Raw genomic sequence first — 55146 nt, forward strand, 5'->3', positions numbered from 1 at the left:
CCGCCGGATTTGCCCTGCTGCGCCGCTGATCCGGACGAGGCCACGGGCCCTCTCGGCCCCGGCGTTCTGACAGCAGAATTCAGAGGTATTGAAGGGCTTCTTCAATACCTCTGAATCGAGCGGAGCGAGCACCTGAGAAGGGCGGCGGTTGAACGTGGAGGTGAGGGACGTGGGTGGGAGGAGCGTGCTGGTGACCCCACGACGACACGCTCTGTCAGTCGCTGCTGCCGGCGCTCGCGGCGTCCTGCTGGTCCTCCAGCACCTTGAAAGCGCAGGTGGCTGCCAGCGCCGCCACGAGGGGCGGCACCCCATGCAGGCTGAGGGTGACGTCCTTGCCCTCCACGACCCCGCCGATCCGGCCGTGCAGGCGCCCGTCCTCTGCGGTCAGGTTCACGTCCTTCCCGTTGATGCGGCCCGAGAAGCGACCCTCGATCCGCGGGCCACTGCGCGTCAGGTGAAGGTCGTCCCCTTCGATCCGGCCCCCGAGTCGCACGTCCACGTGATCCTCACTGAGGTGCCCGGCCGCGTCGAATCCGTCGAACGTCCCGCCGATCCGCCCGGCGACCTGTCCCTCCTGCACGGTCAGGCGGATGTCCTTGCCCTCGAAGCGGCCACCGATCCGGCCGTCCAGGTGCGTGCCGTTCCACGCAGCCCTCACGTCGTAGACCACCGAGATCCCGCCGATCCGTCCATTCAGTTCCATACCCACCCGGTACGGGGCCAGGGTCGCCCGGGTTGCCGGACCGCGGCCCGGGTAGCGGTCCGGTGCACGACCTCCCCCGGGTCTCCGGCGTCACTCCAGAAGCAGGGTGGGCTGCGCCGGCTCGGAGACGCTGCCGCGCACGGCCCGCCAGGCGTCCAGTTCGTCGGCCGGCATGGCCGGCGCAAACAGGAACCCCTGCATGTACTCGAAGCCCAGGTCACGCAGCAGCGCGTGCTGCTCGGGCGTCTCGACGCCTTCGGCCAGCACGTCCAGATTCAGTTCGCGGCCCAGCGTGTGCACGGCCCGCAGCACCTGAGGTCCGGCGGCATGTACCCCGCCCAGCCCGTCGTGCCCGCTGAGGAAACTGCGGTCCAGTTTCAGCACGTCGGCCGGCAGGGCCATCAGGGCGCTCAGGGACGCGTGCTGCACACCGAAGTCATCCACGCTGATCCGCACGCCCAGCGCCCGCAGCGCGCGGAGTTTCGTGGCGGTTCCGGTCAGGTCCTGCACCAGCACGCCTTCGGTGACCTCCAGTTCTAGAAGGTGCGCGGGCAGGTCCAGCCGCTCAAGCAGGTGATGCACGTGCGGCACGAAGTCCGGCTGCGCGAATTCCAGCGGGGAGACGTTCACCGCGACGCGCAGGGGTCGGCCCTGGTGGTGCCACGCGGCGGCCTGCTCGCAGGCGCGTTCGCGCACCCAGCGGCCCAGCGGGAGGATCAGGCCGCACTGTTCCGCCACCGGAATGAACCGGCCGGGCGTCACCGGTCCCAGCGTCGGCGAAGTCCAGCGCAGCAGGGCCTCCACGCTTTCCAGGCGCGCGCCGCGCAGCTGCGGCTGGTAGTGCAGCGTGAACTCGTGTCCGGTCAGGGCGCGGCGCAGCGCCGCCTCCACTGCGAAGCGGTCCCGCCGCTGGTCGTCCAGGGCCGGCGTGAACACCTGCACCTGACGCCGCCCGCTGCGTTTGGCGTGGTACATGGCCGTGTCGGCGCGGCGCTGCAGGGTCGTGATGTCCGCCCCGTCCCGCGGCGCGAGACTCACGCCGATGGACGCCGACACCGGCAGGGTCAGGCCCGCCACGTCCAGCGGGTCGGACAGGCTACCCAGCAGCCGCCGCGCGGCGTGTACCGCCTGCGCCTCGTCTGCGCCAGGCAGGACCAGCGTGAACTCATCCCCGCCCACGCGGGCCAGGGTGGCGCGGGCCGGCAGGTGCGTCTGCAGGCGCGCCGTCACGAGCCGCAGCAGCTCGTCACCCACCGGATGCCCGAACGTGTCGTTCACGTCCTTGAAGCCGTCCAGGTCAATGAACATCACCGCGACCGGGCCGGTCAGGGCGCGGCGCAGCTGTTCCTCGAACTCGGCGCGGTTGGGCAGGCCGGTCAGGGCGTCATGCCGCGTCTGGAAGCGCAACTGCGAACCGCGCCGCTCCAGTTCGGCGGCCGAGTGCCGCAACTTACGGGCCAGCAGGTGATTTTCCTGCAGCACCGTGCCCTGACGCAGCAGCACCAGCAGGAACGTCAGGGCCGCGCCCCACAGCGTGACCGGGGTGGGGCTCGACACCAGCAGCGCCGCGCACGTCAGCGCGCCCGCCAAGTACGGGAAGGCCGCCAGCCACACCCGCACGGGCCGCGGCGGGCGCCACTGCACGCCCCGCACGGACTGCTCGCGCCGCTGCCACAGGCCCAGGGCCTGCAGGGCGGTGCCCCACAGGTACAGGAAGTCCGCGCGGTTCCCGGACGCGTACCCGCCGACCAGGGCGTAGTGCAGGTCACCGCCCACGATCAGCGCCAGGCCCGCGCAGATCAGGGCGACCGGCACGCTCAGACGCTGCTGGCGCAGGGCGAGCAGGCCCACGGCGATCAGCGCGAGATCCAGGGTCACGTACGCCGCGCCGGCCGGGTGCAGCGGCACGGGCCGTGACAGCAGGAACGTCCACGCGACGGTGCCCAGGATGGTCATGACGATCAGACTGTCGAGCGTCATGGCCAGCGTCCGCAGGGACCGCAGGCGCAGGCGGGTCAGGCGCAGCAGCGCGCCGAACAGCAGGAGGTAGTACCCGGCGTACAGGGCGTCCGCGACCGAGAGGGCCGGGATGGCCTGACCGCGCAGTTCGAAACTCAGGGTGATCAGGTCGCCCAGCCACAGCGCCCCCAGCGCCAGTGTGAACCGGCTCAGCAGGCGGCGCTGAGCGGGGTGCGCGCCGCGCCACGCGGCGGCCGCGACGATCAGGCACACCAGCTGCCCCGTCAGGTACGCCCCGCCGGTCAGCCAGGCGTGCCCGGGCAGCGGCTGGGCCACGCTGACCAGCAGGGCGTGTAGCGCCACGGCCAGCAGCAGCGCGGGTTCGGCGCGGCGTTCAAATATGCGCACGGTTACGGCCTGGATCGTCATTCCGTCACGTCAACCTTCCTGTTGGATCTCGGTGCAGGCTAGCGCACGGTCCCCACAGAAACCTGACGCGTACCAGACGCCCGCCGGTCAGCTGCGCGGCTCTCACGCCTGACCGTCAGGTGGCGCCCCGTCGGGGGGGCGCGGCGGCCAGTGCGACGCCCGAGACGCACAGCGCCAGCCCCACCAGCGACACGGGGCTGAGGCGTTCGCCGTACAGCAGCCAGCTTTCCAGCACGGTCAGGGGCGGCACCAGGTAGAACAGGCTGTTCACGCGCGCCGCCGGGAGGTCGCGCAGCAGCCGCATGAGCAGCAGGATCGCGCCGACCGACAGGACCAGCACCAGCCACGTCAGGGACAGCATGAATTCCGCGTTCCAGTGGATCTCCCCGCCCCCACGCGCCAGGGTGATCAGGCCCAGCGCGGCGGCGCTCGCCACGTACTGCGCGGTCGTGCCGCCCAGCAGCGGCATGTCCGCCCCGGCGCGCCGCTGGTAGAGGGTGCCCGCCGTGGTGCACAGCAGCGCGAACGCGGCGGCGCCCAGCGCGGCGGGACTGCCTGCCGACCCGTGCAGGTTCCCGCCGAGTCGGCCTTCCATGACCAGCAGCACGCCCGCGAACCCCAGCGCGAGGCCCGCCCACTGCCGCGCCGTGACCCGCTCGCCCAGGACCGGCCACGACAGCAATCCCGTCAGGAGGGGCTGCACACCCACCAGCACGCTCGTCACGCCCGCCGGGAGGCCCAGCCAGATGGCGGTCGTCACGCCACCCAGGTAGCCAGCGTGCAGCAGCAGGCCCGTCACAGCCGCGCGGCCCGCCTGCGCCCTCGTGGGCCACGGGGCGCGCAGCGCGGCTGTCAGCAGTGCCATCAGCACGGCGGCCAGCACGAAACGCACCGTCAGGTACGCGAAGGGGTCCGCGTTGCGCGCCGCGCCCTTGGTGCCCAGGAATCCGGTGCTCCAGAGCAGCACGAACAGCAGCGGCGCCGCCGACAGGAAGGCGGCGGGCGCGAATCGCAGGCGGGCCATGCGGCAGGCTAGAGCACCCACGCGTCCGGCGCGGTTCAGGTGTCCAGCATCGCCGCGATGGCCTGCACGGTCCGCGCGTTCCGGACCGTGACCTTCACCCCCAGGTGGCGTTCGATCACGGCGGCGGACAGCCGCAGATTCCGCACGCCGTCCGGGACCGTCTGGTACAGCGTTCCCCCCGCGACCTCCCAGCGTTCCGGGGTCACGTCCCGCCCGCGCAGGGCCTCCACCCGCGCCGGGTCGGGCGGATCGCGCAGGAACGCCAGGACCACCGGTTCATCCCGCAGGTGGGCCGGGCAGCCCTGGGCTGCCGCGTGCCACTCGGTTGCCGTGCGCAGCGTCACCGGCACCGGAAACCCGAAGCGGGCCTCCAGCGCGTCCTCCAGCCGCCCTCGCAGCGCCGGGCCGGGTTCCGCCTCGAACACGGCGTTCCCGCTCTGGATGTACGTCCGGACCCCCTCCAGCCCCAGCCCGGTCAGCAGGGCGCGCAGGTCCGCCATGGGCACCTTGCGTGTCGCGCCCAGGTTCACGGCGTGCAGCAGCGCCACGAAGATCATTCGACTCCCGGGATCATGGGCCGGAGTCTGTCACGGGTCGTTGCTCCAGCCTCGCTGACACAGCACCAGCCGGTAGCCGTCCGGATCGCGGATGGTCACGCCCCAGCGGTCCCAGTACAGGTTCAGCGCTGGGACGCGCGTGCCTCCGTGGGCCTCCAGCCGCGCGATCAGCTCCGGCGGGACCGGGTCGTCCAGATAGATCACGAGCAGGTCCTCCCCGGTCGGCGTGGGCGGCACGTGCACGTGATGCGCGTGGGTGAGTTCCAGGTGCCACGCCGCGCCGGGCAGGCCCAGCATGAGCAGCGGGGCGAACTCGTCGTGCGAACTGCGGTGCAGCACGCGCAGGCCCAGGCCATCCGCATAGAAGCGCTGCGCGGCGTCCAGGTCCAGGCTGGGCCGCGCCAACCGCACTTGGTGGGTGGGGGAGAGGCCGGGAGTCATGCCGGGACCGCCGCATGCAGGAACGGCAGGGTGGCCGGGGTGAGGGTGCGCCGCGCCCCGCCCTGCCGGATCGTCAGCGTGAAGGGCACGGGTTCGGCGGGCTGGCCGATCGGGAACCAGCCGCGTCCGCGCGGCACGACGATCAGGGTGCCGTCTGGGGTGCCGACCGGGGTGAAGGTGGGACTGGCGTCCCCCCAGGGGCGCAGGTCCAGATGATCCGTCAGCCACTGCGTGGCATTCCGGACGTCCGGGACGACCAGCCCGAACTCGCTGACGTGCAGCACCTGCGCGGGCCCGAACGGTCCGGCGTGATCGAAGGGCAGGTCGTGCCGGGCGATGAATTCCACGATGTGGCCCGCCGGATCGCGGAAGTACAGGTTCGAGCTGTGAAAGGCCCCGTCCGGCCCGAAGCGCACCTGACCCGACGGGTCGGGCAGCAGCGACAGGCGGGCCGACAGCCACGCCTGCGCGCCGTCGACCTGCGTGCGGGGAATGTCCAGCGCGAAGTGCGCGGCGGGCGTGTCGCCCTGGCGGAAGGTCAGGCGTGAGCGGCCCACCTCTACTGTGAATTCGTCCGGGTGCTCCTGCCGGGTGGGCAGGCCGAGGGTCAGGGCGTAGAAGTCCCGCTGGGCGGTCAGGTCGGGCGCGTTGAGGGTCAGGTGGGTCAGCTGCATGGGGTCTCCGGAGGTGAGCGGGTCGGGGTCACGGGCGGCTGTGGACGCAGGGGGAGGGTGGGCGTCGCATACTGGAAGCCTAGAACCTCAAGTCGACTTGAGGTCAAGTCCCGGAGGTTCCCGCATGCCCACGCCTCTCACGCCCGCTCAGCTCGCCGCGCGCAGCGGCCTGAGCGTCCCCACCCTCCACCACTACGAACGCGAGGGCCTGATCACCGCCGCGCGCACCGGCGGTAACCAGCGCCGCTACCCGCCCGACACGCTGCGCCGCCTCGCGTTCATCCGCGCCGCCGCCCGCGTCGGCGTGCCCCTCGCCGAGATCCGCGAGGCGCTGAGCACCCTGCCCGGCGCACGACCCCCCAGCGCGCAGGACTGGGCGGCCCTGTCCGGCGCGTGGCGCGAGGCCCTGAACGCCCGCATCGCCACCCTGACCCGCCTGCGCGACGACCTCGACAGTTGCGTCGCCTGCGGGTGCCTCAGCCTGGACCGCTGCGCGCTGCACAACCCCGGCGACGCGCTGGGCCGCACCCTGCCCGGCGGCAGTCAGCTGTAGGCCGCGCGGGCCGTTCGCGGGGGCCGGGCCCCGATGACGACGCTGACGGTGATCAGGCCCAGCCCGGCCCACTGAGCTGCGCCCAGGGGCCGCCCGCTCAGCAGGTCCAGCGCCAGGGCGGTCGCGGGGCTCAGGCGGGTCAGCAGGGACACCTGCACGGGCGACGTGTCGCGGATCCCCTGGAACCACAGCGCGTACGCGAGCGCCGTGCCGATGACGATCAGGTACGCCAGCCACGGCAGCTGATCGGGTCTCAGGGCAGGCAGGGGCCCGTCGAGCCACCACGCGACCGGCACGAGCAGCGCGCCGCCCCAGCACAGCTGCCACGCGGTCAGGGCCAGCAGTGACGCGCCGGGTGGAGTACCCCACGCGCCCGCCAGCAGGTACCCGCCGGACGCCGCCACGACGCTGAACACGCCGGTGATCAGCCCCACGGTGTCGGCGTGCGCGCCGGGTCCCAGGACCAGCAGTGCCACGCCCAGCAGGCCCAGCAGTCCGGCGTTCAGTGCAGCCGGTGCCGGGGGCTGCCGCCGCGCCGCGAGGTTGAAGGCCAGGATCAGCAGCGGGCCCAGCGCGCCGAGGGTGGCGGCCAGACCGCCGCCCAGGTGCGCGGCGCTGATGAACAGGGTGCTGAAGAACAGCCCGAAGTTCAGGGTGCCCAGCAGCGCGCTCTTCCACCACCACTCGCCGCGCGGCCACTGCCGCACGAGGGCCAGCAGCAGCAGTCCCGCCCCGAGGGCCCGCAGGGCGGCGGCGCTGGTGGGACCGACCGGCTGGAGGTGCTCCAGCACGACGTAGCTGGTGCCCCAGCTGATCGGGGCGAGGGCGGCCAGGAGCAGCGGTGAAGGCTTCATGGATTTATTTTATGCATAAATATTTTACCTATAAAACAGATAGGCCATTTCCTATACTCCTCCCGTGACCCTCCTCGACCTGCTGGACCGCATCCGGCACGACTGGCAGACCCGCGAACCCACCCTGGACACCGCCCCCATGCTCACGTTCATCACCCTCACCCGCGCCCAGGCCCTGCTCGACGAGCACGTCCGCGCCACCGCACCAGACGCCGACCTGACCCCCGCCACCCGCGACCTGCTGTTCACCCTCCACCGCTCTGGCCCACCCGAGGGCCTGACCCCCGGCGAACTCGCCGCGCTGCTGGCCGTGTCCCCCGCCAGCGTCACCGGCAGCCTCGACCGCCTGGAGACGCGCGGCCTGCTGCGCCGCGCCCCCGACCCGCAGGACCGCCGCGCCCAGCGCATCCACCTCACCGACCCGGGCCGCGACCTCGTCCGCACGCACCTGCCCGTCCACCTGCGGCGCGAGGAGGACCTGCTCAGCCCCCTGAATACCGCCGAACGCCAGCAACTCGAACACCTGCTGCGCCGCCTCATCGCCCACGCCGAGACCCGCCAGCCATGACCCCACCCCCTCACCCGCGCCGGGTCACGCCAGATGACGGCCATACCATCGCCGCGCACCGCTACCCGGACGCCCGCGACCTCCCCGAGCGGCCCGCGTACGCCGCGTGGGTCGCGGAGGCCATCCGGGACGGGGGGTACCTGGGCTTCCTGCTGGAGGAGGGGGATGAGGTGATCGCCGGGGCGGGCGTGACCCTGCTGCACTGGGGCCCCACGCGCGGCGACCCGCAGCCGTGGCGGGCGCGCATCGTGAACGTCTGGACTCACCCCGACTGCCGCCGCGCCGGGCACGCCCGCACCCTGGTCACCGCGTGCCTGGACGCGCTGCGCGCGCGGGGCGTCACGCGCGTCGGCCTGGGCAGCAGCGACATGGCCCGGTCCCTGTACGCCGGGCTGGGCTTCACGGCCAGCACGCACGAGATGACCCGCGTGCTCGACTGAGAGAATGCCCCCATGACCGCCTTCAAACGCGCCTTCACGCAGGCCACCGCCCGCTATGGGCGCTTCAACCACGCCGCGCACCTGTTCGTCGCGTGGCACCTCCTGCGGGACCGGCCCGCGCTGGCCGCCCTGGCGGAATTCCGCGCCGGACTGCGCGACCTGGCCGCCAGCATGGGCCTGCAGGACAAGTACAGCGAGACGCAGACCGTCGCGTGGTTCTTCGCGGTGCTCGACCACCTGGACCGCACCGGACACAGCGCCGAGGACTGGGATGCGTTCGAGGCCCGCACGCCGGACCTGTTCGACCCGGCATACCTGCACGCCTTCTACCCGCCCGAGGCGCTGCGTGACCCGGCGGCGCGGGCGCACTTCCTGCCGCCGGACCGGGTGGACACGCCCTAGCCCGCTGGGGCGCGGCCTTCCCCTTCCCGGCGGTATCCTGCGCGTCATGGCGTATCAGGCGGTCATTGGTCTGGAAGTTCACCTGCAGCTGAAGACGAAATCGAAGATCTTCAGCGCGTGCCCGCAGGAGTATCACGGCGCGGACCCGAATTCGTTCACGGATCCGTTCACGCTGGGCCTGCCCGGCACCCTGCCGACCCTGAACCGCGAGGCGGTGGAACTCGCCATGATGTTCGGGCTGGGCCTGAACTGCGACGTGTCGGGCTTCACGCAGTTCCACCGGAAGAACTACTTCTACCCGGACGCCCCGAAGAACTTCCAGCTGTCCCAGTACGACCGGCCTATCGCCCGCGACGGCTTCCTGGACGTGACGCTGGAGGACGGGACCACGCACCGGATTCGCATCAAGCGGGCGCACCTGGAGGACGACGCGGGGAAACTCACGCACCCCACGTACGCGCCGTACTCGATGCTGGACCTGAACCGCGCCGGGTCCAGCCTGCTGGAGATGGTCACCGAGGCCGACATCACGGGCGCCGAACAGGCCCGCGCGTTCCTCGAGAGCGTGCAGGCCATCGCGCAGGCGCTGGGCGTCAGCGACGCGGCGCCCGAGGAGGGCAAGATGCGCTGCGACGTGAACCTCAGCCTGCACAAGCCCGGCGAGCCGTGGGGCACGAAGTGCGAGGTGAAGAACCTCAACTCGTTCCGCAGCGTGGCGCGCGCCATCGAGTTCGAGACGACCCGGCAGGCGCGCATCCTGGACGCCGGGGGGCGCATCACGCAGGACACCCTCGGCTGGGACGAGGGCGGGCAGAAGACGTTCCTGATGCGCACCAAGGAGGGCGAGGCCGACTACCGTTACTTCCCCGAGCCGGACCTGCCGCCGCTGGACATCACGCCCGAGTGGATCGCCCGCGTCCGCGCGCGGATGCCCGAACTGCCCGCGCAGAAGCTGGAGCGGTACCTCGCGGCGGGCGTGCGCGCGGCGGACGCGCAGACCCTGAGCCTCAGCGTGCCCCTGTCGCGGTTCTTCGACGAGGCGCTGACGGCGCAACCCAGCCCGGATGCCCAAAAACTTGCCAACTGGCTGCTGGGTGACGTGTCCGGCCTGCTCGCCGCGCGTGAGGAGACCCTGGACGGCAGCGCCCTGCGGCCCGCGCACCTCGCCGCGCTGGTGGGCCTGATCGACGCGGGCACCATCAGCGGCAAGATCGCCAAGGACCTGCTGCCCGACGTGCTCGCCGGACACGACCCCGCTGCGCTGGTGCAGGAGCGCGGCCTGAGTGTCGTGACCGATGCGGCCGCCATCGACGCCGCCATCGACGCCGCGATGGCCGCCGACCCCGCCACCGTCGAGAAGGTGCGCGGCGGGAACGCGAAGGCCATGAACGCGCTGTTCGGGCCGGTCATGAAGGCCATGGGCGGGCAGGCCAAGCCGGAGGTGGTGCGCGAGCGCCTGACCGCGAAACTGGGCCTGTCGTGACCGCCGGGTCCATCACCCCGGGGCGCTGGCGCGCCGCTGCCCTGGGGGCCCTGTGGACGCTGGTCGCCGCGACCCTCGCGCTGGGCGCGTACAGCCTGTGGCGCGCGGGCCTGGACGACCAGTTCGCGTGGCTGGCGACCCTGCGCGCCCTGCTGGCCGCCGTGATCCTCGTGTGGTGGACGCAACTCCTGGCGCGCTACACGCTGGCGCAGCCCACCCCGGACGGGGACGGCGTGCTGCGCTCCCTGCGCGCCCTGTTCCCGTGGCTGACGTCCCTGCGGCTGGCGCTGTGGGCGCTCAGTGCCCTGGTGTACCTGAGCGGCAGCCTGAACGCGAACCCGGTCGCGCTGACCGCCATCGCCAGCATCGAACTGGGGTTCATCCTGGCCAAGAACGCCGTGTACGGCAGCCTCGTGCGCGCCGCGCCCCACCCGGAGGACCCGCTGGCCCGCGCGCGGCTGCTGTCGTGGCTGAACGTCGCCGTGCCCCTGAGCCTCGCGCTGGGCGTCGTGAACGTCGTGCCCGTCGCGGGCCTGGGCGGCGCGCCCGACGCGGTCAGCCTGAGCGTGTACGGCCTGCACGCCCTGCTGGACGTGGCCGCCACCCTGCTGGCGCTGAAGGCCGTGCAGACCGCCCCGCAGCCCCGCCCGGCCTGAATGAAGGAAGGCGCGGCCCCCGTCTGGTGGGGCCGCGCCTTCCTGGGGGGGTTACGCGCTGAGCGGCAGCACCACCGCGCGGGCCTTCTCGCCGTCCGTGCAGGGGCGCAACGTCAGGACCAGCAGCGCCGTGTCGGCCCGCAGCAGGTACGGCAGCCAGGAGTGATTCAGGGTCGCCAGGGCGCGGGAGGCTTCACTGGCCGGGACGCCGCGCAGCACCAGCACCGCGCGGCTGGCCCCCGCGTCGCTGTACAGGTCCGCCGCGCCGAACAGGTCCTCGCCGGACAGGGAACGGAATTCGAATTGATGATTGCGCCTCAGCAGGTGCATGGGGTTCTCCTTGAAACTGACTTGGATGCCACTAGCGTAGCGGATGAACACGCAGCCCTTTGTCCCCACCTACACAGGTGAACCCAGAGCGTCCAGCATGACTGTCCTACGGGCGCAGCATGCCCCGCCCATGTCAAACGGGTGTGAAAGAACCGTGTGCAGTATGGGCGGCCCCTACACTGGGCGGCGTGACCCCCTCCGTCAGCGACCTGCTGCGCGAATACCAGGAGTACGTCCTCGCGTACCGCCTGCGCCGCGCCGTGGGCGGCCGCGTCACGCCACCCGGCGAGCAGCTGCGCCTGCCCGAGTACGCCGCGCTGCGCCTGGACCGCCAGGACCTCGCCCGCTCCCTGATCCGGCGCGGCCTGGACGGCCCCAGCCTGCGCCGCCTCGACGCCCTGAGCGACCAGCTGATGTTCGGCTTCTGGCTGAACCCCTCCGAGGTCGCCGCGTTCCTGCGCGCCGCGATCCGCGAGGGCAGCCACCCCGCGCTGGGCGACCCGGCCGCGTTCGCGCGCCTGCTGACACCCGCCGAGCAGGCCCGCCTCGGGGCAGACGGCGTCGCTCAGGTCTGCGCGCACCACATCGCCTGCTTCGCGCTGGCCGCGCCGATGCTCGACCCGGACGGCCTGAACACCGCGTGGCAACGCATCGAGTCGACCCGCCCACCCCTCTTCCTGGACGAACTGCAGCCCCCCACCCCCGAAAACCCGCTCACCTGAGGCAGCGGCCCGCCGCGCGGCGTGATTCACTCGGCGCATGACCGCTGCGTTCGGAACGGCCCTGCTCGGCGCGCTGCGCGCCCTGCTGCCCCGCGCCTGCCCCGGCTGCGGCGCGCAGCTCGGCCCGCACGCCGGACTGTGCCCGGCCTGCCGCGCCGCCCTGCGCCCCTACGTGCAGGATCACAGCCCGCTGCGCGCCCAGCCGGAACCGCATCTCGTGACGCTCGGCCCGTACAGCGGCGTACGCCGCCGCGCCGTGCGGGAACTGAAGTTCGCGCAGGCCCGCGACCTCGCCCGCATCCTCGGCGAGACACTAGCCACCGGCGTGCCCGCCGCGTGGGACGTGCAGGCCGTCATTCCCGTGCCGCTGCACCCCACCCGGCAGCGCCAGCGGGGCTTCAATCAGGCCGAACTGATCGGCCGCGCCCTGGCCGGCGCGCTGGCCGTCCCCTGCGTCCCGGCCCTGACCCGCACCCGCGTCACGGCCCAGCAGGCCCGCCAGCACGGCGCGCAGCGAGAGGACCTGCACGGCGCCTTCCGCGCCCACGAGGGCTTCCTGCCCACCGGGCCGGTCCTGCTGATCGACGACGTCCTGACCAGCGGACGCACCGCGCAGGCCTGCCAGCACGCGCTGCTGCAGGCGGGCGCGCCGCAGGTGTACGTCGCCGTCGTCGCCCGCTGAGCGGAAAGCGGGAGGGCGGCGGGTGTGCCCCGTCCACCCTCCCGCCTCGGCCGCATCAGCTCATACGGATTCCGTTTGTTTCGCTGACAACCCGGAACGTCACCGGGTTATCAGCTCCACGTCCGGAACCCGTTTTTCTCCAACTCGCGTCCGCTCGGATTGAACGGCTTTGCAAGCCATTCAATCGGAGTTCAGCTCAGGCGTTCGCCCGCCGTCACCGGGCCCGGCAGCCAGTTCTCACGGGGCGGCAGCGGGCACGTCCAGCCGTCCCCGTACGCGCAGTACGGGTGGTACGCCAGATTGAAATCGACCCGCACCAGCGCGCCGTCCCCACCCAGTTGCCGGTCCAGGGGAGCGTCCAGGTAACGGCCCGCGCCGTATGTGCTCTCCCCGCTGGTGGCGTCGCGGAACGGAATGAACACCCGCTCCGGGCGATCCTCGCCCAGCGGCGCGAACACCAGCAGCGTCCGCTCGCCGTCCGGCAGGGGCAGCTGCACCTGCCCGACGCGGGCCATGGTGCGCGTCTCGCCGGTGTTCGTCTCCAGCGTCCACTCCGCGCCCCCGTCACCCTGCGGCAGCGGCTCCAGCAGCACCGTGAACGCCCACGCCTCGTCCGGCGGGAAGTACGACAGGCCCGCGAACTCCGCCGGGTCCACCGGCCCGCGCCCCGCCGCGAAGTGCTCGTCCTTCCGGCGGCGGAAGTCCAGCACCGCCGCCTCGTACGCCGAGGCGGTCACGTTAGAAATCCACCCGCACGCGCTCCCCGGCGTACTCCACGATGTCCCCCCGACGCAGCTTCTTGCGGCGCCGAGTCTCGATCTCGCCGTTCAGGCGGACCTCGCCGCCCTGCACGCGGAACTTCGCCTCGCCGCCCGTCTCCACCATGCCGCGCATCTTCAGGAAGTCCTGAAGGTCGATCGTGTCCTGCTCGGGGTACCCTCGTTCACCAGTCATGCCGCGCAGCGTAGCAGCGCCCCACCCCACCTGTCTGTGATGGGATTGTGCGATGTGGGGTGTGGGAAGTGGGCGGACAGCAATCTGTTCCCACAACCTACAGCCCACTCCCCACACCCCTCTACAGCTTGTACTGCGCGCTGAACAGTTTCAGGTCGGCGTCGTCCACCTTGCCGTTGCCGTCCAGGTCGCCGATGCTGGTCGACCTGCCGTAGCTGTTCATCAGCAGGGCGAGGTCGGTCAGGTCGATCTTGCCGTCGCCGTTCAGGTCCGCGCCGCTGAGGCGGGCGCGGGCGCTGGCGGTCGTCCAGTCGGTCAGTTTCCACTCGCGGGTCAGTTCCGCGCGGATGGCGTCCTGCAGGTTCAGCGGGCCGCGCGGGTTGAACTCGATGCGGCGGTCTGTTCCGCTGCCGAAGCTGCGGGCCGCGACGTCCGGACTGAAGGGCGCGGCGCCGCCCAGCGTCAGCGTGGGACCGCTGCTGGTGTCCAGCGTGACCGGGAAGTCCGGCGTGGACAGGGCGGCCAGCGCGGCCTGCACGGCTTTCGTCAGCTCCTCACCCTGCGGGCGGAGTTTGACCGTCACGGCACCAGCCGACCCCAGCAGGGTCAGCAGGGTAGGCAGCAGGAGGGTCCGGGCGCGCATCATTTACCTCCCCGGGCGCCCAGCAGCGCCTCACGCAGTTTGGCGGGGTCCGTGATGTCGCCCGCCGCGACCTTTCCAGCCGTCACGGGGTACAGCCCCTGATTGAAGCCCACGACCGGGCTGTCCAGCCTGGACGCGTATAGCAGCGCCACGACCTCCAGCCCGGCGCGCAGGTCGGGCAGGCCGTCCACGCCCTTCAGGACGAACAGGGCGGGTTTGCCGTCCTGCTGAGGCAGGCGCGCGGCGTCCCCCGCGATGGTTTCCGTGACGGTCAGCGGGTACGCGAGGTACGTGACCTCGCCGTCCTTCACCTCGGCAGGGGTGCCCAGAGTGGCGCGGACGATCACCTCGGCCCGCTGTGCCTGCTGCGCCAGCGTCAGCGTGGGCGCCGTGGTCGCCAGGGCAGGGGAGAGGCCGAGTAGGGCGGCGGCCAGCAGCGTGCGCGCGTTCACTTGCCACCTCCCGCGCCGCCACCTGCGGGCGGCGTGGGGGCCGGGTCAGTCTTCGGAGGATCCGTCTTCGGGGCCTCGGTGGGCGGAGTGGTGTCCGTCCCGGTCTTCGGCGCGTCGGCCGGTTTCGACTCCGCTGGTTTCTGCTCAGCGGCCTTCTGCTCCGCTGCTTTCTGTTCGTCTGCCTTCTTCTGCTCGGCGGCTCTCTGCGCGTCGAGTTTCTTCTGATCCTCGGCAGACAGTTTCTGCACGATCAGTTTGCCGTCCCCGCCGCGCGCCTCGTAACCCAGGTCAGGGCTGCCCAGGGTGATGGGCGCGCCAGGTTTGACACTGATCAATGCCACGCGAGCGCCGCTGCGCGGCACGGCCTTGAAGCCCAGGTCCAGCGTCAGGCGCGTGCCGTCCTGACGCCAGAAGAGCAGCGCGCCCCCCTCCGGCTGCACGCGCGTGACCGTCACGTTCGCCGGCAGCGTCCACGAGAATCGCGCGGCCCGCACGCTGCGCGGCGCGTTGATCGTCACGGGAACGCGCGTCTCCCCGCGGATCTGCCCAGCGGGCAGCGTGAGCGCCAGGCTCAGGGGAGGCAGGTCCTGCACCGTCACGGTGTACGACTTCTGCTTGCTGCTCAGCGTGGAATCCGTGACCTCCAGCGTGAACGTGTACGTCCCGGCCTTCGTGGGCGTGCCACTCAGGGTCGTGCCGGTCAGGTTCAGGCCGGGCGGGAAGGTCCCCTCGATCCTGCGCACGGTGTACGGCCCGGCGCCGCCCGCCACCTCGATGGTCGTCGAGTACGGCTCCTGCAGGTACACCGGGGGCAGACCGCTGGCGCGCTCGTTGAAGTACAGCGCGTCGCGCGCACTGGTGCTGGACGTGCTGGTCAGGTCCTGTCCGCAGGCGACCAGGCCGAAGGCGGGCAGCGCGCAGGCCAGCAGGACGCCCAGCCCCCGCCGGGCAGCGAAACGCGAATGTGCCATACCGAGCAGTGTAGCCGCGACGGACCGCGCGGCGGTGAACGAACCGTGATACGGGGATGCTCCGCGCGGATGTCCGCTGCTCCCCCCGGCGTTCCGGCCACCCCTTCCCGCCACCCCTTGCGGCCGCCTGAATCGTGCCTGACTTCCCTCACGTCGCGCCGGGACCGGGTTTAGACTGCCGGGCATATGACGATCATGGATTCACTGCCCGCCGCGCCCCGCGTGGGGGATCACCTGGGCCGCTACACCGTCGAACGCGTCGAACCCCTGCCGGAGATGCAGGGCACGCTGGTGCTGCTGCGCCACGAACTGGGCGCCCGGCACGCGCACGTCATCCGCGCGGACGACAACGCCGCGTTCGGCGTGACGTTCCCCACCGTCCCGCAGGACAGCACCGGCGTGGCGCACATCCTCGAACACGTGGTCCTGATGGGCAGCCAGCGCTTCCCGGTACCCGACCCGTTCTTCTCGATGCTGCCCAGGTCGCTGAACACGTTCATGAACGCCATGACCGCCAGCGACTGGACGACCTACCCGTTCTCCACGCGCAACGAGAAGGACTTCTTCAACCTGCTGGCCGTGTACCTGGACGCCACGTTCTTCCCGCTGATGCGCTACGAGAGCTTCCGGCAGGACGGCCACCGCTTCGAATTCGCCACGCCCGACGATCCCACCACGCCGCTGAAGTTGCAGGGCGTCGTGTACAACGAGATGAAGGGCGCCATGGCCAGCCCCGGTTCGGTCATGTGGCGCGCGTTCGGCAAGGCGCTGTACCCGGACCTGACGTACGCGAACAACAGCGGCGGCGCGCCCGAGGAGATCCCGAACCTGACCTACGAGGGCCTGCGGGCCTTCCACGCGGCGCACTATCACCCCAGCAACGCGTTCTTCTACACGTACGGGCAGCTGCCACTGGCGCGCATTCTGGACGCCATCGAGAACCACGTCATGGCGAACTTCGCGCCGCAGACGCTGGACGTCAGCATCCCCGACCAGCCCGCCTTCGACGCGCCCCGCCACGAGAGCGCCGTGTACCCCGGCACCGACGTGGAACGCGGCGCGCAGGTGCTCGTCGGCTGGAAGCTCGGGCACTCCAGCGACCCGGACCTGAACCTGCGCTGGAGCGTCCTGAGTGACGTGCTGCTCGGCAACCCCGCCGCGCCCCTGACCCGCCCGCTGATCGAGTCCGGGCTGGGCAGCGCCCTGGCGGACGGCAGCGGCTACCGCGACAACTTCCGCGAGGGGGCCTTCGCCGCCGGACTCAAGGGCCTCCCCGCCGGGAAGGCCGCCGAGGTCGAGACGCTCGTGCTGCGCACCCTGGAGGAGATCGCCGCGCAGGGCATCGAGCCGGAACTGATCGAGAGCAGCCTCCACCAGTTCGAGATCGCGCAGAAGGAAGTCAGCAACAGCGGCTACCCGTACGCGCTGGGCGTGATGTTCCGCCTGCTCGGCCCCTGGATGCAGGGCGGCGACCCGGTCACCGGCCTGCGCCTCGACGCGCAACTGGGGCGCCTGCGGGCCGATCTCGCGCAGGGCGCGGTGTTCGAGCCGATGCTGGAGGGGCTGCTCGCCAACCCGCACCGCGTCACGCTGGAGGTCACGCCCGACCCCGCCCTGGCCGAACGCGCCGAGGCGGACGAGGCCGCTCTGGTCGAGCGTCTCAGCGCCAGCTTCACCGATGAGGACCGCGCCCGGATCGTCGCGGACAGCCTGCGCCTGAAGGAACTCCAGGGTCAGGAGGCCGACCGCAGCGTCCTGCCCACCCTGGGCCTGGAGGACATTCCCACCGCCGCGCCCGCCGTCACATACCAGACCGAGCAGCCCGGCCGCGCCCGCGTGGCCCGCGCCGCGCAGCCCACCGGCGGCCTCACGTACCTGGACGTGCAACTGCGCCTCCCGGCCCTGCCGGACGACCTGCTGGACGCGCTGCCGCTGTACACCTTCGCCGTGACCCGCAGCGGCGCCGCCGGTCAGGACTACGTGAGCCTCGCGCGCCGCATCGAGGCCGTCACGGGCGGCGTCAGCGCCGCCGTCGGCGTGGGCACCCCCCCGGACGACCTGAACGCCGTGCGCCTCGCGGTGACCTTCAGCGGCAAGGCCCTGGCCCGCAACGCCCCCGCCCTGGTGGAGGTGCTGCGCGACCTGATCAATGCGCCCGACTTCACCCGCGACCGCCTGGAGCAGCTGCTCAAGCAGCGCCTCGCGGGCCTGAAAGCCAGCGTCGTGCAGGCCGGGAACGCCTACGCCGAACGCCTCGCCGCCGCGCAACTGAACGCCACGGGCGCCGTGCAGGAACGCTTCAGCGGCCTCACCGCCCTCGCCACCCTGAAAGCCACCGTCGAAGGCGAAGGCGGCCTGGACGACCTCCTGGAACGCTTCGGGCGCCTGCGCGACCTGATCCGCACCGGAGAACCCCTCCTCGCGCTGACCGCCACGCCCGACGACCTGAACCTCGACCTGACCCCCCTCACGGACCTGTTCAGCGGCGACGCCCCCGTCGGCCGCCCCACCCCCACCCTGCCCACCCGCGCCCCGCAGGCCCGCACGACCGACGTGCCCGTCTCGTACAACGCCGTCGCGTTCCCCACCGTCCCCTACACCCACCCCGACAGCCCCGCCCTGCTCGTCCTGTCCCGCGTGCTGCGCAGCGAGTACCTGCTGCCCGAACTGCGCGAGAAGGGCGGCGCGTACGGCGGCGCCGCCAGCTTCGACCCGCGCGAAGGCGTGTTCGCCATGAGTAGCTACCGCGACCCGCACGTCACCCGCACCTACCAGGTATTCAAAGACGCCCGCACCTTCCTGAACGGCGACCTGGGCGAACGCGAACTGACCGAAGCGATCCTCTCCGCCAGCAAGATCCTCGACCCCCTCACCAGCCCCGACACCGCCGGCCGCCGCCGCATCTACGGCGACCACGCCGGGTACACCCAGGATCTCGAACAGACCTACAAGGCTCGCCTCCTGGCCGTCACGCTGGACGACCTGCGCCGCGTCATGGACACCTACCTCACCGAAGGGCGCGCCACGTACGGCGTCGTCACCGGCCGCGACCCCAATAGCGACGACCTCGCCGCACTGGGCCTGAAATTCGACGTACAGGCCATCTGAGGGAAGTGGTCAGTCGAAAGTAGGAACAGCAGAGGCCCCCTCCGATCACTGGAGGGGGCCTCTGCCGTTGATAGTCAAATCTTCTTGAACAGCAGCGCGGCGTTCTGGCCGCCGAATGCGAAGGAGTTGCTCAGCGCGTACTCCACCTGCGCCTCGCGGGCCTCCAGGGGAATGTAGTCGAGGTCGAGGTCCGGGTCGGGGTCGGTGAGGTTGATGGTGGGCGGCAGGATCCCGCCCTTCAGCGCCTGCGCGACCGCGATGGCTTCCACGGCACCGGCCGCGCCGAGCAGGTGCCCGGTCATGCTCTTCGTGGAGCTGACGGCCAGCTTGTGCGCGTGGTCGCCGAACACGTGCTTGATGCCCTGCGTCTCGTGCAGGTCGTTGAAGTGCGTGCTCGTGCCGTGCGCGTTGATGTACCCGACCTGATCGGGGTTCACGCCTGCCGTGGCGAGCGCCATGCGCATGGCGACCTGCGCGCCGCGGCCCTCGGGGGCGGGCATGGTGATGTGGTGCGCGTCGGCGCTGGTGCCGTACCCGACGACCTCGGCGTAGATGGTCGCGCCGCGCTTCACGGCATGCTCGTACTCCTCCAGCACGACGACGCCCGCGCCCTCGCCCAGCACGAAGCCGTCACGGGTGGCGCTGAAGGGACGGCTGGCGAGTTTCGGCTCGTCGTTCCGGGTGGACAGGGCCTTCATGTTTGAGAAGCCCCCGATCGCGATGGGCGTGATGGCCGCCTCCGCGCCCCCGGCGATCATGACGTCCGCCAGACCCAGCTGGATGTACCGCGCCGCGTCCCCGATCGCGCCCGTACCCGTGGCGCAGGCGGTGACGACCGTGCTGCTCGGGCCGGTCGCGCCGTAGCGCATGGCGACGTGCCCGGTGGCCATGTTCGCGATCATCATCGGGATGAACATGGGGCTGATGCGCCCCGCGCCGCGCGAGTGCAGCACCCCGGCCTGATCCTCGAAGGTCTTCACGCCGCCGATGCCGCTGCCGATCACGGTGCCGGTGCGCTCGCCGCGCAGCTCGTCTTCGCTCAGGCCGCTGTCCTGCACGGCCAGCTCCGCGCCCGCCAGGGCCAGCTGCACGTACCGGTCGAGTTTCTTCGCCTCGCGCGGGTCCACGAACGAGGACAGGTCCTCGTTCACCTCACCGGCGATCTTGCTGGCGGTGTCCGCCGGGTCAAAGCGCGTGATGGTCGCGATGCCGCTCTTCCCGGCCCGCTGCGCCTGCGCGAACGCCTGCGCGCCCACCCCGATGGGCGTGACCGGCCCCAGGCCCGTGATCACCACCCTTTTCAGTCCTGAAACACCCACTGGCTTCCCTCCTGACTGGGCGCGCCCACAGGGGCCACCCGGAAAAAGTAGAGGCGGGAGGCGGATCTGTGCCCGCACCCCGCCCGCCGGACGTCCTGTGCGGACGTCACTGTCCCCTGGGTCGGGCTGACCCGACCAGGGGAGTTACTGCTTGCTCTCGATGTAGTCGACAGCGGCCTGCACGGTGCGGATCGTCTCGGCGTCCTCATCGCTGATGGTGATGCCGAACTTGTCTTCCAGACCCATGATCAGTTCCACGGTCTCCAGGCTGTCCGCGCCCAGGTCCTCCACGAAGCGGGCCTCAGGGCTCACCTTGTCGGCGTCGACACCCAGCTTGTCCACGATCACGTCTTTCACATCATCAAAAGTTGCCATGAGTTCGTACCTCCTGATACTGAAGTCTGCGCCAGTCTACACGCGGCGCCCATGAGAGTCGGCTGATTTGAACAGGGTCCAAAGGACCGGAAAAAGGCGGGTATCACGCAAGCATGGCGCTGAGCTGCAGCTCCGTAGCCGGGCGGACGGCACGCCCGTCCACTCCGCTTCCGCCCACCGCCGAGGACGGGTGCTCGCTCCGCTCGGTTCAGGGCGTTTTCGGGAACAGCGCCCTCAGACGCCCTGAACCCCGTTCAGTGAGGGTTCAGCCCGCCGTCCACGCCGATGGTCTGCCCGGTGATGTACCCCGCGCCGTCACTGGCCAGGAACGCCACGAGCGCTGCGACCTCCTGCGGCTGCCCGAAGCGTGCCAGGGGAATGCCGCCCAGGTATGCCTGCTGCACGGTCTCAGGCAGCTGCGCGGTCATGTCGCTCTCGATGAAGCCGGGCGCGACGGCGTTCACGGTGATGCCGCGCCCGCCGTACTCCTTGGCCAGAGCTTTGGTCAGGCCGATCAGGCCCGCCTTGCTCGCCACGTAGTTCGCCTGTCCGGGGTTGCCCATCAGGCCCACCACGCTGGCGATGTTGATGATCCGGCCCGAGCGGGCGCGCATCATGTGCTTGATCGCCGCGCGGCACGCCATGAACGCGCTGGACAGGTTCGTCTGGAGGACGGCGTCCCAGTCCTCGTCCTTCATGCGGATCGCGAGGGTGTCCCGCGTGATCCCCGCGTTGTTCACGAGCACGTCCAGTCGGCCCATGGTCTTGATGACGTCCTCGACGAGCGCTCCGGCGTTCGCGGGGACGGTCAGGTCGGCGCCGAACACCTCGGCGCGGACGCCGTGCGTGGCGGCCTCGTCGGCGACCTTGCGGGCCTCGTCGGCGTTCCGACCGTAGTGAATGGCGACGTCGAAGCCGCTGGCGGCGAGATTCAGGGCCATGGCGCGGCCCAGGCCCCGGCTGCTGCCGGTCACCAGGGCGACTTTACGGGGGGTTTCGGTCATGGGATCTCCAGTGTTTGAGGATTCAGGGCGTTTTGCACGCCCCGCAGGTGATGCAGGTCGTGGTACAGGGTGAAGAAGGCAAGTTCGCGCGCACTCACGCGGCCCAGCAGGTCGTGCGGCAGGGCGCTGCGGTCCAGCCGGTCGTCCGGCCAGCGGGCCAGGGCGGCCCGCAGTGCCTCCGCCCCGCGCGTGTAGGCGTCCATGACCCCGGCGCGCACGGCCTCGCTGGGCGTGGTGTCCGGCGCGGGCACGTACCGGGCCGGTGCGCGGCCCCCGGCGGCCAGCGCCGCGCGGTACGCGGTGACCAGTTCCGGGTAGGGGCGTGCGGTGCTGGGCCGCCCGAACAGGGCGCGCAGCGCGGAGCGGGGGACGAGCAGGCCCTGCGTGACGCGCCGGTGCGTGAGAGTCAGGTGCCGCAGGTGCGTGACCGGCGGCCAGCCTCCCGCCGGGGTTGCAAAGAACCCCTCGGCGGGAAGGGTCGCCGCGAACGTGACCCACTCGGCCTGGGCATCTGCCAGTCCGGTGAGGATCTCGTCGCGGCGGTGGGGGTTCACAGGGTGAAGTCCTGCACCTGCGCGGCGGTGCCGACGTTGATGGTGCGGGCGTTGGGCAGGATGCGCTTCACGAGGCCAGTCAGGACGGTGCCGGGGCCGAACTCGATGAACACGTCCGCGCCCGCCGCGGCGAGGGCCTGGATGGTCTCGACCCAGCGGACGGCCCCGGTGATCTGCTCGGTCAGCAGGCCCGGCAGGGCGGTGGGGTCGGTGTTGGGCTGCGCGGTGACATTCGCGTAGACCGGGAAGGCGGGGGGCGCGAACGCGGTCGTCTGGAGGTCCGGGGCGAGCCCGGCGGCGGCGGGCGCCATGAGGGGGCAGTGGAAGGGCGCGCTGACCTTCAGGGGGATGGCCTTCAGGCCGCGCGCTTTCAGAGCGGCGTTCGCGGCGTCCACGCCGCCCTTCGTGCCGCTGATGACGGTCTGGGTGGGCGCGTTGAAGTTCGCGGGCTGCGCGCCCTCGGTCCCGGCGCAGACCTCCGCCACGATGGCTGGGTCGCCCATGACGGCGCTCATGGCGCCCGCGCCGACCGGGACGGCGGCCTGCATGAGTTCGCCGCGCTGGCGGGTCAGGCGCAGCGCGTCCCCGAGGCTCAGGGCGTCGGCGGCGACCAGCGCGGAGTATTCGCCCAGCGAGTGCCCGGCGGCGAACGCGGGGGTCAGGCCGGTGTGGGCGCGCCACGCGCGGTACGCGGCGACGCTCGCGGCGACCAGTGCGGGCTGCTGGTTGGCGGTCAGAGTCAGGTCCTCCAGTGGGCCCTGTTCGATCACGGCGCGCAGGCCCGGCAGGACGTGCTCGACCTGGGTGTACACCTCGGCGGCCTCGGGGAACGCGGCGGTCAGGTCGGCGCCCATGCCGACGCTGTGCGAACCCTGACCGGGGAAGAGTGCGGCGATCTTCATGCGTTCACCTCCGCCTGCTGCTCGGCGGTCAGGCTGGGCGCGCCGCCCCACCATTTCATGGTGCCCGCCACCCAGCTCAGGCCGCCGCCGAACGCGATCAGCAGCAGCTGCTGCCCGTCCGTGATCTGTCCGGCGTCCACGCCCTCGCGCAGCACGAGCGGCACGGTCGCGGAACTGGTGTTCCCGTAACGGTCGAGGTTCACGATGGTCTTGTTCATGGGCAGCCCGAAGCGCTCCATGGCGGCCTCAATGATCCGCACGTTCGCCTGGTGCGGGATGACCCAGTCCACGTCGGCGGTGCTCAGGCCGCTCTTGGCGAGCACCTGCGTGCCGCTGTCGCCCAGGACGCGCACCGCGAACTTGAAGACCTCGCGGCCGTTCATGCCGACCGATTCGCCCATGGGGAACCCGCCGGGAAGCTGGGGGGCGGCGCAGCGCAGGTACAGGCTGGACCCGCCGTTCCCGTCGGCGCCCATGATGAAGTCCTGGAAGCCGTACCCGGCGGGGACCGGGCCGACCACGGCGGCGCCCGCGCCGTCCCCGAAGAGGATGGCGGTGTTGCGGTCGTTCTGGTCCACGACCTTGCTCAGCGCCTCGGCGCCCACCACGAGGACACGCCGGGCGCTGCCCGCGAGGATCAGGCCCTGCGCGACGCTCAGGGCGTACACGAAGCCGCTGCACGCGGTGCTCAGGTCGAAGGCGGCCGCGCCGGTCAGGCCGACCTGCATGCCGATCAGCGCGGCGGTGGACGGCATCAGCGCGTCGGGGCTGACGGTGGCGCAGATGACGGCGTCCACGTCCCGCAGCGCCTGTGGGTCGCGGCGCAGCATGTCGCGCACGGCGCCGACGCCCACGTCGCTGGTGTACTCGTCGGGCGCGCTGAAGCGGCGTTCGCGGATGCCGGTGCGGGACTCAATCCAGTCGGCGTTGGTGTCCATGCGGGCCTCGAAGTCGCTGTTCGGCACGACGCGTTCCGGGACGTACATGCCCAGCGCCGTGATGCCCAGCGTGGGCCGGGTGGGGGAGGGGTCGCTCATGGGGGCACCGTAGCATTCTTTGAACGGACGTTCAATGAATTGAGTCTAGAGTTCGTCCGGTCGTCCGGGCCACTTCCCTCACGCGACTCATCAGGCCCAGGGGACCGAAAAAGCCGGGGCGCTCCCGCAGGAACGCCCCGGCCCTTCATGCGGGATTACTCCGCGCTGGTCTCGGTGCTCTCGTCGGTGCTCTCGGTGGCGGCTTCGCTGCCTTCGCTCTTGGCGCCGGACAGCTGGGCGATGGCCTGCTGCAGGCCCTTCTCGCGCACGAGGCTGATGTAGTACGAGTTGATGCCGTTCGGCCCGAGCTGCTTGCTCAGCTCGGCGGGGGTCAGGCCGTTGGCCTGCGCCAGGGCGTTCATGGTCTGGTTGAACTCGGCGTCGCTGACCTGAACCTTCAGGTCCTCGGCCAGTTTCTCCAGCACCAGGTCACGCTTCACGCGGCTCTCGGCGTTCTTGCCCAGATCGGCCATGAAGTCGTCCAGCTTGCCCTGCTCCTGCATGAACGCCTCGTACTCGCCCCACTTGACGCCCTGGCGGCCCAGGTCGTCCTTGATTTCCTCGAGCATGCCCTCGCGGCGGCGGTCCAGCAGCGCCTGGGGAATGTCGGCTTCCATGCCGTCGATCAGCGCAGTGATGAACTCCTCGCGGCGGGCGGCTTCGCCTTCCTGCTGCGCGCGGCGCTCCAGTTCACCCTTCAGATCGCCCCGGAGGCGCTCCAGGGACTCGAAGTTCAGGCTGCTCGCGAACGCGTCGTCGAGGTCCTGCAGCTGCTTGGTCTTCACGTCCACGACCTTGACGGTCACGGTGTGCTCGGGGTGCTCGTGGTCGCCGTGGCTGTGCGCGGGCACGGTGATCTCCACGGTGTCGCCCTTGGCCTTGCCGACCAGCGCGTCACGGACGTGCGCCTCGGCGACGTCCAGGTACACGGGGTACGTGCCGCCGTCCTCGCCTTCCTCCTCGATGGTCACCTGGTCGCCGGCCTCGATGGGACGCTCGACGCTCTCGAAGGTGGCGTTGCGCTCGCGCAGGTCGCTCATGGTGCGCTCCAGCACCTCGTCGGTGATCTCGGGCGCGGCGGCGCTGAGGCTCAGGCCGCTCCAGTCCGCGAGCTTCACTTCGGGGTACGTCTCGCCCTTCACGGTGAACTCGAACGACTGGCCGCTGGCCAGCGTCTGGGGTTCGATGTTGGCGTCCACGAGACTGAGTTTCAGCTCGCGGGCGGCCTGGGTGTAGTGGGTTTCCAGCAGGCGGTCACGGACTTCCTGCTCGACGTAGCCCTTGCCCACGCGACCCTCGATGACCTTGCGGGGAGCCTTGCCGGGGCGGAAGCCGGGCACGCGCACGTCGCGCGCCAGACCGGCCCACACCTGGTCGTAGGCGCGGTTCACTTCGGCGGCGGGCACCGACACCTTGAATTCCACCTTGTTGCCTTCTCTGCTGATCAGCTCTGCCATTGGGTCTCCCGTCTGCGCCGCTTCTGCCCGCCGCCGGGCCCCCAGGGGGGTGCGTGCGGGCGTCGCGGCGCGTTCCTCTGTTGAATCTGCCCTGCCGCTCTCCGGCCCCACCAGGGCGAGGCCTGGGCGCGACATGCCGCCAAGCATGATAGTGCATTTGCGCGCAGTGGGCAGAGAGACCCCTGGCGCCCCCTGCCCGCCGCACCTGACGGCCAATTTCCGCCGGGTGGCGGGAGCCTGGGCACCCGTGGAAGGAATGCAGCGACGACAGAGCAGCGGCCCCCGAGGGAGCCGCTGTCTGCTGTGGTGCGAGGAAAGGGACTTGAACCCTCACTCCCTACGGGAACCAGATCCTAAGTCTGGTGCGTCTACCAATTCCGCCATCCCCGCACGCCGCGGTTGTCAATCAAAGAGTTCCGGCCCGCCGCATCGCTGCTGTGGGCCGGAAGGTGTGGGGTGGATTAGGGGACTTGAACCCCCGGCCTCCGCTTCCACAGAGCGGCGCTCTAACCAACTGAGCTAAACCCACCGTATCTCTGCCCACGTCCTGTCAGGCCCACACAGCTTAAAGGCGGCGGGGCCACCTGTCAATCCCACGCGGGATCCGGCCGGCCCCGGTCGCCCGTGCGGGTCAGGGCAGGGTCTTCAGGTACGCCCGGATGGCCTCCAGTTGCGCGTCGGTGGGGGGCGCGCCGTCCAGGCCGGTGGCGGCGAAGCGGGGCATCACGACACCTAGCGTGCGGCCGTCCGGTGTCCTGCCGTCCAGCACCGCACGTCTGAAGTCGGTGGCACTCCAGCCCAGGGTGCCCTTCAGGGCGGGGCCGACGGCGCCCTCGGCGTTCGCGCCGTGGCACCCGGCGCAGTTTCCGGCGTACAGGACGCGGCCGTCCGGGGTGTCGCTGGTGCTGGCCGCCGTGACGACCGCGCCGCCTCCCGTCCCCGCCAGCCGCTGCCCGGCCTGATACGAGCCGACGCCCAGCGCCGCGCCCAGCACGAGCAGGCCCACGAAGCCCGCGATCTGCCCCGGCGTGAACCAGCCTCCGTGCGGGTCGGGCACGGCGCTCACCAGAGCCTCTGGCCGGGAATGAACTGGTAGTTCGCCAGCATCGGCGCGATGACCGGACCGTACACGAGGATCACCAGCACCAGCGCGGCGAAGGTCAGGGCCAGCAGCGGCTCGGTGCGCCGCACCAGCGGGCTCGCGTCGGCCAGGACCTCCCCGGCGGGGCTGATGGCGTCACTGGTGGGGATCGGGGTGCGTTCCGGGTCGTCCATGCGCCGGGAGAGCAGCGTGCGCCACAGCACCGTGTAGAAGAGGATCGCCGCGATGAACAGCACCCCGCCGCTGGCCGCCGTGATCGCCTTCGGCAGGCCCAGGTGCATGGCGTCGTACACGCCCTGCTGTGCCGAGGCGCTCACCAGGGCGCGCCGGGGCACGCCCGCCAGTCCCTGCCAGTGCATGCCGAGCGCGAAGAGCATCATGCCCGTGAACCACCACCACACCGACGCCAGCGCCAGTCGGGGCGACGCGAGCCGCTTGCCGGTCAGGTGCGGCACCAACCAGAACATCACGCCCATGAACGTCAGCGTGGTCGCGGTGCCGACCGTGATGTGGAAGTGCCCGGGAATCCACGCGGTGTTGTGCACCACGGGCGAGAACGCGATCGAGGCGTTCACGATGCCGCCCGCCCCGCCGAAGATGAACGACACCATGGCCAGCACCTGCGCGGTCATGCTGGCGTTCCCCCATGGCAGGCAGCGCACCCAGCCGATCAGGCCCCGGCCCCCGTGGGCGCGGGCGGCGTCCTCCAGGGACGCGGCGGCGCTGAACGCGGTCAGCAGGCTGGGCACCGCGACCAGGAACGTCAGGAACATGTGAATCAGTTTCCAGCTGTTCTGCACGTTCGGATCGGCGTACTGGTGGTGCAGGCCCACGGGCACGCTGAACACCAGGAACATCGCGAACGCCAGCCGGGTCAGGCCCTCGCTGGCCATGCGGCCGCCCGCCTGACGCGGCAGGAACGCGTACCACGAGATGTACGCCGGGAGCAGCCAGAAGTACACGATGGGGTGCCCCGTCCACCAGAACAGCGTGCGGGCCAGCAGCGGGTCCACGCCGCGCGTCAGGCCCAGCGACCAGGGAATCAGCAGGACCACGACCTCGACCACCAGTCCAAGCGCCGCCACGACCCACATCAGCCACGTGGCGACGCTCATGTACGTCACGACGGGTGTCACGCGGCCCGGGTGGGCGCGTTTCCAGGCCAGCCACAGCCCCACGACCTGCCCGGCGACCAGCAGGCTCGCGGCGACCATGACGGCCGCGCCGATGTAGAACACCGGGCTGCCCTCCAGCGGCGGGTAGAAGGTGTACAGGACGGTGGCGTCGTTCGTCAGCAGCGGTACGGCAGCCGTCAGCAGTCCCGCCGTCATCATCAGGTACGTGAACCAGGCGAAGCGCATGTTCGGGCGGACGTTCAGGTCCCGTACCGGCAGGTACAGCATCCAGCCGCTGATGAAGAACTGCGTGAACACCAGCGCGTTCAGCACGCCGTGCAGCGTCAGCCCTTGGTAGTACGACTTGATCAGCACCTTCAGCAGGGGGGAGTCATACACGTTGATGCCGCCGTAGTTCAGTGCCTGGAGCGGCCCCAGCAGCACGCCGATCATCAGGGCGATGAAGGCGGTCACGGCGTAGTACTGCGTCAGTTTCTTCAGGCTGCTCAGCGTGGCGGCATCCAGGCCTGGCAGCGCCGCGCGCGAACTGGACTGGGAGGGGAGGGCGGTGGTCACTTCGTCTCCTTGCTGGTGGGCTGGGTGGGCGGCTCGACGATGAAGCGGGTGATCATGTTGTGATGCCCCACCCCGCAGTACTCGTTGCAGATGGCGTGCTGCTCGCCCGGGTGGCGGAACGTGACGGTCAGCGCGGCGACGTGACCGGGCAGGATCTCGGCGTTGATGGTCGTGCCCGTCACCTGGAAGCCGTGCGCGACGTCTGTCGCGGTGACGTGCAACGTGACGGGCACGCCCGCCGGGACGCGCAGCACGGCGGGCTGGAACGTGAAGTTCCCCGCCACGAGGTACGCGTCCAGCGTCCCCTGGTCATTCACCATGGGCTGCCCGGCGGCGTCCACGACCAGCCCCGGCTTCGCAAAGGGCGTCGCGGCGAGATTCTTCGGGTCCACGCGGCCCCGCACGATGCCGCCCACGTGCGCGTGCCCGGCGTCCGCCTTCAGGCTGGGGTACGTGCCACTGACCACGCTGGCGAGCACGCCCACGAACAGCAGCGCCGTCATGACGACCGCCACGCCCAGCCACGCGGTCTCGGAGCGTTCCAGCGCGTGGTGATCCAGCCGGGCCGGAGGGGTGTCCGCCCCCACGTCAGGCCCGCCCGTGCAGGACGCCCAGCACCAGCAGCCACAGGCTCAGGATGCTCAGCGCCAGGGTGATCACCACGACCAGCGCGCCCCTGGGGGCCTCACCGCCCTCCGGCGGGTGGTGCGGGCCGCTCATGCCTGCACCTCCGCGCCCGTCTGCGACCCGTCCGGCTTCAGGGCATCCTCGTGCGCGTAGTCGCGCAGCACGTCACTGACGGTCACGACGCCCACCACGCGCCCCTGATCATCCACGACCGGCAGCGCGCCCACCCGGTGGGTGAGCATGGTGTGCGCCGCGTCCCGCGCGTCCGCGTCAGGGCGGGTCGTGAGCACCGAGCGGCGCATCACGTCCGCCACCGTCACGGCCGCCAGCCGCGTCGTGGCCTCCCAGGGGGACAGGCTGGACACGCGGCTGGGCATCGCCTCGCGCACGTCACGGTCGGTGACGATGCCCACGAGCGCCGCGCCGTCCATCACTGGCAGGCGCCGGATGCCGCGCGAGCGCATCAGGTGCGCCGCGTCCGGCAGGGACAGGGTCGGGGCCGCCGTGATCACCGGGGCCGTCATCAGATCAAGTACTCGCATGGAACACCTCCATGCCGTGAGGGTCCAGTGAGGGCATTACGAAGGCATTACGGAAGGGTCCGAGTTGGCCAGGGTCGGCCAGGACGACAAAAAATGGGGCCCCGGTGAACTCCGGGGCCCTTCATGCCAAGCGCGCTACTTGTCGCTTGTGGCGCCTGCCGGTCGGAAGGGAGCATTCACGCAGGGCAACTCGCCGCCCTTGAGCTGCTCCGCGAACGCCACCGTTTCCGGCAGCGGCGTGTCCCCGATCTCGGTCAGGAGGTACTGCCGGTAGCGGCGGTAGTACTCGGTCGCCGCGTACCGGTCCCGGGTCATCGCCAGACACGCCATCAGCCGCTGGTGGTGGTCCTCCCCGATCAGCGGGTCGGTCTGCGCGGCCCGCACGAGGTCCTGCGCGGCCAACGGGCACTCGCGCGCCGCGCAGTGCAGCTGAGACAGGGTCAGGTGCGCCTCCACGACCGCCGCGCGGTGCGCCTGCCGCGCCTCCTGCACCCACTCGCCCGTCAGGTGCGGCAGGTACTCGCCGTCCGCGCACGCCAGCGCCCGGCGCAGCGCCGCCGTGTCACTGGCCGCCAGCAGGTCCGGGTTCAGCGCGTACCGCCCGCCCCGCTCGGTCACCGCCTCCGGGAAGTCCAGCGCGTGCCGCAGCCGGTGCAGCGCCACCCGGAAGCGGTTCGCGGCGGCCGGGGTGTCCTCCAGATCCCACAGGTCCCGCAGCAGGTCGTGCCGGTAGCGGCCGTCCGGGTGCGCGTGCAGATACCACAGCAGTTCCTCCGCACTGCGCGCGGGCCACGCGACCGGCACGCCGCCGCGCAGCACCTCCGCCTGTCCCAGCGTGCGCAGCAGCCAGTCCCCATTCTGCCTGTCCCCGTCCGTCATGCCCGCCACCTCCTGCCCCCATGGTGCCACGTACAGGCGCGCGCAGGTGTCCCGCCCGCAGGGAGTACGCTGGGGGCACATGAACTTCGAGCTGCCCGGCGACCTGCGCGACATGCAGGCGATCATCCGCGATTTCATGCTCACGCGCGTCGAAGCCCGCGCGCACGAGATCGAGGAGACCAACCACGTCCCCGAGGACCTGCTGCGCGAGGCCGCCGGGCTGGGCCTATTCGGCCTGAGCATCCCCGAGGAGTACGGCGGCGTCGGCCTGGGCGCCCTGGGCCGCTGCGCCGTGTACGAGGCGATGGGCATGGGCCACATGGGCTTCGGCGGCGTGATCAGCGCGCACGCCAGCATCGGCACCAGCGGCCTCGTGAAACTCGGCACCGACGAGCAGAAGGCCCGGTTCCTGCCGCGCATGGCGTCGGGCGAGTGCGTCGCGGGCTTCGCCATCACCGAACCCAGCAGCGGCAGCGACGCCGCGAACATCCGCACCCGCGCCGAGCGGCGGGGCGACGCGTACGTCCTGAACGGCACCAAGCACTACATCAGCAACGCGCCCATCGCAGGCCTGCTGACCGTCATCGCCGTCACCGACCCCGCCCGCGGCAGCAAGGGCATGAGCGCGTTCCTCGTCGAACCGCAGAGCACGCCCGGCGTCACCATCGGCAAGATCGACGAGAAGATGGGCCAGAAGGGCGCCCTGAGCGCCGAGGTCATCTTCCAGGACGCCGTGGTCCCCGCCGCGAACCTCCTGGGGCCTGAACACCTCGGGTACCGCGAGGCGCTGGGCATCCTCACCAACGGCCGCGTCGGCATCGCCGCCCGCTCGACAGGCGCCATGCAGCGCCTGCTGGACCTGTCCGTCGCGCACGCCAAGACCCGCGAGCAGTTCGGGAAACCCATCGCGGATTTCCAGGCCGTGCAGTTCATGCTCGCCGAGATGGACATCGCCATCCAGACCAGCCGCGTCCTGTGGCAGAAAGTCGCCTGGATGGTCGACGAGGGCCAGGACGTCCGCCGCATGGCCAGCGTCGCCAAGTACCACGCCACCGAGGCCCTCTCGCAGGTCGCGGACAAGGCCGTGCAGGTCGCGGGCGGCATGGGCTACATGAAAGACAGCCCCGTCGAACGCTACTACCGCGACCAGCGCCTCCTGCGCATCTACGAGGGCACCAGCGAGATCCAGAAACTCATCATCGCGGGCGACCTGCTGCGCTAAGCGCCTCGCCACCAGCGCAGGAAGGCGGGCAGGCGTTCACGCCACGCGGGTTCGTCGTGCCAGTGGCCCTCGCCGACCGTGAAGCGCGCCTCGTGGACGTGCGGGGCGAGCTGCAAGGTCAGGTTGCGGGCCAGCGTGATGACCTCCTGCGCGCTCTGAATGCTGTTGCCCTCGTGGTCGCCCATATCCACCCACACGCGCGAGTGCGGGTCGCCGCGCCCGTCCATCCAGCGCAGGAACGCGAAGTCGGCGGGCCACACGGCGGGACTGAACACGCCCAGCGTGCCGTACGTGCCGGGGTCACGCAGACCCGCGTACGCGGTGATCAGCCCGCCGAAGGAGGATCCGGCCAGCGCGGTGTCCTGCGCGGGCACCGCGCCGAAGCGGGCGTGCAGGTGCGGCAGGAGGGTGCCTTTGATCCAGTCGGCGTACTCGTCCGCGCCGCTGTCGAAGCCGTTCAGTTCGAAGGGGAACGGCACGTAGCGGCGGCTGCGGTCGTCGTTCACGGGCAGCGCGGTAATCCGGACCGGGTGCCCGGCGTCTGCGAGGGCCTGCGCGGCCCCGGCGGCGTCCCAGCTGTCCCCGGCGAAGGTCGGGGCCTCGTCGAACACGTTCTGGCCGTCGTGCAGGATCAGCAGCGGCAGCGGTCCCTCGTGTCCTTCGGGCCACCACAGGCGCACGGACTGCGCGCCCCAGGGGGCGTCCAGTACGGTCTCCTCGCGCGGTGGGGCGCTGCGCGGTGGACGGGTGGCCCCGCCGCTGGCGTCCTGCCAGCCCGCCACGGTCAGGAGCACAGTGGTGTCGCCAAGCACGGCGACGCGGTGCGCGCGGGCGCGGCCGCCCCAGGCGTCGCCCTCCTCGGCGGTCGTGCCGTCCGGGTTCACGCGGCGGACCTTCATCTGCGCCAGCAGGCCGTCCGGCAGGTCGGCGTGCAGCACCCCAGCCTGGAACGTCCAGTCCGTGGGGTCGTCGCTCCAGGCGCGGTGGTCGCCGGTCAGGAACAGCGTCCCCGGTGGGGTGCCGGGCGGCAGGGTCAGCTGGAAGGTCACGCGGGGCATGCGGTCAGTCTAGGAGGGTCCGGTACGGGTGAAGGTCTCGTCAGCTTCGGGTGAGGGTTGTGTCAGGTGCGCGGGGGTAGGCTTTTGTCGTGGAGGACGAGGTTTGAAGTGATCCCGTCCGGGTCGGCTGCGGCTTGCCCCCACCCCGGAAACTTGATATAGTCGCACTCAAGTTTCCTGGATGCAGGAGTTTCAGGAACCCGCTCTCACCAAGACCCCACCCGGGCGAAAAGGAGTTCCGAGATGCCCACCAACACCCTCCCCAGCAACGTCCCCGTCTGCCCGGTCCGCGGCAGCGTGATCTACCCCACGATGGTCCAGCACATCGACGCCAGCCGCGCGCTGTCCATCGGCGCGATCGAGGCGGCCATGCAGAGCGACAAGGTCATCCTGATCGTCTCGCAGCGCGATAAGGACATCGACGACCCCAAGGGCAGCGACCTGTACGACGTCGGCACCGCCTGCAACGTCCTGCGCGTCCGCAAGAACCCCGACGGCACCGTGCAGATGCTCGTGTCCGCCGTCGCCCGCGTCCGCGCCACCAACTACCAGCGCGGTGACCACCTCAGCGCCGACATCACCCCCCTGGCCGCCGAGGACGACAACCCCGTCGAACTCCAGGCGCTGGGCCGCGAGCTGCGCGAACGCTTCGACGCCCTGGCCAGCGGCGGCAAACTGAACGCCGAGACTGTCCAGACCATCCACAGCAAGGAAGACCTGGGCGAGATGGCCGACCACATCGCCTTCAACCTCGACTTCAAACTGGACGACAAGCAGGCGCTGCTGGAACTGCCCAGCCTGACCGCCCGCATCCGCAAACTGCTGACCCTGCTCGACACCGAACAGGAAGTGCAGGCCGTGCAGGCCAAGATCCGCGCGCAGGTCAAGGAAGAGATCGACAAGAACCAGCGCGAGTACTACCTGCGCGAACAGATGAAGGTCATCCAGAAGGAACTCCAGGGCGGCGAGGACGGCGAGGAAGGCGACGAGGCCGAAGCCTTCCGCGCCAAGCTCGACACCCTCGACCTGCGCCCCGAGGTCCGCAAGGACATCGACCGTGAAGTGAACCGTCTGGCGCGCATGCACCCCGACGCCGCCGAGGCCAGCGTCATCCGCACGTACCTCACCTGGATCACCGAACTGCCCTGGAACACCCGCAGCGACGACCAGCTGGACGTCATGCAGGCCTCCCAGATCCTCGACGACGACCACTACGGCCTGGAAAAGGTCAAGGACCGCGTCCTGGAATTCCTGGCCGTGCGCCGCCTGCGCAAGGAACGCGCCGAACGCGGCGAACTCAGCGCCGAGGACGTCAACAAGGGCCCCATCCTGGTGTTCACCGGCCCTCCCGGCGTCGGCAAGACCAGCATCGCGCAGAGCATCGCCAAGGCGCTGGGCCGCAAGTACGTACGCATCGCCCTCGGCGGCGCCCGCGACGAGAGCGACATCCGTGGTCACCGCCGCACGTACATCGGCGCGATGCCCGGCCGCCTCATCCAGGGCATCCGCACCGCGGGCACCAAGAACCCCGTCATCCTCCTCGACGAGGTCGACAAGCTCGGCAGCAGCTACCAGGGCGACCCCTCGGCGGCCCTGCTGGAAGTGCTCGACCCCTCGCAGAACCAGCACTTCACCGACCACTACCTCGGCGTGCCGTTCGACCTGAGCGAGGTCATGTTCATCGCCACCGCCAACTACCCCGAACAGATCCCCCCGGCGCTGATGGACCGCATGGAAGTCATCGACTTCAACAGCTACATCGAACAGGAAAAGCTGGAGATCGCCAAACGCTACCTGCTGCCCCGCCAGCTCATGGCGAACGGCCTGAAAGCCAACCAGATCGCGTTCACCGACTCCGCGCTGGAAAAACTGATCAGCCACTACACCCGCGAGGCTGGTGTGCGCAACCTGGAACGCGAGATCGGCACGGTCGCCCGCAAGGTCGCCCGCCGCATCGCCACCGGCGAGGTCAAACGCGTCAAGGTCACCGACAAAGAACTCGACCGTTACCTCGGACAGGCCCGCCACATCCCCGAAACCGAAGGCAAGGAAGACATGGTCGGCGTCAGCACGGGCATGTTCTACACCCCGGTCGGCGGTGACATCCTGTTCGTCGAGACCAGCACCAGCCCCGGCAAGGGCCTCGTCCTGACCGGCCAGCTCGGCGACGTCATGAAAGAAAGCGCCCGCGCCGCCCTGACGTACATCAAGGCGAACGCCGAACGCTTCCACATCGACAAGGCCCGCATCGACGACAGCGAAATCCACGTGCACGTCCCCGCCGGAGCGATCCCCAAGGAAGGCCCCAGCGCCGGCGGCGCCATGGTCACCAGCCTCATCAGCGCCCTGACCGGCATCCCCGCCCGCCACGACGTCGCCATGACCGGCGAGATGACCCTCACCGGCCGCTACCTGCCCATCGGCGGCCTGAAAGAGAAAGTGCTGGGCGCCCGCCGCGCCGGGATCAAGCACATCATCCTGCCCAAAGCGAACGAGGGCGACCTGCGCGACATCCCCCTGCACCTGCGCACCACCATGCGCTTCCACCCCTGCGAAACCGTGGATCAGGTGCTGGACGTGGCCCTCGTCGGCGGCCTGAAAGCCCTGGAGACGCCCCGCGACGGTAGCCCCGCCCCCACCCTCCCCGCCCCCAAACGCAAGAGCGCCCGCCGCAGCGACGCCCACGCGTAACCGAACTTCCCGCTGCTCCCCGTCCACGCCGGACGGGGAGTTTTTTGCTGCACTCGACGCGTGACCAGCCGCACTATCCTGCCAGGACATGCGCCGCCTGCTTCCTCTGCTCCTCCTGACCACCCTGACCACCGCCCACGCCGCGTACTGTTTCCAGCACCCCCGCACGGATCTGACGCTTTACCCCAGACTCAGCGGCGCGCCTAGGCAGATCGAGGAGCAGATCACCGTCGAACCGGCCTTCCGAACACTGGATTTCATCACGGCCCGTACGTCCTTGTACACCTACCAGGGCACGCAGGCTATTCAGGTGACCCACCGCCTGACCCCCGATGACCCGTCCTTTCCTCGCACCACGCTCTTCCAGGCGACCATCCGCCCGTCGGGTGCACTGGCCAGCCCCGCCACGACCCTGGCTGGCAGCTGGCGCTTCGTGATTCGGGGGAGCCTGACCGGTCCGGTGCCTCAGATCACCGCGGCTGACCTCGCCGCCGAGAAGGCGTCACCCATCAGCATCACGCTGGACGCGCAGGGTCGCCTGACGCAGTACAAGGGGGTCGTCCTGAATCCCGAAGCTGGCCTGATGGACGAGGTGCAGGTCAGCTGCGCGTACGCCTCCGCTCAGCGAACCGTGCGCGAGGTCGTGAGTCTGGCCCGACGCACCCGCAGCGTCACGGACGCCCAGTTCGGCCCCGCCGGTGAACTGCTGAGCCTCAGCAGCACCGGAACCACCCTTGACGGCTCCAACTCACCCCTGATCCCCACGGCAGAGACCTTCACATACGACAACGGCACATTAAGCCGGTCCGTTTTCAGCGTTGCTGGGCAGGCGAACTCCACCTTCGCGTACACCCTCACGTCCGGGCAGATCACGGGATACACCGTCCAGATCGGCGAGGGAGACAACGCGGTTCGTGAACGACATACTTTCACCAGGGATACGCATGGTAACTGGATCACGCACGAATACCGCCTCGGCAAGGCGCTTGTCGCGACCATCACGCGCCGCATCACGTACTGAATGGGCCTGAACGGACGCGTGGGGCGCGCTATCCTATGCGTATGAGTGCGCCTGTGACGTTCCTGGTGGCCAGCCCGCACCTGCGCGGCAGCCTGTTCGAGGGAACCGTGATCCTGCTGCTGGAGCACGACACGAAGGGTGCGATGGGATTGATCGTGAACGCGCCCATGACCCAGAGCGTGCAGGACCTCATGCCGGAACTTGCGGGGCACCCGGAGGTGGCGTGGCTGGGCGGGCCGGTGGACCCGACGCTCGGCTGGTGTCTGTACGCGCAGCCGGTGGATATGGAGGGTGAACTGCGCCTGCTGCCGGGCCTGACGGTGTCCAGCAGTCTGGATGTGCTGCGGGCGGTGGAGCGCAGCGGGCAGCCGTTCATGCTGGTGCTGGGGTACGCCGGGTGGGGTGCGGGCCAGCTGACCGACGAGGCGCGCGAGGGAACGTGGGTGTGGGTGGAGCAGACCACGCCGGAGCTGCTGTGGGACGTGCCCGCAGGGGACCGCTGGCAGTCGGCGCTGGACCGGCTGGGTGTGGACGCGTCGCGGATCGTGCCGGGCGGCGCGCAGGCCTGAGTCGCGTGACCTGATTGCGATCGCGCAGCGCCCGGTGAACCCGGGTTGAGGACTCCCTGGTGGGTGACCGTGCTGTAATGCGGTGACGGCCCGCTGACGTTCGTCCCGTTTACTGCTCAAGGAGTCATGACTGTGCCTGCTGATAAGTCTCTGTCCGTTCGTTCTGGTTCCTCGCGCGTCCGCTTGCGGCGAAAGGAGGAATCCGGGAAGGGCGAAGTGCGGACGTACAGCACGGTCGCCAATCCGGACAGTCCCTTCCTGAACCGGGAACTGTCGTGGCTGGCGTTCAACGAGCGGGTGCTGGCCGAGGCGCGCGATGAGCGCAACCCGCCGCTGGAACGACTGAAGTACGCGGCGATCTGCGGCAGCAACCTGGATGAGTTCTTCATGGTGCGTGTGGCGGGGGTGCACCGGCAGATTGCGGCGGGCGTGAACACGCCGGGCCCGGATGGCCTGCTGCCGCGCGAGACCCTGGCGCTGGTGCGCGAGCGGACGCAGGTGATGCTGCGCGAGATCGAGCGCGTCACCCGTAAGACCCTGCGGGATCTGAACGCGGCGGGCGTACGGTTCGCGCGCGTGGCGGACCTGGGCAAGCGCGCGCGGGCGCAGCTGCGGGAGCATTACCTCGCCGAGATTCAGCCGGTGCTGACGCCGCTGGTCGTGGATCCCAGCCACCCATTCCCATACCTGAGCAACCTGAGCCTGAACCTCGCGGTGCTGCTGGACGGGGGCGAGGGTGAGGATCCGGAGTTCGCGCGGGTGAAGGTGCCGGTGGGCGTGTTGCCGCGCGCGGTGTGCGTGGGTGACACGATTGTGCTGCTGGAAGACGTGATCGCCGCGCACATCGGGGAGTTGTTCAAGGGTCGCGAGGTGCTGGCCGCGCATGCCTTCCGCGTGACCCGCAACACTGACTACGAGTTCGAGGAGGAGGAAGCCGAGGACCTGCTGGCCACCATCGAGGACGGGTTGCGGCGGCGGCGGTTCGGGTCGGCGGTGCGCCTGGAGGTGATGCGGGACACGCCGGGCGGTATCACGGCGTTCCTGCAGGAGCGGCTGCGGCTCGCGCCGGAGGACATCTTCCAGCTGGACGGTCCCCTCGGGTCGGCGGACCTGATGGGCCTGCCCGTGAAACGCCCGGATCTCGGCTTCCCGGAGTACGCGCCGGCCGTCCCCGATCTGGACGGTGACGAGGACAGCGGGATCTTCGACACGTTGCGGCAGGGGGACGTGCTGCTGCACCACCCGTACGACGGCTTCACGAACATCCTGGATTTCCTTGAAGAGGCCAGCCGGGACCCGCAGGTGCTGGCGATCAAGCAGACGCTGTACCGCACTGGGGACGACCCCAGGCTCCTGGCGGCGCTGCGTACGGCGGCCGAGAACGGCAAGCAGGTCGTGGCGCTGATTGAACTCAAGGCCCGGTTCGACGAGCAGCGCAACATCTCCTGGGCCAGGAAACTGGAACGGGCCGGGGCGCACGTCGTGTACGGCGTGGCGGGCTTGAAGACGCACGCGAAGGTCACCATGATCGTCCGCCGCGAGGAGGGCGGGCTGCGCCGCTACGTGCACATCGGCACTGGGAACTACAACGCGAAGACGGCGCGGTTGTACACCGATCTGAGCCTGCTGTCCGCCAACCCGGATCTGGGTGCGGACGTCGCGGAACTGTTCAACCACCTGACCGGCTACGCCGAGGCCGAGTACACGCAGCTGCTGGTCGCGCCGGATACGGCCCGGACGGGCTTCGAGGCGCTGCTGGAGCGGGAGGCCGCGCATGCCCGCGACGGTCAGGACGCCTGGGTGCGCGTGAAGGTCAACCAGCTGACCGATCCGGGCATGGTCGAGGCGCTCAGCCGGGCGTCGCAGGCGGGCGTGCGGGTGGAACTGATAATCCGTGGGGTGTGCTGCCTGCGGCCCGGCGTGCCGGGCGTGTCGCAGAACGTGCGGGTGCGCAGCCTCCTGGGCCGGTACCTGGAGCACGCCCGCGTGTACGCGTTCGGGAACGGTGGCGGTCCAGAGGTGTATTTCGGCAGTGCCGACTGGATGAGCCGCAACCTGGACCGCCGGGTCGAGGTGATCGCTCCGGTGCTGGACGACCGGCACCGCGAGGCCTTCCTGAGCATCCTGGATACCGAGTGGTCGGATACGCGCGGGTCGTGGGAACTGAACGCGGACGGCGAGTACATGAAGATCCCGGGGGATTTCAGCGCGCAGGCCACCTTCGCGGCGGCACGTCACCCGCTGTAACGCACCTCCGTCTGCGGGGAGGGGAGACGGCATTGACCGCTCCCCTCCTTTTCTCTCGTATGTGGTGCAGGGCGATAAGAAACCCCCGGTGCGAACACCGGGGGCCCTGGAAGTGCGGGGGTTTAGCCCTGCTCTTCTTCGGTCTTCTTGTCGCCAGCCAGACCGAACTGGGCGAACAGGTCGGCGTACACGTCGCCGAGCTTGGTGCTGATCTTGCCGCCCTGCTGGGCGTCCTTGGCGTTGTAGGCGTAGTCCGCGCCGCCTTCGCGACGACGGCCGCCGCCGCTGCGCTGGCCACCCTGGCCGCCGCTGTAGCGGTCGCTGCGGGCGCCGCCACCCTGGCTGACGTAGTCACGCTGGGTGGGGGCCGGGCTACCACCGAGGAAGCGGCGACGGCTGAGGCTGGCGCGCTGCTCGACGGGATCGATGTTCAGGATGACGGCTTCGATCTCGTCGCCCTTCTTGAACAGGTCGGCGGGGTTGTTGACGCGGTTCAGGTCGAGTTCGCTGATGTGGATCAGGCCCTCGATGCCTTCCTCGATCTCCATGAACACGCCGAAGTCGGTCATGCCGGTGATCTTGCCCTTCACGGGGGTGCCGGGCGGGTAGCGGTCGGGCAGCGCGCTCCAGGGATCGTCGGTGGTCTGACGAATACCCAGGGAGATGCGGCGGTCCTTCGGCTCGATGCGCAGGATGATCGCCTCGACTTCGTCGCCTTCCTTCATCACTTCGTTGGGGTGACGGACGCGCTTGGTCCAGCTCATCTCGCTGACGTGCACCAGACCTTCGAGGCCGCTTTCCAGTTCGACGAACGCACCGAAGTTGGTGAGGTTCGTGACCTTGCCGGTGACCTTCTGGCCGATGCTGTAGCGGTCGGTGGCGCCTTCCCAGGGGTCCTGGGTGAGGGCCTTCATGCTCAGGTTGATGCGTTCACGGTCGTTGTCGACGTCCATGACCTGCACCTGCACCTTGTCGCCCACCTTGACCACGTCGCGGGGGTGGTTGAAGCGGCCGTAGGTCAGTTCGCTGCGGTGAACGAGGCCGTCGATGCCGCCCAGGTTCACGAACACGCCGAAGTCGGTGATTTCCACGACTTCGCCTTCGAACTGCGCGCCGGATTCCAGCTGGCCGACCGTGGCTTCACGGGCTTTGGCCTTCTGGGCTTCCAGGATGGCGCGGTGGCTGATGATCACGCGGTTGCGCTTGCGGTTCAGCTCGATGAGCTTGACCATCAGCGGCTTGCCGACGTAGGGGTCCAGGTCGTTCACGCGGCGGGTGTCCACCTGTGAGGCGGGCAGGAAGGCGCGGATGCCCTCGACCTGCGCGACCAGACCGCCGCGAACTTTCTCCAGCACGTCGACTTCGAAGGCTTCCTCGGCTTCCTGCATCTTCTCCAGGACGCGCCAGCCCTTGTCCTGATCGGCCCGTTTCTTGCTCAGGACGATCTGGCTGTTGGGCAGGTCGACGCGCACGACGTACGCTTCGATCTGCTCGCCGGACTTGTACATCTCCTGGGCCTGTTCCAGCGTGACGGGCTCGTCGCCCAGCTGGTTCAGGGGGATGATGCCCTCGACCTTGGCGCCGATGTCCACGGCGATGCCTTCCTGACCGATGAACACGATGGTGCCGTCGACGATGTCGCCGCGGCTGACGTTCTGGGGTTCCTGCGCCTCACTGGCGAGGATGTCCTCCATGGTCATCGCGGGGTACTCGCGCTCCTCCACGGGGGTGGGGGTGCTGGGGGTGGTGCCCGTCGCGGGCTGAGTCCCGCCTTGCTGGGCGGGGGTCTGGGTGTTGTCTTCCATGAACTCCTGTCCTCCTGGGTGCGGGCGCTTTGCGGCGTCCGTACCGGCCTGATACCTGCTTCCGTCCCGGGTCTCCCGAGCCCTGGGGCGCGGGGGTGGGCGGGGGCGGCAACACCTCAGTGTACCAGAGTTCAGAGTGTTGCGGCAACTGCGCTGTGAACGCGGTCCAGACGGGTTGTACAGCTTCACGTCAAGGAATCCGCTCCCACGCAGGTCAGGGGGGGTGCTTGACGAGTCAGCTGGCGTGCCTCTATACTCCCTCACGCTTCACCTGATGGCGAAGCACGTCAGAGCAGGACCCGTGTTGGGGCATCGTCTAATGGCAGGACACCAGTCTCTGACACTGTCGATCTAGGTTCGAGTCCTAGTGCCCCAGCCAGCACACCCACCCGCAAGGGTGGGTTTTGTTTTGTCGCCTGCCGTGAGTGTGGGTGAGATCACCCCCAACGGCGTGGAAGCGCTGCCACATCGCCGGTGTCTTAGACTCCGGAGCATGACGCAGACCCCTGTCCCCGAGTGGTACAAGAGCGCCGTCTTCTACGAACTCTCGGTCCGCACCTTCGCGGACGGCAACGGCGACGGCAAGGGCGACTTTCCCGGCCTGACCGGCAAACTCGACTACCTGCGCGGCCTGGGCGTGGACGTCCTGTGGATCCTGCCGTGCTACCCCAGCCCCCTGCGTGACGACGGCTACGACGTCGCCGACTACGTGGGTATCCACCCGGACCTGGGCACCCTGGACGACTTCAAGGTCTTCCTGCGTGAATCCCATGCGCGCGGCCTGCGCGTCATCACGGACTTCGTGACCAATCACACCTCGAGCGACCACCCCTGGTTCCAGGCGGCACGGCGCGGACCGACCCTCCCGGACGGCACGCCCAACGAGTACCACGACTACTACGTCTGGAGCGACACCGGCAGCGAGTACGCCGGGGCCAGGATCATCTTCACCGACACCGAGACCAGCAACTGGACCCTGGACGAGCAGAGCGGCCGCTACTACTGGCACCGCTTCTTCTCCAGTCAGCCGGACCTGAACTACGACAACCCCCGGGTCGTCGAGGAGATCCTCCAGGCCGCACGCTTCTGGCTGGACCTCGGCGTGGACGGCTTCCGCGTGGACGCCGTGCCCTACCTGATCGAACGCGAGGGCACCAACTGCGAGAACCTGCCCGAAACGCACGACATCCTCAAACGCTTCCGGAAGATGGTCGATCAGGACTACCCCGGCCGCGTCCTGCTGGCCGAGGCGAACCAGTGGCCCGAGGAGGTCGCCGAGTACTTCGGGACCGACGCCGACCCCGAATTCCACATGTGCTTCAACTTCCCGGTCATGCCCCGCCTGTATATGAGCCTGAAGAAGGAGGACACCACCTCTATCCGCGAGATCATGGAACGCCTGCCGGCCATCCCCGCGTTCGGGCAGTGGGTGACGTTCCTGCGCAACCACGACGAACTGACCCTGGAGATGGTCACCGACGACGAACGGGCCTTCATGTACGCCGCGTACGCCCCGGACACCCGCATGAAGATCAACGTCGGCATCCGCCGCCGCCTCGCCCCGCTGCTGGACAACGACCGGCGCCGCGTGGAACTCCTGACCACCGTTCTGCTGGCCCTGCCCGGCAGCCCCATCCTGTACTACGGCGACGAGATCGGTATGGGCGACGACCTGTCCCTGGCCGACCGCAACGGCGTGCGCACCCCCATGCAGTGGAACGCGGGCATGAGCGGCGGCTTCTCGACCGCCACACCCGACCAATGTTTCTTCCCGCCCATCGGGGACGCCGTGTACGGCTACGGCCGCGTGAACGTGCAGAGTCAGGAGCAGGACCCCAGCAGCCTCCTGAAGTGGACCAGCCGCCAGCTGGAACTGCGCCGCCGTCACCCGGCCTTCGCCACCGGCGAACTGGCGTTCGTGGACACCGACAACCCCGCCATCCTGGCATTCACGCGCCGCACCGACGACGAGACGCTGCTGATCGTCAGCAACTTCGCCGGCAACGCCCAGTCCGTCCACCTCGACCTGTCCCAGTACGCCGGACGGGTGCCGGTCACGCTGTCCGGCGCCAGTCCCTTCCCCGCCATCGGCGAGACGCCCTACCCCATGATCCTCGGGAAGTACGACTACTACTGGCTGCGCATCAACTGAACCTGCCCCCCACATGAATGCTCCGTTGAAACCCTCGAGCCGCGCAGAACGAAGAGGCGTGCGGCAGTGAAGTTGCCCCCCCCGGTGCCTCCGTGGGCCGAGCGAACCCGACGGGAGCCGTCTGACCGCTGCACCCACGCGTGCGGGCAGGCGGTCCGCGTCACGGCCAGCCGCAGCCCAGGGAAGCTCAGGCCGGGTGCAGCAGGGTGCTGCGGGCCTCCAGCGCGATGCTGCCCGTCCGGTCCAGACGGTCCACCACCGCGTCGAAGGTCCAGTCCTGCGCCCACACCCGCTTGACCGCCTGCAGGACCGCCGTGCCCGGTGGCAGCAGCGGCGCGTCCTCGGCCTGCGCCCCGTCCGCACGGCGCACCCGCACCACGCCGCCCGCCGGAAGGTTCGCGCGGGCCAGCGTCCGGTAGAACGCCTGCACCGCGTCATCCATCAGGTAAGACGTGCGGATCAGCGCCTGCGCCTGCACCGCCAGGGGTTCCAGGGCGTCCTCGTCGATGCGGGCCGGGCGGATCGGGGCGAAGAGCCGCCGCAGCTGCTCGGGCAGGTTCCCCCCCCGGTAGAAGGCCTCCTCGAACGCGGGCGGGACGATCACGCCCGGCGTGCCCACCGTCAATAGGCGGGTCACCTCGGCCAGCTCGGCCGGGGGCAGCGGGTGAGGAGCGCGGGCCTCCGCGAAGGTCAGCATGCCCGCAGCATAGGCCCCGCTCAGCGCAGGCGGCTGCGCATCCACGCCTTCACGCTGCTCGCGCCCGGCGTATCCCGCACCAGCACGGCCACGACGCCGCCCTCGAACGGGCAGACGACCAGCACCCGGTCCTGAAATTCCAGCTGCGCGGCCCTGAGCGCCCCGCCGACCTGCAGGTGAGGGGCGAGCGTCTGCGCGGACGTCAGCAGGAACCGCACGTACGTTCCGACCTGCGCACCGAGCAGATCCGTCGGCGTGAGGGGATCACCCTGGGTATCGAATACCCCCGCCGCGGTCACGCCCGGCAGCACACTGAGGCCCGCAGCGAACATCTGCGCCTGCTGCCACACCCGGTCCGGCGTGTTCCCCCTGCTCACCGGTGGCGCCGAGATCACCGTGCCCGACTGCGGCAGGCCACGGCCACCCGGGAGCGGAGGGGCGGCCGACGTGACCGGCGAACTCGGCGCAGGGCGAGGAGCGTCACGTCGCCCCAGCCACTTCTGCAGCGCGGGGAACAGTACGCCGGGTCGCAGCGGCTTGCGCAGGATGTCCAGCACCCCCAGCGCCGCAGCCTCGGCGCGCAGGTCCGCCTCGATCATGCCGGTCATGAACACCACGGGCAGCTGCGGATGCTCCCGCCGCAGGGTCCGCGCCAGTTCCACCCCGCTCATCCCGGGCATCCGCACGTCCGACAGGACCAGCGCCGTGTCGGCCGACACGGCCTGCAGGGCTGCCGCACCACTCTCGGCCAGCACGACGTTCACGTGCGGGGCCAGCAGGTACTCGAGGTTCTGCAGGACCGCCGGGCTGTCATCCACGATCAGGATCGTGGGACGCCGGGCAGCAGAAGCCGTCATTCCCTCAGCCTACCGCCCAGCCCAGCAGTCCACGTCCACACCCGCCAGACGGCCCGATATCCTGCCCGCATGACCCACCCCGACCCCCGGTTGCCCATCGGGCCTATCCCGCTGCTGGCCCGCACGCCGGGCACCCCCACTGAGGTCGCGGCGCGTATGGACGCCGCCGTGCAGGACTGGCACGACCTGCTGGCCGCCACGCCCCACGAGCGACTGACCGCCCGACCCCACCCGCACGGCTGGACGGTCGCGCAGCTCGCGCACCACACCGCCGACGCGCACGCCCACGGCCTGAGCCGCCTGAAGTACGCCCTGACCACTTCCGGGTACGTCGTGCAGCCCTTCGACCAGGACGCCTGGCTGACCCTCCCCGACGCCACGCTGCCCGTGGGGGACGCCCTGGACCTGCTGCGCGTCACGAAGCGCCGCTGGACCACCCTGCTGCGCACCCTGAACCCCGAGCAGCTCGACACGACCCTCACGCACCCGCAGGAAGGCCCGCAGACCCTCTGGAACCTGACCGCCAAGCACGACTGGCACCTGCGCCACCACCTCGCCCAGGCGAGGCTGGCCCTGACGGGGACCCCCTGAACGCCCTGCAGCCCCTGCTGGCCCTCGACCCGCGCCTGCCCGGCGTGTGGACGTGGGTGCAGGCCAGCATGCGGCCCGACGCGGCGCACGACGACGCGCACCTGGCCCGCGTGGCCCGCTGGACGATCCGCTGCGCCCCGGACCAGCCTCCCGCGCTGGCCGTCGCTGCCGCCCTGACGCACGACGTCGTGAACCTCCCCAAGAACCACCCCGACCGCGCCCACGCCAGCGACCTGAGCGCCCAGGCCGTCCTGAAACAGCTGCCCAGCCTGGGCTTCACCGGGGACGACGCGCGCTGCATCGCGGACGCCGTGCGCGACCACAGCTACTCACGCGGCGCGACGCCCACCACCCCGCTGGGCCGCGCGCTGCAGGACGCCGACCGCCTCGACGCTCTGGGCGCGCTGGGTGTCCTGCGCGTCGCGGGCGTCGGCGGGCAGCTGGGCCGCGCCCTGATGCACCCAGGAGACCCCTGGGCCGAGAACCGCGCCCCCGACGACCTCGCGTACACCATCGACCACTTCTTCACGAAACTCCTGCGCCTGGACGGCACGTTCCTGACCCCCGCCGGGCAGGCCGAGGCCAGACGCCGCACCCTGACCATGCGCGCGTTCCTCGCCGAACTCGCCAGCGAACTCGAAGTCGCGCCGCCGCAGGGGTGATGGTGAACGGTTGATGGTTGATAGAAGGCAACCTCTATCAACCATCAACCTTCATCGATCTACTCCAGATGCGCGTGGTCGTTGTACGTCACGAGCGCCCAGCGCGCCCCCTCACTCTGTCCGGTGCGGGTCAGGGTGGTCAGGCTCGTGTGGGACAGCTGGTACGGGAACGGCAGGACGTACCCCGGCTGCGGCCGGGCAGGCCAGCCGAACAGGTCGCACAGCAGCGCGCGGATCGCTGCGCCGTGCGTGAACGCGATCACGCGCCCGCCCGGCAGTCCGTCCGCCCAGTCGCGCAGGCGGGCGCCCACCTGCGACAGGCTCTCGCCGTCCGGGGCGGACGTGCCCCACGGGTCCAGCTGCCATCGCGCGTACCGGTCGTCCCGCTGCGCCTCGTCGGTGGTCACGCCCTCGAACACCCCAAAGTGCAGTTCGCGCAGACGGGCGTCCAGCGTCAGGGGCGTGCCCGCGGGGAGGCCCAGTTCCGCCGTGCGGGCCGCGCGGGCCAGATCACTGCTGAACACCCGGTCGAACGCCCGCCCGGCCAGCCGGGACCGCAGCCGCGCCGCCTGATCCTCCCCGACCGCGCCCAGCGGCGTGTCGGACCAGCCCTGCCAGCGGCCCGCGCCGTTCCAGTCGGTCGCGCCGTGCCGCACCAGCGTCAGGTGCAACCCGTCAGTCACGGGCGCGCCTCGAAATCCGGCTCGGCGGCACTCGTATCCTGACCCGCCGGAAGGGACGGCACCGGACGGGGCTTGCCGTGCTCATCGAGCGCCACGAACACGAAGAACCCCGTCGTGGCGAGTTCCTGATCCCCGGTCGGCATGTGCTCGCGGTACACGTCCACGCGGATCGTCATGCTCGTCCGGCCCACCCGGACCACCTGCGCGTCCAGCGCCACGGCGTCCGCCACGCGGATCGGCACGTGGAAATCCACGCCGTCCATGCGGGCCGTCACGACGTTCCCCCCAGCGTGCCGTACCGCCGCGATACTCGCCGCCTTGTCCATCAGGGACAGCACCCAGCCGCCGAACGCGGTCCCGTGGTAGTTCGTGTCCTTCGGGAACACCAGTTCCAGCATGCGCGCCCGGCTGCGCGGCGCCTTCATCGTCTCGTCCATGCGTCCTCCCCGCGCCGCCCGGGTGGGGGGCACGTCAACCTTGACATCTTACAGGCCGCCCGCGAACCCCTGCGGGGGCGTGCCTGCACCGGTTGCAGACCACGCAGGAAGGCACAAAAAAAAAGGAGCCCCTTGACGGGACTCCCTGATCAACCTCTGGTGTTACCAGCGGTCGTTGCGGCGGGGCGCATTGCCGTAATCGCTGGCCGGGGCGGCCTTCGTCACGACGATGTTCTTGGCCTGGGGGCCTTTGCCACGCTGGCCGTCTTCGATGTCGAACTCGACTTCGTCGCCCTCGTTCAGCTTCTTGAAGCCGCTGCCCTGGATCGCGCTGAAGTGCGCGAAGATGTCGGGGCTGCCCTCAGACTGAATGAAGCCGAAACCCTTTTCCGCGTTGAACCACTTCACAACTCCTACTGCCATACTCCACTCCTTGTCTTCGCAACACGCAAAACACGCACGAGCTCTTGCCTCGTGCGCGGTTAAATCATGCGTACTTGGAAAACTACAAGACGGAGTATACATCATTTCGACCCGGTGTGCGCGACCCCCGCTTCAGCGTGCGGCAGACACGTCCACCGCGGCGTCCAGCGTGCCCAGCGCCTCGCCGGTCACGACCAGGGCGTCCGGCGTGACGCGCACGTCCGTGACCCGCAGCGCCCGCACCACGCCACCCAGGGTCACGCCTGGCGCAGGCCTGAACGGCAGCCGCGCCTGAAGCTGCGCCCGCACCCCGTCCAGGCGGGGGCGCAGGTCGAACCGGGCCGCCTGCGTCACGTACGCCTGCGCGCGGGCGTCCGCCAGCCACGCCAGCACCCGCCCGGTCAGGCCCGCGCGGCGCGTCGTGACCGTCACGTTCCGCAGCGTCAGCACCTGCCCCGCCGCGTCCAGGGTGGGCGTGCCGCGCACGTCCGTCGTGGCGCTGAGCCGCACGCCCAGCGGCCCGCTGATCTGCACCTGCACCGCGGCGTTCAGCTGCGCCCCCTGCGGGGTCAGCGTCACGCCCGTGACCCGCAGCGTCGGCGAGGTCGGCACCGGCAGCGTCAACGTGCGCCGCGCCGCCTCCCGCGTGGCGGCCGCCGACAGTTCCGGGTAGGGGAGACGCACCGGCACGCTCAGGTTCACGTCCGGGGTCAGCGTGTCACTGCGGCGCAGGGCCGGGAGCGGGAGCGCCGCCTGCGTGGGCGCGCGGCCCAGCCCGGCGTCCAGGCGCAACTGCGCGCCCAGCGTCACCTTCAGGGCGTCCGGCGTGAACCGGAACGGCGACACGCTCAGGTTCAGTGGCGTGACCCGCGCATACGCGGGGTCCGGGGTGGGCAGTGCCCACGGCTGCTGCGCCCGGGCCCACAGCGTCCCCGCCCGCTCGCGCAACCGCGCCTGCTCCCGCACCGCCGTGCGCACCTGCGCCGCCAGCGCGTCCAGCTGCGCGCGCACCTGCGCGTCCACCAGCGACTGCACGCTGACCCGCACGCCCTGCGCCAGCTCCACGCTCAGCGGGTCCGTCCACGCGTAATCACCGCGCACGGTCACGTCCGCCTCCCACTCCGGCGTCACGGTCGGCACCACCGTCAGGGTCACGGTCGCCTCACCCCCGAAGTCCCGCGCCAGGAACGCCCCCACCCCGCCCGGCTCGGCCCGGAACGCCGCGCGGATCGGCACGCTGATCCGCAGCCCCGACCCGTCCGGCAACGCCTGCACCTGCACGTGGCCCGCCCGCGTCACCGTCCCCGCCAGCGACACCCGCAGCAGGCCGCCCAGGAATGACCGGTCCTCGTTCACCCGCGCGAACTCCAGCGGCACCCGCGCGTTCGCCGCGCCCTGCACCCCCGCCATTGGCACCGACACCGGCACCGTGACCGTCGAGGGAGCAGGAGCAGCCAGCGCAGCAGGAACAGACATAAGGGCAGTCAACACTACAGGCGTGAGACCACGCATCAGGCGAACGGAGGAGCGGAGCAGGGAAGAGGCGGACATCCCCCAGACGCTACCCGGCCCGCATGAGCCTTTCCCGGCGGATTAACCAACCGTGACTACCCTCACTGTGCAGCGCCGGAGCCTCAACCGGGCGCGCACAGGAGCACCCCATGACCGAGCCGATCCGCCCGTACCCCGCCGACGACCACGACCACCACGACGACCTGAACAACCTGGGCCTGCAGGCCGACACGAACATGCTCGCGCGAAGCGTCCTCGACCGCCGCCACGTGCTGGGCCTGGGCCTGCTCGGCATCGGCCTGCTGGCCAGCAACCGCGTCAGCGCTGCCACCGGGGCCGCCTGCACTCCCATCCCCGGCGAGACCGCCGGGCCGTACCCCGCCGACGGGTCGGTCGCCAGCGGCCAGAGCCTCAACGTCCTGACGCGCAGCGGCGTCGTCCGCCGCGACCTGCGCCGCAGCCTCGGCACCGGCAACGTGGCCCCCGGCGTGTCCCTGACCCTGACGCTGAAACTCGTCAACACGAACGGCGGGTGCGCGCCCCTGCGCGGGTACGCCGTGTACGCCTGGCACTGCACCGCCGACGGGAACTACAGCATGTACAGCGCCCCCGTCGTCGGCGAGGACTACCTGCGCGGCGTGCAGGCCAGCGACGCGGGCGGCAACGTCACCTTCCAGACCATCGTGCCCGGCTGCTACCCCGGCCGCTGGCCCCACATCCACTTCGAGGTGTACCCCACCCTCGCCAGCGCCACGAACGCCCGCAACCGAATCCAGACGTCACAGCTGGCGCTCCCGCAGGCCATGTGCCAGCAGGCCTACACCCAGCCCGCGTACGGCAGCAGCGCCCGCTTTCTCTCGCAGACCAGCCTGAGCCGCGACAACATCTTCAGCGACGGCTCCGCCGCCCAGCTGCCCACCATCACCGGGAACGCCACCAGGGGCTACTCGGCCACCCTGACCGTCGGCCTCGCCCGCTGACCACCGAGACGCCCGCGCCGCTGAACGTACCCTGAAGGGCATGTGGGCCCAGCACACCCTCACCCTGCCCGCGCGGCGACGCGGCTTCCACCTCATCACCCGCGAGATCACCGGGGCCGTCCCGGAACTGGCGCGCACCCGCACCGGACTGCTGCACGTCTTCATCCAGCACACCAGCGCCAGCCTCACCCTCAACGAGAACGCCAGCCCCGACGTCCGCGCCGACTTCGAGACGTACTTCAACCACGCCGTGCCCGACGGCTGGGCGCCCTTCATGCACACCCTGGAAGGGGAGGACGACATGGCCGCGCACATCAAGGCCAGCCTCCTCGGCCCCAGCCTGACCCTTCCGGTCCAGCAGGGCCGCCTCGCGCTGGGCACCTGGCAGGGCGTGTACCTCTGCGAACACCGCGACCACGGCGGCCCCAGGCGACTGATCCTCACGTTGAACGGTGAGGCGTTGTGACGGTCCGTCCACCCACGGTAAACAAGTCCCGCCGGGTGGCCTGACGTTTCCCCTACACTGAGGCACGGTGCTGCGCGCCGTGTTTTTTTTGCCGGGCTTCAGGCCGGGCGGAAGGGGCAAGTCTGTGCGCGTGGCCGGAGGGCTGAGATGCCTGGAATCGCAATTGTGGGCGCCCAGTGGGGCGATGAGGGCAAGGGGAAGATCACGGATTTCCTCGCGCCGGAAGCCGAGTTCGTGGTGCGCTACCAGGGTGGTGCGAACGCCGGGCATACGGTGACCGCCAAGGGGCAGACGTTCAAGCTGAACCTCCTGCCCAGCGGCGTGCTGCACGACGGGACCGTCAGCGTCCTGGGTGACGGCATGGTGATCGACCCGGACAAGTTCCTGGAGGAACGCCGGAACCTGATCGCGGGTGGCCTGAACCCGGACCTGCGGATCAGTGACCGGGCGCATCTGGTGCTGCCGCACCACAAGTTCGTGGATGGCCGCAAGGACTTCGTGGGCACGACGGGGCGCGGGATCGGCCCGGCGTACGCGGACCGCGCGCGGCGCGTCGGTATCCGCTTCGGGGACCTGCTGGACGACGGCGTGCTGACCGAGCGTGTGGAGCGTCTGCTGGAGGCCAAGCCGAACAGCACCCGTGACGCGGGCTGGACGAGCGTGCAGGTCGCCATGGACGCCCTGGCCCCCACGCGTGAGGCCCTGTCGCCGTTCGTGCAGGACACCGGCGCGCAGCTGCGCGACGCGATCAGGGAAGGCCGGAACGTCCTGTTCGAGGGCGCGCAGGCGACCCTGCTGGACCTGAACTACGGCACGTACCCCTTCGTGACCAGCAGCCACCCCACGGTGGGCGGCATCCTGGTGGGGGCGGGCGTGAACCACAAGGCCATCCACAAGGTGTACGGCGTGGCGAAGGCCTTCAACACCCGCGTCGGGCACGGGCCGTTCGTGACCGAGGTGCACGACGACGCGGGCATCCTGCGCCTGCGCGGCGACGGCAGCAAACCCTGGGACGAGTTCGGCACGACGACGGGCCGCGCCCGCCGGGTGGGCTGGCTGGACCTGGCGCTGCTGAAGTACGCGGTGGACGTGAACGGCCTGGACGGGCTGGTCATCAACAAAATGGACATCCTGGCGGGACTGGACGAGATCCCGGTGTGCGTCGCGTACGACGCGGACGGCCAGCCCGTCTGGAAGAAGATGAAGGGCTGGGCGACCACCGACGGCGCCGACAGCCGCGCGACCCTGGCCAAAGAAGCGCAGGCGTACCTGGACCTCATCGAGGAGACCGTGGGCTGCCCCGTGGTGATCTTCTCGGCCGGGCCTGCACGCGAGCAGACGTACGGTGAGGTCAGCTGGACGTAAAGTCTTCACGGTGAGGCGGGAGGGGTTCCCTGACCGGGGGGGCTCCTCCCGCTCCTGTCCTGCAAGCCATTTGACAGTTGGCGGGGTGAACGCAAGCCTACACTCCGCGCATTCGAGTTCGCCGCCGGGCGGCGAGAAGGAGACCTGATGACGACCGAACCGCTGATCAGCGCCGCTGACGAGAAACAGGAGGTGCCGGGCCTGCGCGCCCTGACGCACGAATGGCTGGGCGCAATCGGGGAGGACCCGGACCGCGAGGGCCTCCTGAAGACCCCGCACCGCGTGGCGAAAGCCTGGGGGTTCCTGACCGCCGGGTACCACAAGTCCCTGCAGGACGCCGTCGGGGACGCGGTGTTCGCGGCGGACGGCAGCGAGATGGTCATCGTGAAGGACATCGAGTTCTACTCCATGTGCGAGCATCACATGCTGCCCTTCTACGGGCGGGCGCACGTGGCGTACATCCCGGACGGGAAGATCCTGGGCCTGAGCAAGTTCGCGCGGATCGTGGACCTGTACTCCCGGCGGCTTCAGGTGCAGGAGCGCATCACGACGCAGATCGCGGACGCCGTGCAGGAACTGCTGGAACCCAAGGGCGTGGCGGTCATGATGGAGGGCGTGCACCTGTGCATGGCGATGCGCGGCGTGCAGAAGCAGAACAGCAGCACCTCCACCAGCGCCATGCGCGGCCTGTTCAAGAGTGACGCCCGCACCCGCGCGGAGTTCATGAGCGCCGTGCAGGGCACCCTGCGGGGCCGCTGAGGACCGGCTCGACTGACAGCGGTGTTCAGTTCCACTGAAGGGCCAACACCACGCCCTTCAACTCCACTTCCACCCCCTGTCCTTTTCAGGTCCGCGCTCCGCTCGAATCAGAGGTATTGAGGGATACCCTCGATACCTCTGAATTCTGCTGTGACTCCTGTTGTTGTGGCGATCTGCTCCCACGCTCCTGCCCGTGTGGGGGCGGACCAGTTGTGCTGACAGCGGTCTTCAGGTTCGTTGGCCCACACCACGCCCTGTCCACGTCCAACCGCTGTCCTTCTCGGGTCTCGAGGGAACCACTCGATATCTCTGAAGTCTGCTGTGAGTGTCTCTGTAGGAAGCGCAGAGTCAGAGGGGGGGGGTCGCGTGCGTTCTGCCCGGCCTTCTATGCTGGATGGGTTTATCTGGGTGATGCGTTGGATCGGTGTAAGGCACGGGAAGTTACGCTTCGTTGACAGTTGGGGTCGTTGTGCTGCTGAATCTCTGCCTGCTGCTCACCTGCACGTTCCTGCTGAGCCTCTCCTACCGGGAGTGGCCGGTCCGCCGTGCCTGGGTGCCGCACCTGGGGCGGGTGCTGTTCGCGGCTGTCACGGCGCTGCTGCTGGTGTGGCACAGCGCGCCGCTGGGGGACCTGAAGGTGGACCTGCGGTTCGTGCCGGTGGTGCTGGTCACGCTGCGCTACGGAGTGGGGGCCGGGGCTCTGGTGGCGGCCGGGCCGGTCATGTGGCGCCTGCTGGACTCCGAGGTGGGCGGTCTGGTGGCGCTGGCCAACGCCGTGAGTGTGCTGGCGCTGGCGGGGGCGCTGCGCGCGCGGCTCAGTCTGCACGAGTTGCAGTGGCGGCACTGGCCGCTGCTGCTCGTGCCGTACCTGGGGGTGGGACTGGCCGTGTTCGTGGTGCCGGGCGCGCGGCCGCTGGCACCGTGGCTGTACGTGGGCATGCTGGCGCTTCAGGGCGTGGCGACGCTGGCGGTACTGGGGGTGTTGCAGGCGCGGCTGCAACTGCTGCACCTGACGTTCGAGGCGCGGCAGCAGTCGCGGCGGGACGAGCTGACGGGCCTGGGGAACCGCCAGGCGTTCGACGAGCATCTGGCCCGCCTGGAGGCCGGGCACCAACTGGTCCTGATGGACGTGGATCAGTTCCGGCTGGTGAACGATCTGCACGGGTCGGCCGTGGGGGACCGGGCGCTGCAGTACGTCGCTCAGGTCCTGCGGGACGAGGTGCCGCTCGGTGCGTACCGCCTGAGTGGCGAGGAGTTCGGATTGCTGCTCGAGCAGGGCAGCGAGACGCAGGCGCGGGCGGTCGTGGAGCGGGTGCAGGCGCGCCTGTCGGAGCCGGGCGAGGTGCCCTGGGCGAACCTGAGCGTCTCGGCGGGCCTGGCGACCCGTCTGCCGCGCGAACAGCCTGGGGAACTGCGGCACCGTGCGGACGAGGCGCTGTACCTGGCGAAGGCCAATGGCCGCAACCGGCTGGTCCTCAGTCCGAACGTGCCGCGCGAGCCGGTGCCGGCCGGCGCGACCGTGACCGAGATCCGGCCCAGGCACTCGCTGTGGCAGGCGCAGCGGATCACGGTGAACCTCATGACGCAGCGCCGCCCGCTGACCGACGCGGACTGGCTGGAGGTGCTGCGCAGCGCGGTGGATACCCTGGATGAGGTCGAGGCGGCCAGCCTGAACATTCGTGAGGGCAACCGCTTCCGGATGTGCGCGGTGGTCGGGTATGACCCGGACCTGCTGGGACTGGAATTCTCGGAGCAGGCGCAGCTGCGCTGGTACGGGGGTCCGCTGGCCGAGTGGCTGCGGGGCCGTCCGCGCGTGGCGAACATGACCGACATGCAGCGCGCCTGGGTGGACGAGGACGACGTGCTGGGCGAGGAGGGCGGGATGGTGCTGCGCCGCGCCGGTCACCGTGACCGGCTGCGCACGAACCTGTGCGTGCCGGTGGTGCTGGACGGCGAGGTGGTCGCGCACCTGAACCTGGATTCTCACTCGCGGGACGAGGCGTTCACGCCGGGCGTGCTGCAGGACGCGCAGCTGTTCGCGCAGCAGATCGCTGCGCTGCTGCAGTTGCAGGACCGCTGGCGGGAACTGGATCAGCTGTCTCATCTGCACAGTGACCTGAGTCGCGCCGGGGACGAGCAGCTGGGCGCCCACCTGGCCGAGACGGCGCACGATCTGCTGCGCACCACGTACACGTTGCTGCTGCGCTACGACCCGTACGCTGACGCGCTGGTCCCGGCGGCGGAGGCCGGGGTGTTCCTGAACCCGCTGGAGGTGCCCCCCACCCTGCAGCGCGGCGAGGGCCTGTCCTGGCGGGCCCTGACGACCGGCGCGGTCATTCGCGTGGATGACATCCTGAGTGCGCGGGGCGCGTTCCGGCCGAAGACCAGCCATCCGGAACGGCGCGCGCTGATGGTGGTGCCGCTGCTGTCGCGGACCGGTGAGCCGCTGGGCGCCCTGTGTCTGCTGCGCGACGAGCACCGGCCGTTCCGCGCGCCGGACGAGGCGCTGGCGCAGATGCTGGCTGGCGTGGGCGCCCGCGTCATGGAGGGCCGCGCGCACGTCACGGACCTGGAGGCCACGCTGGACGCCGCGCTGAACATGCTGGGCGTGGCGCTGGAGGCGCGGGACTTCGAGACGCAGGGCCATACGCAGCGGGTGCAGGACCTCGCGCGGCGCGTGGGAGAGGCCCTTCACCTGCCGGCAGAGCAGCTCACGGCGCTGCGGCGCGGCGCGGCGCTGCACGACATCGGGAAACTGTGCATTCCGGACACGGTGCTGCTGAAGCCGGGAGCCCTGACGCCTGAGGAGCGGGAGGTGGTGGAACGCCACGCGCCGCTGGGCGCGGCGCTCGTGG

The 55146-nt window shown here is 70.3% G+C and carries 57 protein-coding genes and 3 tRNA genes (2 of these 60 running past the window's edge); 24 read left to right on the forward strand and 36 right to left on the reverse strand.

Annotation, left to right across the window (positions count from 1 at the left end; genetic code table 11):
- Positions 1-29 carry the 3' end of a hypothetical protein gene (locus IEY69_RS06970; RefSeq protein WP_189072444.1) on the forward strand. Its footprint begins 307 nt before the window's first position, so only the last 29 of its 336 coding nucleotides appear in the window; its start codon lies off the left edge, out of view; the stop codon is at positions 27-29.
- A gap of 185 nt (positions 30-214) precedes the next feature.
- Here IEY69_RS06970 and IEY69_RS06975 read toward each other — a convergent pair whose 3' ends face one another.
- The 6 genes from IEY69_RS06975 to IEY69_RS07000 all read right to left on the reverse strand — a co-directional run bounded on the left by IEY69_RS06975 (position 215) and on the right by IEY69_RS07000 (position 5787).
- Positions 215-703: a hypothetical protein gene (locus tag IEY69_RS06975; protein WP_189072445.1), complete on the reverse strand. Its 489-nt coding sequence runs from the start codon at positions 701-703 to the stop codon at positions 215-217.
- A gap of 90 nt (positions 704-793) precedes the next feature.
- Entirely contained in the window at positions 794-3091 is a 2298-nt protein-coding gene (locus tag IEY69_RS06980; protein WP_189072446.1) for a putative bifunctional diguanylate cyclase/phosphodiesterase, read from the reverse strand.
- 115 nt (positions 3092-3206) lie between these two features.
- Positions 3207-4115 (reverse strand): DMT family transporter, encoded by a 909-nt coding sequence (locus IEY69_RS06985; RefSeq protein WP_189072447.1) that lies wholly within the window; start codon positions 4113-4115, stop codon positions 3207-3209.
- A gap of 35 nt (positions 4116-4150) precedes the next feature.
- Positions 4151-4672: a DUF1697 domain-containing protein gene (locus IEY69_RS06990; protein WP_189072448.1), complete on the reverse strand. Its 522-nt coding sequence runs from the start codon at positions 4670-4672 to the stop codon at positions 4151-4153.
- A 30-nt stretch (positions 4673-4702) separates the two neighbouring features.
- Positions 4703-5113, reverse strand: coding sequence for a VOC family protein (locus tag IEY69_RS06995; protein ID WP_189072449.1), 411 nt, complete (start codon positions 5111-5113; stop codon positions 4703-4705).
- Positions 5110-5787, reverse strand: a complete 678-nt coding sequence (locus IEY69_RS07000; RefSeq protein ID WP_189072450.1) for a VOC family protein — start codon at positions 5785-5787, stop codon at positions 5110-5112. Before IEY69_RS07000 ends, IEY69_RS06995 begins: the two co-directional genes overlap by 4 nt.
- A gap of 124 nt (positions 5788-5911) precedes the next feature.
- Here IEY69_RS07000 and soxR point away from each other — a divergent pair, with 124 nt between their 5' ends.
- Complete coding sequence (soxR, locus tag IEY69_RS07005; protein ID WP_189072451.1) at positions 5912-6340, forward strand: redox-sensitive transcriptional activator SoxR; 429 nt, start codon at positions 5912-5914, stop codon at positions 6338-6340.
- On the opposite strand, the gene IEY69_RS07010 is transcribed toward soxR, so the two are convergent.
- Complete coding sequence (locus IEY69_RS07010; RefSeq protein WP_189072452.1) at positions 6331-7194, reverse strand: EamA family transporter; 864 nt, start codon at positions 7192-7194, stop codon at positions 6331-6333. The two genes, soxR and IEY69_RS07010, sit on opposite strands and share 10 nt — an antisense overlap.
- A 64-nt stretch (positions 7195-7258) precedes the next feature.
- Here IEY69_RS07010 and IEY69_RS07015 point away from each other — a divergent pair, with 64 nt between their 5' ends.
- From IEY69_RS07015 to IEY69_RS07035, 5 genes are read left to right on the forward strand one after another with little or no spacing between them, the layout of a single operon-like run.
- Entirely contained in the window at positions 7259-7762 is a 504-nt protein-coding gene (locus tag IEY69_RS07015; protein WP_229783716.1) for a MarR family winged helix-turn-helix transcriptional regulator, read from the forward strand.
- The gene (locus IEY69_RS07020; RefSeq protein WP_189072453.1) at positions 7759-8202 is read left to right on the forward strand and encodes a GNAT family N-acetyltransferase; all 444 of its coding nucleotides are present in this window, start codon (positions 7759-7761) and stop codon (positions 8200-8202) included. The genes IEY69_RS07015 and IEY69_RS07020 overlap by 4 nt, the downstream gene beginning before the upstream one ends.
- Before the next feature lie 12 nt (positions 8203-8214).
- The gene (locus IEY69_RS07025) at positions 8215-8604 is read left to right on the forward strand and encodes a hypothetical protein (RefSeq protein WP_189072454.1); all 390 of its coding nucleotides are present in this window, start codon (positions 8215-8217) and stop codon (positions 8602-8604) included.
- Positions 8605-8650: 46 nt separating this feature from the next.
- Positions 8651-10087, forward strand: a complete 1437-nt coding sequence (gatB, locus tag IEY69_RS07030; RefSeq protein WP_189072455.1) for an Asp-tRNA(Asn)/Glu-tRNA(Gln) amidotransferase subunit GatB — start codon at positions 8651-8653, stop codon at positions 10085-10087.
- Positions 10084-10743: a hypothetical protein gene (locus tag IEY69_RS07035; protein ID WP_229783717.1), complete on the forward strand. Its 660-nt coding sequence runs from the start codon at positions 10084-10086 to the stop codon at positions 10741-10743. Before gatB ends, IEY69_RS07035 begins: the two co-directional genes overlap by 4 nt.
- 51 nt (positions 10744-10794) lie before the next feature.
- On the opposite strand, the gene IEY69_RS07040 is transcribed toward IEY69_RS07035, so the two are convergent.
- The gene (locus tag IEY69_RS07040; protein WP_189072456.1) at positions 10795-11073 is read right to left on the reverse strand and encodes a hypothetical protein; all 279 of its coding nucleotides are present in this window, start codon (positions 11071-11073) and stop codon (positions 10795-10797) included.
- Positions 11074-11261: 188 nt separating this feature from the next.
- Between IEY69_RS07040 and IEY69_RS07045 the strand changes: the two genes are divergently transcribed.
- Positions 11262-11795, forward strand: a complete 534-nt coding sequence (locus IEY69_RS07045) for a hypothetical protein (RefSeq protein ID WP_229783719.1) — start codon at positions 11262-11264, stop codon at positions 11793-11795.
- A gap of 37 nt (positions 11796-11832) precedes the next feature.
- A complete protein-coding gene (locus IEY69_RS07050) occupies positions 11833-12477 on the forward strand; it encodes a ComF family protein (protein WP_189072457.1) in 645 nt (214 codons plus the stop codon).
- A gap of 191 nt (positions 12478-12668) precedes the next feature.
- Here the strand turns inward: IEY69_RS07050 and IEY69_RS07055 are convergent, their stop codons facing one another.
- The 5 genes from IEY69_RS07055 to IEY69_RS07075 all read right to left on the reverse strand — a co-directional run bounded on the left by IEY69_RS07055 (position 12669) and on the right by IEY69_RS07075 (position 15497).
- Positions 12669-13214 (reverse strand): DUF1684 domain-containing protein, encoded by a 546-nt coding sequence (locus IEY69_RS07055; protein ID WP_189072458.1) that lies wholly within the window; start codon positions 13212-13214, stop codon positions 12669-12671.
- A gap of 1 nt (position 13215) precedes the next feature.
- The gene (locus IEY69_RS07060; RefSeq protein WP_046843150.1) at positions 13216-13431 is read right to left on the reverse strand and encodes an RNA-binding S4 domain-containing protein; all 216 of its coding nucleotides are present in this window, start codon (positions 13429-13431) and stop codon (positions 13216-13218) included.
- Positions 13432-13552: 121 nt separating this feature from the next.
- Positions 13553-14074: a hypothetical protein gene (locus IEY69_RS07065; protein ID WP_308425448.1), complete on the reverse strand. Its 522-nt coding sequence runs from the start codon at positions 14072-14074 to the stop codon at positions 13553-13555.
- Positions 14074-14526 (reverse strand): hypothetical protein, encoded by a 453-nt coding sequence (locus IEY69_RS07070; RefSeq protein WP_229783720.1) that lies wholly within the window; start codon positions 14524-14526, stop codon positions 14074-14076. Before IEY69_RS07070 ends, IEY69_RS07065 begins: the two co-directional genes overlap by 1 nt.
- Positions 14523-15497 carry a putative Ig domain-containing protein gene (locus tag IEY69_RS07075; RefSeq protein WP_229783721.1) on the reverse strand — a complete coding sequence of 325 codons (975 nt, stop codon included), beginning with the start codon at positions 15495-15497 and terminating at the stop codon, positions 14523-14525. The genes IEY69_RS07070 and IEY69_RS07075 overlap by 4 nt, the downstream gene beginning before the upstream one ends.
- A 186-nt stretch (positions 15498-15683) precedes the next feature.
- Between IEY69_RS07075 and IEY69_RS07080 the strand changes: the two genes are divergently transcribed.
- Positions 15684-18605: an insulinase family protein gene (locus IEY69_RS07080; protein ID WP_189072460.1), complete on the forward strand. Its 2922-nt coding sequence runs from the start codon at positions 15684-15686 to the stop codon at positions 18603-18605.
- 74 nt (positions 18606-18679) lie between these two features.
- Here IEY69_RS07080 and fabF read toward each other — a convergent pair whose 3' ends face one another.
- The 15 genes from fabF to IEY69_RS07150 all read right to left on the reverse strand — a co-directional run bounded on the left by fabF (position 18680) and on the right by IEY69_RS07150 (position 30094).
- A complete protein-coding gene (gene fabF / locus IEY69_RS07085) occupies positions 18680-19924 on the reverse strand; it encodes a beta-ketoacyl-ACP synthase II (RefSeq protein WP_189072461.1) in 1245 nt (414 codons plus the stop codon).
- A 144-nt stretch (positions 19925-20068) separates the two neighbouring features.
- A complete protein-coding gene (acpP, locus tag IEY69_RS07090) occupies positions 20069-20299 on the reverse strand; it encodes an acyl carrier protein (RefSeq protein ID WP_046843145.1) in 231 nt (76 codons plus the stop codon).
- A gap of 254 nt (positions 20300-20553) precedes the next feature.
- Entirely contained in the window at positions 20554-21303 is a 750-nt protein-coding gene (fabG, locus tag IEY69_RS07095; protein WP_189072462.1) for a 3-oxoacyl-[acyl-carrier-protein] reductase, read from the reverse strand.
- Positions 21300-21857: a DinB family protein gene (locus tag IEY69_RS07100; RefSeq protein ID WP_189072463.1), complete on the reverse strand. Its 558-nt coding sequence runs from the start codon at positions 21855-21857 to the stop codon at positions 21300-21302. The genes fabG and IEY69_RS07100 overlap by 4 nt, the downstream gene beginning before the upstream one ends.
- Positions 21854-22759, reverse strand: a complete 906-nt coding sequence (gene fabD, locus IEY69_RS07105) for an ACP S-malonyltransferase (RefSeq protein ID WP_189072464.1) — start codon at positions 22757-22759, stop codon at positions 21854-21856. Before fabD ends, IEY69_RS07100 begins: the two co-directional genes overlap by 4 nt.
- Positions 22756-23796, reverse strand: coding sequence for a beta-ketoacyl-ACP synthase III (locus tag IEY69_RS07110; protein ID WP_189072465.1), 1041 nt, complete (start codon positions 23794-23796; stop codon positions 22756-22758). Before IEY69_RS07110 ends, fabD begins: the two co-directional genes overlap by 4 nt.
- A gap of 155 nt (positions 23797-23951) precedes the next feature.
- Positions 23952-25253, reverse strand: a complete 1302-nt coding sequence (gene tig / locus IEY69_RS07115; RefSeq protein ID WP_189072466.1) for a trigger factor — start codon at positions 25251-25253, stop codon at positions 23952-23954.
- 304 nt (positions 25254-25557) lie between these two features.
- Positions 25558-25643, reverse strand: a tRNA-Leu gene (locus IEY69_RS07120).
- A gap of 62 nt (positions 25644-25705) precedes the next feature.
- Positions 25706-25782 (reverse strand) — tRNA-His (locus IEY69_RS07125).
- A gap of 102 nt (positions 25783-25884) precedes the next feature.
- A complete protein-coding gene (locus IEY69_RS07130) occupies positions 25885-26319 on the reverse strand; it encodes a c-type cytochrome (protein WP_229783723.1) in 435 nt (144 codons plus the stop codon).
- The gene (locus IEY69_RS07135) at positions 26316-28046 is read right to left on the reverse strand and encodes a b(o/a)3-type cytochrome-c oxidase subunit 1 (protein ID WP_189072467.1); all 1731 of its coding nucleotides are present in this window, start codon (positions 28044-28046) and stop codon (positions 26316-26318) included. The genes IEY69_RS07130 and IEY69_RS07135 overlap by 4 nt, the downstream gene beginning before the upstream one ends.
- Positions 28043-28633, reverse strand: a complete 591-nt coding sequence (locus IEY69_RS07140; RefSeq protein WP_229783724.1) for a cupredoxin domain-containing protein — start codon at positions 28631-28633, stop codon at positions 28043-28045. Before IEY69_RS07140 ends, IEY69_RS07135 begins: the two co-directional genes overlap by 4 nt.
- A 1-nt stretch (position 28634) precedes the next feature.
- A complete protein-coding gene (locus IEY69_RS21925; protein ID WP_268243856.1) occupies positions 28635-28766 on the reverse strand; it encodes a hypothetical protein in 132 nt (43 codons plus the stop codon).
- Entirely contained in the window at positions 28763-29215 is a 453-nt protein-coding gene (locus IEY69_RS07145; protein WP_229783725.1) for a CBS domain-containing protein, read from the reverse strand. Before IEY69_RS07145 ends, IEY69_RS21925 begins: the two co-directional genes overlap by 4 nt.
- Before the next feature lie 135 nt (positions 29216-29350).
- Positions 29351-30094: an AfsR/SARP family transcriptional regulator gene (locus IEY69_RS07150; RefSeq protein WP_189072468.1), complete on the reverse strand. Its 744-nt coding sequence runs from the start codon at positions 30092-30094 to the stop codon at positions 29351-29353.
- A 79-nt stretch (positions 30095-30173) separates the two neighbouring features.
- Here IEY69_RS07150 and IEY69_RS07155 point away from each other — a divergent pair, with 79 nt between their 5' ends.
- Entirely contained in the window at positions 30174-31316 is a 1143-nt protein-coding gene (locus IEY69_RS07155; RefSeq protein WP_189072469.1) for an acyl-CoA dehydrogenase family protein, read from the forward strand.
- On the opposite strand, the gene IEY69_RS07160 is transcribed toward IEY69_RS07155, so the two are convergent.
- On the reverse strand, positions 31313-32374 hold the full coding sequence (locus IEY69_RS07160; RefSeq protein ID WP_189072470.1) for an alpha/beta hydrolase: 1062 nt from the start codon (positions 32372-32374) through the stop codon (positions 31313-31315). The genes IEY69_RS07155 and IEY69_RS07160 overlap by 4 nt on opposite strands.
- A gap of 243 nt (positions 32375-32617) precedes the next feature.
- Between IEY69_RS07160 and lon the strand changes: the two genes are divergently transcribed.
- The 4 genes from lon to ppk1 all read left to right on the forward strand — a co-directional run bounded on the left by lon (position 32618) and on the right by ppk1 (position 38902).
- Positions 32618-35065 (forward strand): endopeptidase La, encoded by a 2448-nt coding sequence (gene lon / locus IEY69_RS07165; protein ID WP_189072471.1) that lies wholly within the window; start codon positions 32618-32620, stop codon positions 35063-35065.
- Positions 35066-35153: 88 nt separating this feature from the next.
- Complete coding sequence (locus tag IEY69_RS07170; protein ID WP_189072472.1) at positions 35154-36086, forward strand: hypothetical protein; 933 nt, start codon at positions 35154-35156, stop codon at positions 36084-36086.
- Between the two features lie 41 nt (positions 36087-36127).
- Positions 36128-36655: a YqgE/AlgH family protein gene (locus IEY69_RS07175; RefSeq protein ID WP_189072473.1), complete on the forward strand. Its 528-nt coding sequence runs from the start codon at positions 36128-36130 to the stop codon at positions 36653-36655.
- Between the two features lie 126 nt (positions 36656-36781).
- Entirely contained in the window at positions 36782-38902 is a 2121-nt protein-coding gene (gene ppk1 / locus IEY69_RS07180) for a polyphosphate kinase 1 (RefSeq protein ID WP_189072474.1), read from the forward strand.
- A 122-nt stretch (positions 38903-39024) separates the two neighbouring features.
- Here ppk1 and IEY69_RS07185 read toward each other — a convergent pair whose 3' ends face one another.
- The gene (locus tag IEY69_RS07185) at positions 39025-40707 is read right to left on the reverse strand and encodes a 30S ribosomal protein S1 (protein WP_189072475.1); all 1683 of its coding nucleotides are present in this window, start codon (positions 40705-40707) and stop codon (positions 39025-39027) included.
- A 305-nt stretch (positions 40708-41012) separates the two neighbouring features.
- On the opposite strand from IEY69_RS07185, the gene IEY69_RS07190 reads away from it, so the two are divergent.
- Positions 41013-41086 (forward strand) — tRNA-Gln (locus tag IEY69_RS07190).
- 114 nt (positions 41087-41200) lie between these two features.
- Positions 41201-42859, forward strand: a complete 1659-nt coding sequence (gene treS, locus IEY69_RS07195; protein ID WP_189072476.1) for a maltose alpha-D-glucosyltransferase — start codon at positions 41201-41203, stop codon at positions 42857-42859.
- A gap of 187 nt (positions 42860-43046) precedes the next feature.
- Here treS and IEY69_RS07200 read toward each other — a convergent pair whose 3' ends face one another.
- Together IEY69_RS07200 and IEY69_RS07205 are read right to left on the reverse strand one after the other, a co-directional pair.
- On the reverse strand, positions 43047-43556 hold the full coding sequence (locus IEY69_RS07200) for a hypothetical protein (protein ID WP_189072477.1): 510 nt from the start codon (positions 43554-43556) through the stop codon (positions 43047-43049).
- Positions 43557-43576: 20 nt separating this feature from the next.
- Positions 43577-44413 carry a response regulator gene (locus IEY69_RS07205; RefSeq protein WP_189072478.1) on the reverse strand — a complete coding sequence of 279 codons (837 nt, stop codon included), beginning with the start codon at positions 44411-44413 and terminating at the stop codon, positions 43577-43579.
- 69 nt (positions 44414-44482) lie between these two features.
- Between IEY69_RS07205 and IEY69_RS07210 the strand changes: the two genes are divergently transcribed.
- Both IEY69_RS07210 and IEY69_RS07215 read left to right on the forward strand, forming a co-directional pair.
- Positions 44483-45004: a DinB family protein gene (locus IEY69_RS07210; protein WP_189072479.1), complete on the forward strand. Its 522-nt coding sequence runs from the start codon at positions 44483-44485 to the stop codon at positions 45002-45004.
- 68 nt (positions 45005-45072) lie between these two features.
- Positions 45073-45666, forward strand: coding sequence for an HD domain-containing protein (locus IEY69_RS07215; protein ID WP_189072833.1), 594 nt, complete (start codon positions 45073-45075; stop codon positions 45664-45666).
- 59 nt (positions 45667-45725) lie between these two features.
- Here the strand turns inward: IEY69_RS07215 and IEY69_RS07220 are convergent, their stop codons facing one another.
- From IEY69_RS07220 to IEY69_RS07235, 4 genes are all read right to left on the reverse strand, one after another.
- Positions 45726-46349 carry a histidine phosphatase family protein gene (locus IEY69_RS07220; RefSeq protein WP_189072480.1) on the reverse strand — a complete coding sequence of 208 codons (624 nt, stop codon included), beginning with the start codon at positions 46347-46349 and terminating at the stop codon, positions 45726-45728.
- On the reverse strand, positions 46346-46786 hold the full coding sequence (locus IEY69_RS07225) for an acyl-CoA thioesterase (RefSeq protein ID WP_189072481.1): 441 nt from the start codon (positions 46784-46786) through the stop codon (positions 46346-46348). The genes IEY69_RS07220 and IEY69_RS07225 overlap by 4 nt, the downstream gene beginning before the upstream one ends.
- A 162-nt stretch (positions 46787-46948) precedes the next feature.
- Positions 46949-47209 (reverse strand): cold-shock protein, encoded by a 261-nt coding sequence (locus IEY69_RS07230; protein ID WP_189072482.1) that lies wholly within the window; start codon positions 47207-47209, stop codon positions 46949-46951.
- A 132-nt stretch (positions 47210-47341) separates the two neighbouring features.
- Positions 47342-48685 carry a DUF4403 family protein gene (locus tag IEY69_RS07235; protein ID WP_229783727.1) on the reverse strand — a complete coding sequence of 448 codons (1344 nt, stop codon included), beginning with the start codon at positions 48683-48685 and terminating at the stop codon, positions 47342-47344.
- Between the two features lie 185 nt (positions 48686-48870).
- Here IEY69_RS07235 and IEY69_RS07240 point away from each other — a divergent pair, with 185 nt between their 5' ends.
- From IEY69_RS07240 to IEY69_RS07260, 5 genes are all read left to right on the forward strand, one after another.
- Positions 48871-49701, forward strand: a complete 831-nt coding sequence (locus tag IEY69_RS07240; RefSeq protein WP_189072484.1) for an intradiol ring-cleavage dioxygenase — start codon at positions 48871-48873, stop codon at positions 49699-49701.
- A 40-nt stretch (positions 49702-49741) separates the two neighbouring features.
- Positions 49742-50167: a secondary thiamine-phosphate synthase enzyme YjbQ gene (locus IEY69_RS07245; protein ID WP_189072485.1), complete on the forward strand. Its 426-nt coding sequence runs from the start codon at positions 49742-49744 to the stop codon at positions 50165-50167.
- Between the two features lie 147 nt (positions 50168-50314).
- On the forward strand, positions 50315-51532 hold the full coding sequence (locus tag IEY69_RS07250; RefSeq protein WP_189072486.1) for an adenylosuccinate synthase: 1218 nt from the start codon (positions 50315-50317) through the stop codon (positions 51530-51532).
- A gap of 147 nt (positions 51533-51679) precedes the next feature.
- Positions 51680-52291 carry a GTP cyclohydrolase I FolE gene (gene folE, locus IEY69_RS07255; RefSeq protein WP_189072487.1) on the forward strand — a complete coding sequence of 204 codons (612 nt, stop codon included), beginning with the start codon at positions 51680-51682 and terminating at the stop codon, positions 52289-52291.
- 469 nt (positions 52292-52760) lie between these two features.
- On the forward strand, positions 52761-55146 hold the 5' portion of the coding sequence (locus IEY69_RS07260; protein ID WP_189072488.1) for an HD domain-containing phosphohydrolase. Its footprint extends 296 nt past the window's final position; 2386 of the gene's 2682 nt are visible here — the first part of the coding sequence; its start codon is at positions 52761-52763; its stop codon lies off the right edge, out of view.

It is taken from the genome of Deinococcus sedimenti (genome assembly GCF_014648135.1).
Taxonomy (GTDB): Bacteria; Deinococcota; Deinococci; order Deinococcales; family Deinococcaceae; genus Deinococcus; species Deinococcus sedimenti.

Bases quoted from the DNA above. Each gene is read 5' to 3' on its own strand.
- IEY69_RS06975 (WP_189072445.1), bottom strand. From the start codon at position 703: ATGGAACTGAATGGACGGATCGGCGGGATCTCGGTGGTCTACGACGTG.
- IEY69_RS06980 (WP_189072446.1), bottom strand. From the start codon at position 3,091: ATGACGATCCAGGCCGTAACCGTGCGCATATTTGAACGCCGCGCCGAA.
- IEY69_RS06985 (WP_189072447.1), bottom strand. From the start codon at position 4,115: ATGGCCCGCCTGCGATTCGCGCCCGCCGCCTTCCTGTCGGCGGCGCCG.
- IEY69_RS06990 (WP_189072448.1), bottom strand. From the start codon at position 4,672: ATGATCTTCGTGGCGCTGCTGCACGCCGTGAACCTGGGCGCGACACGC.
- IEY69_RS06995 (WP_189072449.1), bottom strand. From the start codon at position 5,113: ATGACTCCCGGCCTCTCCCCCACCCACCAAGTGCGGTTGGCGCGGCCC.
- IEY69_RS07000 (WP_189072450.1), bottom strand. From the start codon at position 5,787: ATGCAGCTGACCCACCTGACCCTCAACGCGCCCGACCTGACCGCCCAG.
- soxR (WP_189072451.1), top strand. From the start codon at position 5,912: ATGCCCACGCCTCTCACGCCCGCTCAGCTCGCCGCGCGCAGCGGCCTG.
- IEY69_RS07010 (WP_189072452.1), bottom strand. From the start codon at position 7,194: ATGAAGCCTTCACCGCTGCTCCTGGCCGCCCTCGCCCCGATCAGCTGG.
- IEY69_RS07020 (WP_189072453.1), top strand. From the start codon at position 7,759: ATGACCCCACCCCCTCACCCGCGCCGGGTCACGCCAGATGACGGCCAT.
- IEY69_RS07025 (WP_189072454.1), top strand. From the start codon at position 8,215: ATGACCGCCTTCAAACGCGCCTTCACGCAGGCCACCGCCCGCTATGGG.
- gatB (WP_189072455.1), top strand. From the start codon at position 8,651: ATGGCGTATCAGGCGGTCATTGGTCTGGAAGTTCACCTGCAGCTGAAG.
- IEY69_RS07040 (WP_189072456.1), bottom strand. From the start codon at position 11,073: ATGCACCTGCTGAGGCGCAATCATCAATTCGAATTCCGTTCCCTGTCC.
- IEY69_RS07050 (WP_189072457.1), top strand. From the start codon at position 11,833: ATGACCGCTGCGTTCGGAACGGCCCTGCTCGGCGCGCTGCGCGCCCTG.
- IEY69_RS07060 (WP_046843150.1), bottom strand. From the start codon at position 13,431: ATGACTGGTGAACGAGGGTACCCCGAGCAGGACACGATCGACCTTCAG.
- IEY69_RS07065 (WP_308425448.1), bottom strand. From the start codon at position 14,074: ATGCGCGCCCGGACCCTCCTGCTGCCTACCCTGCTGACCCTGCTGGGG.
- IEY69_RS07075 (WP_229783721.1), bottom strand. From the start codon at position 15,497: ATGGCACATTCGCGTTTCGCTGCCCGGCGGGGGCTGGGCGTCCTGCTG.
- IEY69_RS07080 (WP_189072460.1), top strand. From the start codon at position 15,684: ATGACGATCATGGATTCACTGCCCGCCGCGCCCCGCGTGGGGGATCAC.
- acpP (WP_046843145.1), bottom strand. From the start codon at position 20,299: ATGGCAACTTTTGATGATGTGAAAGACGTGATCGTGGACAAGCTGGGT.
- fabG (WP_189072462.1), bottom strand. From the start codon at position 21,303: ATGACCGAAACCCCCCGTAAAGTCGCCCTGGTGACCGGCAGCAGCCGG.
- fabD (WP_189072464.1), bottom strand. From the start codon at position 22,759: ATGAAGATCGCCGCACTCTTCCCCGGTCAGGGTTCGCACAGCGTCGGC.
- IEY69_RS07110 (WP_189072465.1), bottom strand. From the start codon at position 23,796: ATGAGCGACCCCTCCCCCACCCGGCCCACGCTGGGCATCACGGCGCTG.
- tig (WP_189072466.1), bottom strand. From the start codon at position 25,253: ATGGCAGAGCTGATCAGCAGAGAAGGCAACAAGGTGGAATTCAAGGTG.
- IEY69_RS21925 (WP_268243856.1), bottom strand. From the start codon at position 28,766: ATGAGCGGCCCGCACCACCCGCCGGAGGGCGGTGAGGCCCCCAGGGGC.
- IEY69_RS07145 (WP_229783725.1), bottom strand. From the start codon at position 29,215: ATGCGAGTACTTGATCTGATGACGGCCCCGGTGATCACGGCGGCCCCG.
- IEY69_RS07150 (WP_189072468.1), bottom strand. From the start codon at position 30,094: ATGACGGACGGGGACAGGCAGAATGGGGACTGGCTGCTGCGCACGCTG.
- IEY69_RS07155 (WP_189072469.1), top strand. From the start codon at position 30,174: ATGAACTTCGAGCTGCCCGGCGACCTGCGCGACATGCAGGCGATCATC.
- IEY69_RS07160 (WP_189072470.1), bottom strand. From the start codon at position 32,374: ATGCCCCGCGTGACCTTCCAGCTGACCCTGCCGCCCGGCACCCCACCG.
- lon (WP_189072471.1), top strand. From the start codon at position 32,618: ATGCCCACCAACACCCTCCCCAGCAACGTCCCCGTCTGCCCGGTCCGC.
- IEY69_RS07170 (WP_189072472.1), top strand. From the start codon at position 35,154: ATGCGCCGCCTGCTTCCTCTGCTCCTCCTGACCACCCTGACCACCGCC.
- IEY69_RS07175 (WP_189072473.1), top strand. From the start codon at position 36,128: ATGAGTGCGCCTGTGACGTTCCTGGTGGCCAGCCCGCACCTGCGCGGC.
- ppk1 (WP_189072474.1), top strand. From the start codon at position 36,782: ATGACTGTGCCTGCTGATAAGTCTCTGTCCGTTCGTTCTGGTTCCTCG.
- IEY69_RS07185 (WP_189072475.1), bottom strand. From the start codon at position 40,707: ATGGAAGACAACACCCAGACCCCCGCCCAGCAAGGCGGGACTCAGCCC.
- treS (WP_189072476.1), top strand. From the start codon at position 41,201: ATGACGCAGACCCCTGTCCCCGAGTGGTACAAGAGCGCCGTCTTCTAC.
- IEY69_RS07200 (WP_189072477.1), bottom strand. From the start codon at position 43,556: ATGCTGACCTTCGCGGAGGCCCGCGCTCCTCACCCGCTGCCCCCGGCC.
- IEY69_RS07205 (WP_189072478.1), bottom strand. From the start codon at position 44,413: ATGACGGCTTCTGCTGCCCGGCGTCCCACGATCCTGATCGTGGATGAC.
- IEY69_RS07210 (WP_189072479.1), top strand. From the start codon at position 44,483: ATGACCCACCCCGACCCCCGGTTGCCCATCGGGCCTATCCCGCTGCTG.
- IEY69_RS07215 (WP_189072833.1), top strand. From the start codon at position 45,073: ATGCGGCCCGACGCGGCGCACGACGACGCGCACCTGGCCCGCGTGGCC.
- IEY69_RS07225 (WP_189072481.1), bottom strand. From the start codon at position 46,786: ATGGACGAGACGATGAAGGCGCCGCGCAGCCGGGCGCGCATGCTGGAA.
- IEY69_RS07230 (WP_189072482.1), bottom strand. From the start codon at position 47,209: ATGGCAGTAGGAGTTGTGAAGTGGTTCAACGCGGAAAAGGGTTTCGGC.
- IEY69_RS07235 (WP_229783727.1), bottom strand. From the start codon at position 48,685: ATGTCTGTTCCTGCTGCGCTGGCTGCTCCTGCTCCCTCGACGGTCACG.
- IEY69_RS07240 (WP_189072484.1), top strand. From the start codon at position 48,871: ATGACCGAGCCGATCCGCCCGTACCCCGCCGACGACCACGACCACCAC.
- IEY69_RS07245 (WP_189072485.1), top strand. From the start codon at position 49,742: ATGTGGGCCCAGCACACCCTCACCCTGCCCGCGCGGCGACGCGGCTTC.
- IEY69_RS07250 (WP_189072486.1), top strand. From the start codon at position 50,315: ATGCCTGGAATCGCAATTGTGGGCGCCCAGTGGGGCGATGAGGGCAAG.
- folE (WP_189072487.1), top strand. From the start codon at position 51,680: ATGACGACCGAACCGCTGATCAGCGCCGCTGACGAGAAACAGGAGGTG.